This is a genomic window from Dietzia timorensis, assembly GCF_001659785.1.
GTDB classification, from domain to species: Bacteria; Actinomycetota; Actinomycetes; order Mycobacteriales; family Mycobacteriaceae; genus Dietzia; species Dietzia timorensis.
In genome coordinates this window covers 2,358,213-2,415,883 of record NZ_CP015961.1, presented here as the reverse complement: position 1 = coordinate 2,415,883, position 57,671 = coordinate 2,358,213, and the positions used below count along the sequence as shown (strand labels likewise).

General features: G+C 65.3%; 52 protein-coding genes and 1 tRNA gene (2 of these 53 cut by a window edge). 27 read left to right on the top strand and 26 right to left on the bottom strand.

Annotated features, from left to right (window positions below):
- The 5 genes from BJL86_RS11120 to BJL86_RS11100 form a co-directional block, all read left to right on the top strand.
- Positions 1-533 carry the final stretch of a BCCT family transporter gene (locus BJL86_RS11120; RefSeq protein WP_082908457.1) on the top strand. It extends 1,261 nt beyond the left edge of the window, so 533 of the gene's 1,794 nt are visible here — the last part of the coding sequence; its start codon lies off the left edge, out of view; the stop codon is at positions 531-533.
- A 223-nt stretch (positions 534-756) separates the two neighbouring features.
- Entirely contained in the window at positions 757-2,598 is a 1,842-nt protein-coding gene (metG, locus tag BJL86_RS11115) for a methionine--tRNA ligase (protein WP_067473851.1), read from the top strand.
- Positions 2,599-2,716: 118 nt separating this feature from the next.
- A complete protein-coding gene (locus tag BJL86_RS11110) occupies positions 2,717-3,550 on the top strand; it encodes a TatD family hydrolase (protein ID WP_067473854.1) in 834 nt (277 codons plus the stop codon).
- Between the two features lie 166 nt (positions 3,551-3,716).
- A complete protein-coding gene (locus BJL86_RS17745) occupies positions 3,717-4,925 on the top strand; it encodes a resuscitation-promoting factor (RefSeq protein WP_269447024.1) in 1,209 nt (402 codons plus the stop codon).
- A gap of 119 nt (positions 4,926-5,044) precedes the next feature.
- Positions 5,045-5,359, top strand: coding sequence for a hypothetical protein (locus BJL86_RS11100; protein ID WP_067473857.1), 315 nt, complete (start codon positions 5,045-5,047; stop codon positions 5,357-5,359).
- Positions 5,360-5,381: 22 nt separating this feature from the next.
- Here BJL86_RS11100 and BJL86_RS17155 read toward each other — a convergent pair whose 3' ends face one another.
- Positions 5,382-6,314, bottom strand: coding sequence for a hypothetical protein (locus BJL86_RS17155; protein ID WP_156515284.1), 933 nt, complete (start codon positions 6,312-6,314; stop codon positions 5,382-5,384).
- Between the two features lie 126 nt (positions 6,315-6,440).
- Between BJL86_RS17155 and rsmA the strand changes: the two genes are divergently transcribed.
- The 5 genes from rsmA to BJL86_RS11065 are packed head-to-tail and all read left to right on the top strand — an operon-like array spanning position 6,441 to position 12,709.
- Positions 6,441-7,418, top strand: coding sequence for a 16S rRNA (adenine(1518)-N(6)/adenine(1519)-N(6))-dimethyltransferase RsmA (rsmA, locus tag BJL86_RS11085; RefSeq protein ID WP_075844970.1), 978 nt, complete (start codon positions 6,441-6,443; stop codon positions 7,416-7,418).
- A gap of 9 nt (positions 7,419-7,427) precedes the next feature.
- Positions 7,428-8,411, top strand: a complete 984-nt coding sequence (locus tag BJL86_RS11080; protein WP_067473867.1) for a 4-(cytidine 5'-diphospho)-2-C-methyl-D-erythritol kinase — start codon at positions 7,428-7,430, stop codon at positions 8,409-8,411.
- A 42-nt stretch (positions 8,412-8,453) separates the two neighbouring features.
- Positions 8,454-10,268 (top strand): ABC-F family ATP-binding cassette domain-containing protein, encoded by a 1,815-nt coding sequence (locus BJL86_RS11075; RefSeq protein ID WP_067473870.1) that lies wholly within the window; start codon positions 8,454-8,456, stop codon positions 10,266-10,268.
- Positions 10,268-11,482 (top strand): MFS transporter, encoded by a 1,215-nt coding sequence (locus BJL86_RS11070; RefSeq protein WP_067473872.1) that lies wholly within the window; start codon positions 10,268-10,270, stop codon positions 11,480-11,482. The genes BJL86_RS11075 and BJL86_RS11070 overlap by 1 nt, the downstream gene beginning before the upstream one ends.
- 39 nt (positions 11,483-11,521) lie before the next feature.
- Positions 11,522-12,709: an alkaline phosphatase family protein gene (locus tag BJL86_RS11065; RefSeq protein WP_067473874.1), complete on the top strand. Its 1,188-nt coding sequence runs from the start codon at positions 11,522-11,524 to the stop codon at positions 12,707-12,709.
- Between the two features lie 24 nt (positions 12,710-12,733).
- Here BJL86_RS11065 and BJL86_RS11060 read toward each other — a convergent pair whose 3' ends face one another.
- A complete protein-coding gene (locus BJL86_RS11060) occupies positions 12,734-13,168 on the bottom strand; it encodes a VOC family protein (RefSeq protein ID WP_067473877.1) in 435 nt (144 codons plus the stop codon).
- Positions 13,169-13,244: 76 nt separating this feature from the next.
- On the opposite strand from BJL86_RS11060, the gene BJL86_RS11055 reads away from it, so the two are divergent.
- Positions 13,245-14,045 carry an LLM class F420-dependent oxidoreductase gene (locus BJL86_RS11055; RefSeq protein ID WP_067473880.1) on the top strand — a complete coding sequence of 267 codons (801 nt, stop codon included), beginning with the start codon at positions 13,245-13,247 and terminating at the stop codon, positions 14,043-14,045.
- A gap of 3 nt (positions 14,046-14,048) precedes the next feature.
- Here the strand turns inward: BJL86_RS11055 and BJL86_RS11050 are convergent, their stop codons facing one another.
- Positions 14,049-14,681, bottom strand: coding sequence for a hypothetical protein (locus BJL86_RS11050; protein WP_156515285.1), 633 nt, complete (start codon positions 14,679-14,681; stop codon positions 14,049-14,051).
- A 474-nt stretch (positions 14,682-15,155) separates the two neighbouring features.
- Here BJL86_RS11050 and ppk2 point away from each other — a divergent pair, with 474 nt between their 5' ends.
- The 3 genes from ppk2 to BJL86_RS11035 all read left to right on the top strand — a co-directional run bounded on the left by ppk2 (position 15,156) and on the right by BJL86_RS11035 (position 18,716).
- Positions 15,156-16,127 (top strand): polyphosphate kinase 2, encoded by a 972-nt coding sequence (gene ppk2 / locus BJL86_RS11045; RefSeq protein ID WP_082908458.1) that lies wholly within the window; start codon positions 15,156-15,158, stop codon positions 16,125-16,127.
- Between the two features lie 144 nt (positions 16,128-16,271).
- A complete protein-coding gene (locus BJL86_RS11040; RefSeq protein ID WP_067473886.1) occupies positions 16,272-17,588 on the top strand; it encodes an alpha/beta hydrolase in 1,317 nt (438 codons plus the stop codon).
- Between the two features lie 69 nt (positions 17,589-17,657).
- Positions 17,658-18,716, top strand: a complete 1,059-nt coding sequence (locus BJL86_RS11035) for an enoyl-CoA hydratase/isomerase family protein (RefSeq protein WP_067473889.1) — start codon at positions 17,658-17,660, stop codon at positions 18,714-18,716.
- 133 nt (positions 18,717-18,849) lie between these two features.
- Here the strand turns inward: BJL86_RS11035 and BJL86_RS11030 are convergent, their stop codons facing one another.
- From BJL86_RS11030 to BJL86_RS11020, 3 genes are all read right to left on the bottom strand, one after another.
- Complete coding sequence (locus BJL86_RS11030) at positions 18,850-19,425, bottom strand: GtrA family protein (RefSeq protein ID WP_067473891.1); 576 nt, start codon at positions 19,423-19,425, stop codon at positions 18,850-18,852.
- Between the two features lie 80 nt (positions 19,426-19,505).
- On the bottom strand, positions 19,506-20,726 hold the full coding sequence (locus BJL86_RS11025; RefSeq protein ID WP_075844968.1) for an AI-2E family transporter: 1,221 nt from the start codon (positions 20,724-20,726) through the stop codon (positions 19,506-19,508).
- A 35-nt stretch (positions 20,727-20,761) separates the two neighbouring features.
- Positions 20,762-22,486, bottom strand: coding sequence for a peptide chain release factor 3 (locus BJL86_RS11020; protein WP_067473950.1), 1,725 nt, complete (start codon positions 22,484-22,486; stop codon positions 20,762-20,764).
- A 339-nt stretch (positions 22,487-22,825) separates the two neighbouring features.
- Here BJL86_RS11020 and BJL86_RS11015 point away from each other — a divergent pair, with 339 nt between their 5' ends.
- On the top strand, positions 22,826-24,961 hold the full coding sequence (locus BJL86_RS11015; RefSeq protein WP_067473895.1) for a bifunctional metallophosphatase/5'-nucleotidase: 2,136 nt from the start codon (positions 22,826-22,828) through the stop codon (positions 24,959-24,961).
- Positions 24,962-24,994: 33 nt separating this feature from the next.
- Here the strand turns inward: BJL86_RS11015 and BJL86_RS11010 are convergent, their stop codons facing one another.
- Positions 24,995-25,819: a maleylpyruvate isomerase family mycothiol-dependent enzyme gene (locus BJL86_RS11010; protein ID WP_067473897.1), complete on the bottom strand. Its 825-nt coding sequence runs from the start codon at positions 25,817-25,819 to the stop codon at positions 24,995-24,997.
- 220 nt (positions 25,820-26,039) lie between these two features.
- Here BJL86_RS11010 and BJL86_RS11005 point away from each other — a divergent pair, with 220 nt between their 5' ends.
- Positions 26,040-26,780, top strand: coding sequence for an SDR family oxidoreductase (locus BJL86_RS11005; protein ID WP_067473899.1), 741 nt, complete (start codon positions 26,040-26,042; stop codon positions 26,778-26,780).
- Positions 26,781-26,921: 141 nt separating this feature from the next.
- On the opposite strand, the gene BJL86_RS11000 is transcribed toward BJL86_RS11005, so the two are convergent.
- From BJL86_RS11000 to BJL86_RS10975, 6 genes are all read right to left on the bottom strand, one after another.
- Positions 26,922-27,797: an amino acid ABC transporter permease gene (locus tag BJL86_RS11000; protein WP_067473901.1), complete on the bottom strand. Its 876-nt coding sequence runs from the start codon at positions 27,795-27,797 to the stop codon at positions 26,922-26,924.
- Entirely contained in the window at positions 27,794-28,468 is a 675-nt protein-coding gene (locus BJL86_RS10995) for an amino acid ABC transporter permease (RefSeq protein WP_067473904.1), read from the bottom strand. Before BJL86_RS10995 ends, BJL86_RS11000 begins: the two co-directional genes overlap by 4 nt.
- 15 nt (positions 28,469-28,483) lie before the next feature.
- Positions 28,484-29,431: a glutamate ABC transporter substrate-binding protein gene (locus BJL86_RS10990; protein ID WP_067473953.1), complete on the bottom strand. Its 948-nt coding sequence runs from the start codon at positions 29,429-29,431 to the stop codon at positions 28,484-28,486.
- Between the two features lie 13 nt (positions 29,432-29,444).
- Positions 29,445-30,173, bottom strand: a complete 729-nt coding sequence (locus tag BJL86_RS10985; protein ID WP_156515290.1) for an amino acid ABC transporter ATP-binding protein — start codon at positions 30,171-30,173, stop codon at positions 29,445-29,447.
- Between the two features lie 179 nt (positions 30,174-30,352).
- Complete coding sequence (pth, locus tag BJL86_RS10980; protein WP_067473956.1) at positions 30,353-30,940, bottom strand: aminoacyl-tRNA hydrolase; 588 nt, start codon at positions 30,938-30,940, stop codon at positions 30,353-30,355.
- A 22-nt stretch (positions 30,941-30,962) separates the two neighbouring features.
- Positions 30,963-31,919 carry a LysR family transcriptional regulator ArgP gene (locus tag BJL86_RS10975; RefSeq protein ID WP_067473913.1) on the bottom strand — a complete coding sequence of 319 codons (957 nt, stop codon included), beginning with the start codon at positions 31,917-31,919 and terminating at the stop codon, positions 30,963-30,965.
- A gap of 69 nt (positions 31,920-31,988) precedes the next feature.
- Here BJL86_RS10975 and BJL86_RS10970 point away from each other — a divergent pair, with 69 nt between their 5' ends.
- Positions 31,989-32,777, top strand: a complete 789-nt coding sequence (locus tag BJL86_RS10970; RefSeq protein ID WP_067473915.1) for a LysE/ArgO family amino acid transporter — start codon at positions 31,989-31,991, stop codon at positions 32,775-32,777.
- Positions 32,778-32,897: 120 nt separating this feature from the next.
- On the opposite strand, the gene BJL86_RS10965 is transcribed toward BJL86_RS10970, so the two are convergent.
- The 5 genes from BJL86_RS10965 to BJL86_RS10945 form a co-directional block, all read right to left on the bottom strand.
- The gene (locus tag BJL86_RS10965; protein ID WP_067473917.1) at positions 32,898-33,584 is read right to left on the bottom strand and encodes a 50S ribosomal protein L25/general stress protein Ctc; all 687 of its coding nucleotides are present in this window, start codon (positions 33,582-33,584) and stop codon (positions 32,898-32,900) included.
- 207 nt (positions 33,585-33,791) lie between these two features.
- Positions 33,792-34,133 carry an arsenate reductase (glutaredoxin) gene (arsC, locus tag BJL86_RS10960; protein WP_067473919.1) on the bottom strand — a complete coding sequence of 114 codons (342 nt, stop codon included), beginning with the start codon at positions 34,131-34,133 and terminating at the stop codon, positions 33,792-33,794.
- Positions 34,134-34,245: 112 nt separating this feature from the next.
- A complete protein-coding gene (locus BJL86_RS10955; RefSeq protein WP_075844967.1) occupies positions 34,246-35,223 on the bottom strand; it encodes a ribose-phosphate diphosphokinase in 978 nt (325 codons plus the stop codon).
- The gene (gene glmU, locus BJL86_RS10950; RefSeq protein ID WP_075844966.1) at positions 35,220-36,728 is read right to left on the bottom strand and encodes a bifunctional UDP-N-acetylglucosamine diphosphorylase/glucosamine-1-phosphate N-acetyltransferase GlmU; all 1,509 of its coding nucleotides are present in this window, start codon (positions 36,726-36,728) and stop codon (positions 35,220-35,222) included. Before glmU ends, BJL86_RS10955 begins: the two co-directional genes overlap by 4 nt.
- A 194-nt stretch (positions 36,729-36,922) precedes the next feature.
- On the bottom strand, positions 36,923-37,849 hold the full coding sequence (locus BJL86_RS10945) for a DMT family transporter (RefSeq protein WP_067473922.1): 927 nt from the start codon (positions 37,847-37,849) through the stop codon (positions 36,923-36,925).
- Positions 37,850-38,179: 330 nt separating this feature from the next.
- On the opposite strand from BJL86_RS10945, the gene BJL86_RS17150 reads away from it, so the two are divergent.
- On the top strand, positions 38,180-38,341 hold the full coding sequence (locus tag BJL86_RS17150) for a hypothetical protein (RefSeq protein WP_156515287.1): 162 nt from the start codon (positions 38,180-38,182) through the stop codon (positions 38,339-38,341).
- Between the two features lie 91 nt (positions 38,342-38,432).
- Here BJL86_RS17150 and betT read toward each other — a convergent pair whose 3' ends face one another.
- Positions 38,433-40,667, bottom strand: coding sequence for a choline BCCT transporter BetT (gene betT, locus BJL86_RS10940; RefSeq protein ID WP_067473924.1), 2,235 nt, complete (start codon positions 40,665-40,667; stop codon positions 38,433-38,435).
- Between the two features lie 298 nt (positions 40,668-40,965).
- Here betT and BJL86_RS17715 point away from each other — a divergent pair, with 298 nt between their 5' ends.
- The 3 genes from BJL86_RS17715 (at position 40,966) to BJL86_RS10930 (ending at position 43,560) form a co-directional block, all read left to right on the top strand.
- Positions 40,966-41,094, top strand: a complete 129-nt coding sequence (locus tag BJL86_RS17715; protein ID WP_257787266.1) for a hypothetical protein — start codon at positions 40,966-40,968, stop codon at positions 41,092-41,094.
- 272 nt (positions 41,095-41,366) lie between these two features.
- Positions 41,367-42,914 (top strand): hypothetical protein, encoded by a 1,548-nt coding sequence (locus BJL86_RS10935; protein WP_067473927.1) that lies wholly within the window; start codon positions 41,367-41,369, stop codon positions 42,912-42,914.
- A gap of 232 nt (positions 42,915-43,146) precedes the next feature.
- Positions 43,147-43,560, top strand: a complete 414-nt coding sequence (locus BJL86_RS10930; protein ID WP_067473930.1) for a DUF2267 domain-containing protein — start codon at positions 43,147-43,149, stop codon at positions 43,558-43,560.
- Between the two features lie 201 nt (positions 43,561-43,761).
- Here the strand turns inward: BJL86_RS10930 and BJL86_RS10925 are convergent.
- The 5 genes from BJL86_RS10925 to BJL86_RS10905 form a co-directional block, all read right to left on the bottom strand.
- Positions 43,762-43,832 (bottom strand) — tRNA-Gln (locus BJL86_RS10925).
- A gap of 115 nt (positions 43,833-43,947) precedes the next feature.
- Positions 43,948-44,580, bottom strand: coding sequence for a dihydrofolate reductase family protein (locus BJL86_RS10920; RefSeq protein ID WP_067473962.1), 633 nt, complete (start codon positions 44,578-44,580; stop codon positions 43,948-43,950).
- A 154-nt stretch (positions 44,581-44,734) separates the two neighbouring features.
- Complete coding sequence (locus BJL86_RS10915; RefSeq protein ID WP_082908460.1) at positions 44,735-45,406, bottom strand: vitamin K epoxide reductase family protein; 672 nt, start codon at positions 45,404-45,406, stop codon at positions 44,735-44,737.
- Positions 45,407-45,532: 126 nt separating this feature from the next.
- Complete coding sequence (locus tag BJL86_RS10910) at positions 45,533-46,357, bottom strand: SDR family NAD(P)-dependent oxidoreductase (RefSeq protein WP_231887181.1); 825 nt, start codon at positions 46,355-46,357, stop codon at positions 45,533-45,535.
- Positions 46,358-46,360: 3 nt separating this feature from the next.
- A complete protein-coding gene (locus tag BJL86_RS10905) occupies positions 46,361-47,944 on the bottom strand; it encodes a flavin-containing monooxygenase (protein WP_067473933.1) in 1,584 nt (527 codons plus the stop codon).
- A gap of 92 nt (positions 47,945-48,036) precedes the next feature.
- Between BJL86_RS10905 and BJL86_RS10900 the strand changes: the two genes are divergently transcribed.
- The 5 genes from BJL86_RS10900 to BJL86_RS10880 all read left to right on the top strand — a co-directional run bounded on the left by BJL86_RS10900 (position 48,037) and on the right by BJL86_RS10880 (position 56,081).
- Positions 48,037-49,044, top strand: coding sequence for an AraC family transcriptional regulator (locus BJL86_RS10900; protein WP_067473936.1), 1,008 nt, complete (start codon positions 48,037-48,039; stop codon positions 49,042-49,044).
- 214 nt (positions 49,045-49,258) lie between these two features.
- A complete protein-coding gene (gene mfd / locus BJL86_RS10895) occupies positions 49,259-52,888 on the top strand; it encodes a transcription-repair coupling factor (protein ID WP_083657675.1) in 3,630 nt (1,209 codons plus the stop codon).
- Entirely contained in the window at positions 52,885-53,598 is a 714-nt protein-coding gene (locus tag BJL86_RS10890) for a nucleoside triphosphate pyrophosphohydrolase (RefSeq protein ID WP_067476773.1), read from the top strand. The genes mfd and BJL86_RS10890 overlap by 4 nt, the downstream gene beginning before the upstream one ends.
- An 80-nt stretch (positions 53,599-53,678) precedes the next feature.
- Positions 53,679-54,452, top strand: coding sequence for a lytic transglycosylase domain-containing protein (locus tag BJL86_RS10885; RefSeq protein WP_075844964.1), 774 nt, complete (start codon positions 53,679-53,681; stop codon positions 54,450-54,452).
- Positions 54,453-54,602: 150 nt separating this feature from the next.
- Positions 54,603-56,081, top strand: coding sequence for a lipase family protein (locus BJL86_RS10880; RefSeq protein WP_067476776.1), 1,479 nt, complete (start codon positions 54,603-54,605; stop codon positions 56,079-56,081).
- Positions 56,082-56,124: 43 nt separating this feature from the next.
- Here the strand turns inward: BJL86_RS10880 and BJL86_RS10875 are convergent, their stop codons facing one another.
- Positions 56,125-56,865, bottom strand: coding sequence for an SDR family NAD(P)-dependent oxidoreductase (locus BJL86_RS10875; RefSeq protein ID WP_067476779.1), 741 nt, complete (start codon positions 56,863-56,865; stop codon positions 56,125-56,127).
- Between BJL86_RS10875 and BJL86_RS10870 the strand changes: the two genes are divergently transcribed.
- A complete protein-coding gene (locus tag BJL86_RS10870; RefSeq protein WP_082908643.1) occupies positions 56,864-57,349 on the top strand; it encodes a MerR family transcriptional regulator in 486 nt (161 codons plus the stop codon). The two genes, BJL86_RS10875 and BJL86_RS10870, sit on opposite strands and share 2 nt — an antisense overlap.
- Before the next feature lie 96 nt (positions 57,350-57,445).
- Here the strand turns inward: BJL86_RS10870 and BJL86_RS10865 are convergent, their stop codons facing one another.
- Positions 57,446-57,671 carry the end of an RES family NAD+ phosphorylase gene (locus BJL86_RS10865; RefSeq protein ID WP_067476784.1) on the bottom strand. 419 nt of this gene lie beyond the right edge of the window, so only the last 226 of its 645 coding nucleotides appear in the window; its start codon lies off the right edge, out of view; the stop codon is at positions 57,446-57,448.

The window sequence follows — 57,671 nt, the reverse complement described above, 5'->3', positions numbered from 1 at the left end:
GCGACGCCGAGGTGTCCGAGCGCGAACTGTTCAACGTCGCCAGCAACCTGCCCGGCTCGACGATCATCATGATCCTCGCGATGGCTCTCATCGCCATCTTCTTCATCACCTCCGCCGACTCGGCGTCGGTCGTGATGGGCGGTATGGGCCAGTACGGCATCGAGGAACCCGCCCGATACGTCACCGTGTTTTTCGGTATCTGTACCGGAGCCATCGCGATCATCATGCTGCTGGCAGGTGGTGGCGGTTCCGAAGCGCTGGACTCGCTGCAATCGATCACGATCATCGCGGCGTCGCCATTCCTCATCATTCTCGTCGTGCTCGCGGTATCGATCATGAAGATGCTGCGCGCCGACCCGACGGGGCGCACGCTCGCCGCGATGCGCAGCCCGTTCGCGTGGCGCCGCCTATCCGGGGCCAGCAAGGACGAGGCCCTCAATGACGGCCCTGTCCCGATGCCCGGATCGGACGAGGCCATCGAGCAAGAAGAAGCCGAGGCAGCAGCGGGCGGCAAGGACGAGCCGCTCGTCTGACCTCCGCCGTCATCCCCGGTAGTTGATCGAGCCGCCCCGCACACCGTGCGGGGTGGCTCTTTCGCTATCCGGAACGGCCGGACACCCCGGCTAGGCCGTGCAACCGGACAAGGCGAGGCAAATGGACAAGGCGAGGCCGTGCAACCGGACAACACGGCACCGCGTATGACGTCGGAGTGGTCTTATTCGGAACCGCGGCACCTAGTCCATTAGGGTTTAGGACATGGGTAAAGCTGTGTTCGTCGCCGTCGCATGGCCGTATGCCAACGGCCCCCGCCACATCGGCCACGTGTCCGGATTCGGTGTTCCTTCGGACGTGTTCGCGCGTTTCCAGCGAATGTCGGGCAACGAGGTACTCATGGTCTCCGGCACCGACGAGCACGGCACCCCGCTTCTCGTGCAGGCGGAGAAGGAAGGCGTGCCGGTCCAGGCGCTCGCCGACCGCTACAACCGCGTCATCGTCGACGACCTCGTCGGCCTCGGTCTGTCCTACGACCTGTTCACCCGCACGACTACCCGGAATCACTTCGCGGTGGTACAGGAACTCTTCCGCGGGTTGCACGACAACGGCTACATGGTCCCCAAGACCACGACCGGCGCGATCAGCCCGTCGACGGGCCGCACGCTGCCGGACCGGTACATCGAGGGCACGTGCCCGATCTGCGGTTACTCCGGCGCCCGCGGCGACCAGTGCGACAACTGCGGGAACCAGCTCGACCCGATTGATTTGAAGGACCCGGTGTCGAAGATCAACGGCGAGACCCCGGAATTCGTGGAGACCGAGCACTGGTTCCTCGATCTGCCCGCGCTCGCCGAGGCGCTGGGTACGTGGCTTGACGGGCGCACCGATTGGCGACCGAACGTGCTCAAGTTCTCCAAGAACCTGCTCGCCGATCTGCGCCCGCGCGCGATGAGCCGCGATATCGACTGGGGCATCCCGATCCCGATCCCGGACTGGCAGGACCGCAAGGACAAGAAGCTCTACGTGTGGTTCGACGCCGTCGTGGGCTACCTGTCCGCGTCGATCGAATGGGCGTGGCGGACCGGCGAGCCGGAAGCGTGGCGTCGCTGGTGGACCGACCCCGAGGCGCTCGCCTACTACTTCATGGGCAAGGACAACATCACCTTCCACTCGCAGATCTGGCCCGCTGAACTGCTCGGGTACACCGGCCAGGGCGCCAAGGGCGGCCAGCCGGGCACGTTCGGCGAGCTCAATCTGCCCACAGAGGTCGTGTCCTCGGAGTTCCTCACGATGAGCGGCTCGAAGTTCTCCTCCTCGCGTGGCGTCGTCATCTACGTGCGCGACTTCCTCGACACCTTCGGCGCCGACGCGCTGCGGTACTTCATCGCCGTGGCCGGGCCGGAGAACCAGGACACCGACTTCACGTGGGACGAGTTCGTGCGCCGGGTCAATTTCGAGCTCGCCAATGAGTGGGGCAATCTCGTCAACCGGACGATCTCGATGGCCCACAAGAACTTCGGCCACATCCCGGAACCCGCCGAGCTCGAGGACCTCGACACCGAGCTGCTCGCGGCCGCGGAAAAGGCGTTCGACACCGTCGGGGAGCACCTGTCGCAGTCGCGGTTCAAGGCCGGCGCCACCGAGGCGATGCGCGTGGTCGGCGCGGCCAACCGCTACATCGCGGCGTGCGAACCGTGGAAGTTGGCAAAGGACCCGGAGCAACGGGACCGACTCGCGACCGTGCTGCACACCGCGTTGCAGGTGGTCTCCGATGCCAACGCTCTACTCACCCCGTTCATCCCGTCTGCCTCGCAGAAGGTGTTCGAGGCGCTCGGCGGCACCGGCGTGTGGGCGGCCATGCCCGAGGCGCGCGAGGTCGAAGACGACATGCCCGTCGAGCCGGTCGGCGTCGGCGTGCCCGAGGCAGGGCGCACCTACGCCACGATCCAGGGCAACTACGCTTCTGCGAAGGCAGTGTGGGCGCGCACGCCGATCGAGCCGGGCACCGAGCTCGCGAAGCCGAGCCCGATTTTCGCCAAGCTCGATCCGGAGCTCGCCGAGACCGGCCCCGAGTGGGCGCCCGTCCAACACGAGGACGCCTGAGGCCACACCAGCGGCGGGCCGTCGCCTGTCGATACACGCCACACCACAGGCCACACCGAACGACCATGCACGACGACGTCGCCGGACGCGATGTCACAACGCAGAGGATTTTCCACCATTGGGTAAGAAGAAGCCGCGCCCGACACCGATCCCCCCGGAACCGCTCGGTTCGCTGTTCGATGCACACACGCACCTATGGTCGTGCGGCGCCAGGACCCTGGACGAGGTCCGCGCGATCATGGACCGCGCCGTGGCGACCGGCGTGGGCATGGTGTGCAACGTCGGCGACGGTATCGAGGAGACCCGGCAGGCCGTCGCGGCCACGCAGTGGGACGAGCGCGTCGTCGCAGCGGTCGCGGTGCATCCGACCAAATCGCAGCAGCTCACCGACGACGTGCGTGCCGAGCTCACCGAGTTGGCCGGGCACCGGCGAGTCGTCGCGATCGGGGAGTGCGGACTCGACTGGTACTGGCTGGACAAGGACGAGACCACCGCAGACAAGGACACGCAGATCGAGGCGCTGCACTGGCACATCGAACTCGCCAAGTCCCTCGGCAAGCCGCTGATGATCCACAACCGCGAAGCGGACGAGGACCTCATGCGGGAACTGGCGAGTGCCGGCGAGCCGGATACCGTGATCCTGCACTGCTTCTCCTCGCCGATCGAAGTCGCCCGGGAGGCGCTCAGTCGCGGGTACGTTCTCTCTTTCGCGGGGAACTCGACATTCCCCGCCAACGAACATCTGCGACAGGCCTGCGCGGAGGCGCCGGCCGAGCAGATCCTCATCGAGACCGATGCTCCCTTTATGACCCCGGTTCCGTTCCGCGGCGCGCGCAACGAGCCGCAGTACATCGGGTACACCGCCCGAGAACTTGCGAAAGCCCGTGAAATGGACGCCGAAGAGTTCGCCTCACAAGTAACAATTAACGCACGTCGCATCTACGGACTCTAAGGATCACACAAGAACCTTCTGCGCCTTGTAACTCATTTGACACTTTCGTACACACTAATCTCGCTGGTGGACGAGTTTTTTGAATCGGCGACATAACATTCGTTATCGTGTCGTAATGTAGTTCGCGCCCATCCCGCGCGATATCGCTAACGCAAGGACGCCGTACGTGACTTCTCCGCTTCCCGCAGAGCCCACCCGCATCAACCCCGACGCACCCGAGGGGCGCAAGAAGCATCGCGGCAACCGCCATTTCCACCGCCTGCGCAACTCGAACTCCAAGTTCCTGCGCGTGTCTGTCGCGGCGATCCTCGCGACGGTGACGATCGGCGGCGTCAGCGCCCTCGAGCTCCGCAAGGATGTCACCGTCTCCATCGACGGTGAGGACGTCGAGCTCACCACGTTCAAGTCGGACGTGCGTTCGGCGCTTGACGAGGCAGGCTACAAGGTCGGGGAGAACGACGTGATCACCCCGGGCCTGGACGCCTCGCTCGCATCCGGCGACACCGTCTCCGTCGATCGCAGTCGCCCGGTCTCGTTGGTCGCGGAGTCCGGCGTCATCGACGCACAGACCACCGCCAAGACGGTGGGCGAGTTCCTCTCCGAAAACGGCATCGACCCCTCCGCGCTTCGCGGCGGCAATGCCGATGACGAGCTCCCGCTCGACGGTTCGCGCATCGAGGTCGCCGTGCCGCGCGTGGTGACGATCGCCGACGGCAACGACGAGCTGCACCGTGAATACGTCTTCGGCAACACTGTGCGGGAGGCATTCGAGCGTTCGGGCACCCCGCTCGGGCAGGACGATATCGTGCTCCCGGCAGCCGACGCGCCGATTCTGCCCGGCATGTTCATTCGCGTCCTCCGCGTCACCCACGAGGAGGAGAAGAACCTCGCGCCGATCGATCCGCCGCGCGAGGAGATCGACGCGCCCGAGCTCGACGAGGGCACAGAAGAGGTCGTCACGCCCGGTACACCCGGCGAGCGCGAGGAAATCTGGACCGTCACCAAGGTCAACGGCAACGAAACCGAACGTCATATGACGTCGGAGAACACCATCACCGAGCCCGTTGCGACCACCGTGCGCGTCGGCTCGAAGAAGGCAGCGCCCGCAGCCCCCGCTGTGGCAGCCGGCGGCACCGTGTGGGATGAGCTCGTCCAGTGCGAGGCGACGGGCAACTGGAACATCAACACCGGTAACGGCTTCTCCGGTGGCCTCCAGTTCACACCGTCCACCTGGCAGGCCTACGGCGGCGGACAGTACGCGCCGGAGGCATGGCAGGCGACCCGCGAGCAGCAGATCGCGGTGGCAGAGAAGGTCCAGGCCGCGCAGGGTTGGGGCGCCTGGCCTGCGTGCACCGCGAAGATGGGTCTGCGCTAAAACGAAACACGCCCTTCGCGCAGGGTATGGCCCGAGTCGGGACTTTGCCCTACGCTGGGGTTCGGGAGCCGCGTTCTGCGGCGCACCGTGTACTGATACCCCTCGTTCCAGGATGGTTAATGGAGCTTTCTGCCTTCCACCAGTGGGCACCCGAACAGGAACTCGATGGCGAGGACCTGTCGATAGAAATCAGTTCGACCTCGACCACGATTGACGTGGACGAGGTCGAGGAAGAACCCGCCGTGCTCGTCGCCTCCGCGCTGGAGGACGAGGGCGAGCTAGTCCAGGGCGAGAACAACGCCCGCACCGAGGACGACACCGGCGAGCCGTGGCTGGAGACGGACTATATGTCTTGGGCCCAGCGGATCAGCGGCGACCTGTGCTTCGCAGATCAGGTCGAGCGAGACCTGCACATGGCCACCCCGCTGGGGTAGTCCACATGCAGGCCCAAACCTGCTAGAACTGCCGCTTTTTCTGGCGGCCGACGAGCCAGAGGATCAGCCCGAGCACGAGGAGTAGCGCGCCGCCGATTCCGCCGAAGATCGCCGCGGCGAGGCCGATTCCGCTACCGACAGCTTCGTCGATACCGGTCTTCTCGGACACGATGAACGGCGAGTCACAAGAAATCGAGTACGTCCCATCCTGCTGGATATTGATGTGCCCGATCTTCGTGTAGGTGCTGCTGCCGGACGTGACGGTGATGTCCGAATCGACTCCGTCTACGCTCGCCTGGTCGCCCTGCGGCGACAGGCTGCACTGCACGAACGCCGAATCGACACCCTGAGTCACGGCCCACACGCCTCGCTCGTCCCCGGCCGAGAGCTCGACCGAGGCGGTCTCATTGGCGCCGTACTGCTGCTCGTCGTCGAATGCGCTCACCGCGCCGGCGATGCCCACCCCGGCGATAATCCCGCCGATGATCGACACGACGAGAACGACGGCGCCGACGATCGAGAGGCCAATGCCCCACTTGACCATGCCCGGGCTCTTCGGCCCCATCGCATTTGCGTCATGGCCGAAAGGCGCGTTGCCATATGGCTGCTGCCCATACTGGCTATGTCCGTATGGGGCCTGCTCGTACTGGCCCTGTCCATAGGGCTGCTGGTTTCCGCCGTATGCGCCCGGCTGCCCCGGATGAGGCTGCTGGCCATATCCTTGCGGGCCCTGCTGGCCATAGTTCGCGCCCTGCTGGCCGTAGCCTTGCTGTCCGTAGCCCTGCTGGCCAGGTTGCTGCCCGTAGGGGCCATGCTCCTGTCCTGCCCCCTGCGGCGGGTATGCGCCGCCGTACGGGTTCGCATCTCCGTAGTTGCCGCCCGGCCGATCGCCTTGGCCGTCACCGTATCCCGAACCGCCCTTTTCGCTGCCATTGTCGCCTGAGTATGGATTCATAATTACCGATACTCGCAGCAAAAGCGGACCTTTGGAAGGGAAATCGCCGCAATTGACGCCCGTGCATAGTGCACCTGCCACGCGTCGCAGTGGTGCCCGCGTCCCCGAGTGCGATTGGATAGAGGGGTGAGTGATTCCTCCGACCGCCCAGAGCCCGCGTCTACCGACGATGTCGAAGTCCCCGAAGACGACGCCACGCCACGCGGCCATGCGGCGCTCCTGGGCCCGCAGCAGGTGCGCGAGCTTGCCGATAGGCTCGGCATCCGCCCGACGAAAACTCTCGGGCAGAACTTCGTTCACGACGCGAACACCGTACGCCGTATCGTCGCAGCCGCGGGGATCACCCGAGCCGACCGCGTCGTCGAGGTCGGCCCCGGACTCGGCTCGCTGACCCTGCCGCTGCTCGACACCGCAGGATCCGTCGTCGCCATCGAGATCGACCCGGTCCTCGCGACGCAGTTGCCGGACACCGTCGCCGAGCGGGCGCCCGAACTCGCCGCGAACCTCGACATCGTCGCCGCCGACGCCCTCCAGGTCACCGCGGACGACCTCGGCGAGCCGCCGACCGCGCTCGTCGCGAACCTGCCCTACAACGTGTCGGTCCCCGTGCTGCTGCACCTCCTCGAGCTCCTGCCGAGCCTGCGCGTTGCGCTGGTCATGGTGCAGGCCGAAGTCGCCGACCGCCTCGCTGCCGCACCCGGCTCACGGGTTTACGGCGTACCGAGCGTCAAGGCCGCGTACTTCGGTTCGGTCAAACGCGCCGGGGCCGTGGGAAAGAATGTCTTTTGGCCCGCGCCCAACGTCGAGTCCGGTCTCGTGCGCATCGATATCCGCGCAGACCAGGGTTGGGAGGTCGGCCCGACGTCACAAAGCGCATTGTTCTCCGTCGTCGACGCGGCGTTCGCGCAGCGCCGCAAGACTCTCCGGGCTGCGCTGGGCGGCTGGGCCGGCTCGCCCGCGCGGGCCGAGGAGATCCTGCTCGCCGCGGGCGTCGATCCGAAGACCCGGGGCGAGCAGCTCACCGTGGCGGACTTCATGCGCATTGCCTCGGCTCGAAACGCAGACGGGGCCGAATCCGGCGCCGGGCAGGCCGCGGGGGAGTAGGGTCCACCGATGTCCGGGCCCGTAACGCGACCCCAGTCCGGCGAGACGCGTCGTCGTACCGCCACGGCGCCGGCGAAGGTCAACCTCCATCTCGGAGTCGGCCCGCGGCGTGCCGACGGTCTCCATGGAATCGTCACCGTCTATCAATCGGTGGGCCTGTGGACCCATGTCACCATGACGGCGGAGCCCGAATCCGGCACCGGCACCGTGACCTTCTCCGGTCCTTCGACATACGTAGAGCGAGGGGATGAGGACCTCGTGCGTGCGGCGGTCCGCCGGTGCTTCGAGACCGCCGGTCGCCCGGAGGAAGCAGTGCGCGTCGACATCGACTCCGACATCCCGGTGCGCGGGGGCATGGGCAGCGGCGCGGCGAATGCTGCCGCGTCTATCGTCGCCGCGAACGCACTCTTCGGGCTCGGATTGTCGCCGGCGCAGGAACTCGGGGTCGCGCAGTCACTCGGTAGCGATGTGCCGCTGTGCCTGCACGGTGGGACGATGCTCGGGATCGGGCACGGGGAGCAGGTGACCCCGATGCCGTGGCGCGGCGATCCACTTCACTGGGTCGTGGCGATGGCACGCGAGGGGCTTGGCGCCGAAAGCGTATTCGCCGAACTCGACCGCATGCGCGGCGCCGGCACCGCCCATCCGTCGGCGAGCTTCGACGCCGAGGACCAGCCCGTCGACGACGGCCACATCGACCTCGCACGAGCGCTCGCCGGGGGCGATGTCGACGAGATCGCCGCGAACCTCTACAACGATCTCGCCAATGCTGTCGCCTCGCTGCGTCCTGCCATACGCCGCACCCTGGAGGACGGCCGCGAGGCCGGGGCGCTCGCCGCAGTGATCGCGGGGTCGGGTCCGACGTGCCTGCTACTGTGCCGTGACGGCGCGTCCGCACTCGACGTGGCGACCGAACTGGCTACCCGTGGTTCCGCGCACGCGGTCCGCGCGATCACCGGGCCGACACGCGGGGCGCACATCACGGCGACCTAGCGCCGCGATATCCGCAGGCCGCGCGTAACATGGCTTATCGCTATGGCACATCTTCTCGGGGCAGAAGCCCTGCATCTGGAATATCCCACGAAGGTCGTTTTCGACTCGGTGTCCCTCGGCGTCAACGAGGGAGACCGCATCGGGATTGTCGGCCGCAACGGTGACGGAAAATCGAGTCTGCTCGCGATGCTCGCCGGCAGGCGCGAACCCGATTCGGGCCGGGTGACCGTGCGCGGCGGCGTCACCATGGGGGTTTTGGATCAGCAGGACACGCTCGACGGCGAGATGACGGTGGGCACCGCCGTGGTCGGCGAGGCCGCCGAGCACGAATGGGCCTCGGATCCGAAGGTGCGCGACGTCGTCAATGGTCTGCTTTCCGACCTCGACTGGCACGCGCTGGTCGGCACCCTCTCCGGAGGGCAGCGTCGCCGCGTCGCGCTCGCGAAACTGCTCGCGGGTGAATGGGACATCCTCGCGCTCGACGAGCCCACCAACCACCTCGACGTCGAGGCCATCACGTGGCTCGCCCAGCACATCAAGGGACGGTGGCCGAAGAACGCCGGCGGGCTCCTCGTCGTCACACACGACCGCTGGTTCCTCGACGAGGTGTGCACCGCTACCTGGGAGGTGCACGACCGCATCGTCGAGCCCTTCGACGGCGGGTATGCGGCGTACATCCTGCAGCGCGTCGAGCGGGACCGCCAGGCGGCCGCGGTCGAACAGAAGCGGCAGAACCTCGCCCGTAAGGAGCTCGCGTGGCTCCGCCGCGGTGCGCCCGCGCGTACCTCGAAGCCAAAGTTCCGCATCGACGCAGCCAACGAGCTCATCGCCGACGTTCCGGAAATCCGCAACAAGGTCGCGCTCGAATCACTCGCGGTCTCGCGGCTCGGCAAAGATGTCGTCGACATCGAGGACGTCTCGGTGTCCTACGGCGAGAAGGACGTGCTCCACGACGTCACGTGGCGGCTTGCTCCCGGCGAGCGCACCGGCATCCTCGGCGCCAACGGCGCGGGAAAGTCCACGCTCCTCGGGCTCATCACAGGCGATGTCGAGCCGTCGGACGGACGCGTCAAGCGAGGAAAGACCGTTCAGGTCGCCACGCTTACGCAGCAGACGCACGAGCTCGACAAGTACATGAACGACCCCGTCCGCGTGGTCATCTCCGAGCTGCAGACGACCTACACCTTCGGCAGTGGATCGAAGGCTCAGGAGATGACCCCGTCGCAGCTCCTCGAGCGCCTCGGCTTCGCCAGCGCGCAACTCTCCACGCCGGTCAAGGACCTGTCCGGCGGGCAGCAGCGGCGCCTGCAGTTGCTGCTCATTCTGCTCAGCCAGCCGAATGTGCTCATCCTCGACGAGCCGACCAACGACCTCGACACCGACATGCTCGCCGCGATGGAGGATCTGCTCGACTCGTGGCCGGGCACGCTCGTCGTCGTCAGCCACGACCGGTACTTCCTCGAGCGCGTCACCGATGACCAGTACGCGGTGCTTCAGGGGCACCTTCGCCACCTGCCCGGTGGCGTGGACGAGTACCTTCGCCGCAGCGCGGAGATCGCCAAGGGCACCGCGAGTTCCGGCGGCATGAAGTCGGCGACACCGACCGAAGCGACCGCTCACGCCGAACCCAAGCTGTCCGGGGCCGAGAAGCGTGCCGCGGAGAAGCAGTTGGCGTCGGTGGAGCGCAAGATGGACAAGGCCTCCGCCGAGATCGAGAAGCTGAACGCCGAGATGGCCGCGCACGACCAGAGCGATATCGGCGGGCTGTCCGACCTCGGCAAGAAGGTCAGCGCAAAGGAAGCGGAGATCGCCGAGCTCGAGGAACAGTGGATGGAGCTGTCGGAAGGGCTCGACTAGTGGCGGACCTGCGGTCGTCGACCCTGCCGCGCCCGGCGGTCTTCGCCATCGCCTCGGCGGCGATGATCGCCATCTTCATGTCCTCGGGCGTGCCCGTTCCGCTGTACAACATGTTCCGCGTCGACGACGGGATCACCGATGGCGACCTCGCGCTAACGACCGTCACCTACCTCGCGTTCACGGCGCTGTCGCTGTTGCTGTTGGGACGACTGTCGAACCACCTCGGCCGCAAACCCGTGATCATCGCGGCGCTGTTCTTCGCCATCGCCGGCTGCGTCGTGATGACCCAGGTCCATTCGCTCCCTGTACTCCTCGCAGCCCGCATGCTGCAGGGCCTGGCCTGCGGCCTCGCCTCGACCGCGGCGGGCGCGTTCGTCATCGACACCGCTCCGCGGGGCCGCCTCCTGTGGCTGCCCGCCGTGGTCACGAGCAGCGCCCCACCGTTCGCCATTCCCGTCGGCGCGTTGATCTCCGGGACGCTGTCCGAGTTCGCCCCGTTCCCGCGCACACTCACCCTCATCCTCGCGGTGGTCGTGCTCGCCCTCATCGCGGTTCTCGTCGCGTTGTGTCCTGAGACCATGCCTCGGCGAGGCGGCGCTCTCGGCTCCCTCGTCCCGCGAGTCCACGTGCCGCAGGGCTCGGGGCGGATCCTCGCCGCCGCGGGCTGCGCACTTGTGGCCACCTGGTCGTTCTCGGGTTTCTACCAGTCCTTTGCCCCGGGTATGACGGCGGACTATTTCCATTCGAGCAGCGCGCTGGTGATCTCCGTGGTCTTCGCCTCCGCGGTGATCCTCGCCCCGCTCGGCGGGAGCCTGTCGGGGCGCATGCAACCCGTGCACGCCTTTCGCCTCGGCCTCTGCTCCTTCCTGGTGCTCTCGGTGGCGATCATGGCATCGCTCCACGCCGGTGCCCTCGGCCCCTTCCTCGCCATCAGCCTTGTCGCCGGGCTCGCTCAGGGCGCTGCGAACAGCAGCGGCATGCGCGCCGTGCTCGGCAATGTCGACGCCTCCGAACGGGCGGGCACCCTCGCGACGATGTACCTCATCTCCTACAGCGGCGCCGCCATACCGGGGCTCGCCGCAGGGCAGGCGTCGAAATCGATCTCGCTCCCCGATGTCGGTACCGGCTACGTCGCGCTCGCGATGGTCGCGGGCATCGCCGCCCTCGTCATCACCGCATTCCGCCGAAAGGGACACAGCCCGGCGGCGCGCTGAGACAATCGCGCCTAGACAGGATCGCGAAAGGACGGACCCATGCCGGCGCACCACCTTGATCTGGCCACCCAGGGCGGTCTGGCCGACATTCTCCCCGCCGTCGCCGCCTCATACGGGATCGGCGGGGACGACTCTGCCACAGCCCCGTTCTCGCTCACCCCGAATCGTGACGTCGTGGTGCTGCTCATCGACGGTCTCGGAGCCACTCTCCTCGAGCAGCATCGCGAACTCGCGCCCACCCTGCACTCCCGCATCGCCCACACCATCGCCGCAGGATTTCCCGCCACCACTGCGACCTCGTTGTCGACGCTCGCGATCGGGGCTCCATGCGGTGCCCACGGCATCATCGGCTACAGCTTCGGGCTACCGGAGCAAGGGAGCGGCAGGAGGCTGTTCAACTCGCTGCGCTGGCGCTTCGACTCCGCGCGCGGCGAGGACGCCCGCGCCGATCTACCTCCCCGCGAGGCTCAACGACGTACCAGTCGCCTGGAACAACTCGCAGGAGCGGGCATCGAGGTGCACTATGTCGCGCCCGGCTACCAGGAGCATTCGGGTCTCACTCGCGCCTCGTTCCGCGCAGGCGGCACGTTCCACGACGCCTCTACAATTGACGAGGTTCGGAACGGCGTGCTCGAGGTCGCGGCGCTCCCGGGAACCCAGCGCCACTTCGTCTACGCCTACTACCCCGACCTCGATGCAGCCGGGCATATCTTCGGCCCCGGGTCACCGGAGTGGAAGGGCGAACTCATCAAGGTCGACACGCTCGTCGGGGACCTGCTGTCTGCACTGCCATCGACGACGACACTGCTCGTCACCGGCGACCACGGGATGATCGCGGCAGGACACGCGGTGAATCTCGACGCGGAGAAGGAGCTGGCGTCCGGCGTCATACTCGTGGCAGGGGAAGCGCGGGTGCGGCACGTCTACACCGAATCGCCTGCCGCGACGGAGGATGTGCGCGAGCGGTGGGCCGAGACGCTGGGCGAGCATGCCCATGTCGTGACGAAGGAGCAGGCGCTCGACGAACAGTGGTTCGGGCCGACACCGCCGAGCGCGGACATCGAGCGGCGGATCGGGGACGTGCTCGCGGTGGCCGAGGGGACGAGCGTGCTGCTGCGCCCCGCGGGCGAGCCCGACGAATCGACGATGGTCGGCCACCACGGGGCGTGGACCGCGGACGAGCAATTGGTTCCGCTCATCGCCGGGGAAGGGGCGGTTCGACAATGACGTCGGAGGTGTGGCGCGCGCTCGTCAGCCGCGGAGCTCCTGAGCGAGCATGACGATAATCCCGCTCGGTCCGCGTAGGTAGGAGAGCTTGAACACGTCGTTATAGTTGGCGACCCCGCGTAGGGGGTGGCAGTCGTGCTTCGCGGCTATGGCGAGGGCGGCGTCGATGTCGTCGACCTTGAATGCGACGCGATGCATGCCGATCTCGTTGGGAAGAGTGGGCTCGGTATCGATGGCGTCGGGGTGGATGTATTCGAACAGCTCCAGCCGGCCGTTGCCGTCGGGTGTCTGCAGCATTGCAATTCTCGCGTGGTTTCCGTCGAGACCCACGGCCGTGTCAGCCCACTCGCCGCTAACTGTGTCGCGGCCGATCACAGTGAGACCGAGGTCGGTGAAAAAGGCGATAGTGGCGTCAAGGTCGCGGACCGCAATGCCGACGTTCTCCAAGGATATGGCCATGTGCTGATGCTACCGGCGGGCGAGGAGCGAAAGCGCCTACTGTGTGGGTGGAACGCACGACCGTTGGGAGACCCCTGTGACTTCTGCTTTACGTCCCGTCCGCATCGCCGCGCAGATGGCGCCGCAACATTCGAGCTACGAGAACATCCGCGAGACCGCCGCCGAATTGGAGGCGATCGGTGTTGATGTGATCTTCAACTGGGATCACTTCTATCCGCTGAGCGGCGAGCCAGACGGCCTGCACTTCGAATCGTGGACGATGCTCGCGGCGCTCGCGGAGCAGACCTCCCGTGTGCAGATCGGCGCGCTGGTGAACTGCAACAGCTACCGCAATGCGAACCTGCAGGCCGATATGGCCCGCACCATCGACCACATCAGTGCCAAGGGCGGGGAGGGCCGGTTCATCTTCGGCACCGGCGCCGGCTGGTTCGAGAGGGACTACGACGAGTACGGCTACGAGTTCGGGACGGCCGGTTCGCGGTTGAACGCGCTCGCCCGCGACATGCCGATCATCGAATCGCGTTGGGGGAAGCTCAACCCGGCGCCGACTCGGAAGATTCCCGTGCTCATCGGCGGTGGCGGGGAGAAGAAGACGCTGCGGATCGTGGCTCAGCATGCCGACATCTGGCACAGCTTCTCCGACCCCGAAACGCTCGAGCGCAAGCTCGGAATCCTTGCCGAGCACGGCAAGGCCGTCGGGCGCGACACCTCCGAGATCGAGATCTCCACCGAGGTCGGAAGGCGCGAGGTGGAAGAGGTCGAGCAGGTCCGCGCGCTCGGCGCGTCGCTGTTTACGGTCGGGCTTTCGGGGCCGGATTATGACGTCGACGCGGTACGCAAATGGATCGCCTGGAGGGACGAGCAGAACGCGAAGTAGCGGTTAGCTTGGCGAGAGGAATTCCTTGCCTTCGGACTGACTTGTGCACTTGAACGTGTAGCCCATCGTCTGTGCCATGCCCGCAGACGGCGCACTGCACGACCAGCCGTCGAATTCGCGGATGCCTGAGTTCCCGTACTGAGCGACATCCTCTTGGGTCATGTTCGTGATGATCTCGGTGTATTCAGATGACACCTCGCGAACTTCGTCGCAATCCATCGGCGACGAGCCTGTGACCTGCATCGTGAGTGGGTCTCCGTAGGCCATTTGGATCCCCGGGCACGACGTGTCTTTCGCGGCGCTCGAGGTGGTGGCGCTCGCTCTATTGAGTCCGGGTGCCTCCGAGCGCACGGCGCCGTCGGCGTATTCGAAGGACTCTGTTTTGGTCTTGCAACTCAGCGAAGTGGCGCTCTCCGCCTTGCACGAGATGCCATCGACAACCAGAGTCTTGCCAGGCTCTAGGACCCTAAGATCCGAATTGTGCCCTCCTTCGAGCGGGCTATACCCGAATTCCAGCTGCGAGTCGGCGTCCGAAAGCTTGACGATATTCGCAGGAAGAGGTTTGTCCGAGATATTCTCATCGTTAATCTTCGGAGGAACATTGAGGGTTACGTTGCAGGAGAAGCTGTTATTCAAATCGGATCCGATCCAACATCCGTCGCCCGAGTCCTTCAGTCGAAATCCGAACGTAGAGCCGTAGACCCTGTATTGCTCCTTGTCGACGTGGCTATCGGAATCAGATGCGCTTGAGCTAGTGGAAGTCGATGTAAATGATGTCTGGCTCGCCGAAGTCGACGTCTCGCCTTGCGACGACGGGGACGCGGTTGTCATCGGCGCAGCTGCGTCGTCGGAATCGGTCGAACAGCCTGCAGCAACAAGGAGCGCCGATGCTCCGAGTGCGGCAGCGGTGGCTCGGAGGGCGTCCCGCCGGTACGAGTACATATAGCTCCAGAATCGATGAGGCATGTGGGCGACTTTCACATTCGGCGAATGACACGATACCCAGGAGCGCGCAACGTCGCTGAGGAACCGCTGAACGAAAGACGGCGGATCTACACGAATCTCGTGGCAAACGCGGCGCGTCCGACGTCATAAACATAAGCTCTTTGCATGAGCGAGAAGAAGAAGGACGACGACAAGAAGGCTTCGGCGAAGAAGCCGGCAAAGGCTGCGGGCAAGGGCGGGGCCAAGGCCGCGGGTAAGGCAGATGCGAAGTCGAGCGCTAAGAAGTCGGGCGCCAAGGCAAACAAGAAGACGAAGAAGGACACGCTGCCCAGCGGGCTGGAGAAGCTGCCGAAGAAGGCCTACAAGAAGGAAGTCAAGCGACTGCAGGCGGAGCTCGTCGAGATGCAGGCATGGGTCAAGGACACCGGTAGCCGGATGGTCGTGATCTTCGAGGGGCGCGACGCGGCGGGCAAGGGCTCGGCGATCAAGCGGATCACGCAGTACCTCAACCCGCGGCACGCGAAGGTCGTGGCGCTTCCCGCGCCAACCGAGAGGCAGACGACGCAGTGGTACTTCCAGCGCTACATCGAGCACCTCCCGGCGGCAGGGGAGATCGTGATCATGGACCGGTCCTGGTACAACCGCGCCGGCGTCGAGCGTGTCATGGGTTTCTGCACCACCGACGAGTACCGACGCTTCCTGCACCAGGCGCCGATCTTCGAGCGGCTGCTCGTCGAGGACGGGATCATGCTGCGCAAGTACTGGTTCTCGGTGTCCGACGAGGAGCAAGAGCGCCGCTTCCGTGACCGCGCGTCCGACCCGATGCGGCGGTGGAAGCTGTCGCCGATGGACATCGAGTCGATCAACCGCTGGGAAGAATATTCACGGGCGAAAGACGAGATGTTCGTGCACACCGACATCCCGGAAGCTCCCTGGTACACGGTGGAATCCGAGGACAAAAAGCGCTCCCGGATCAACGTGATGAGCCACCTACTGTCGACCGTTCCGTGGGAGCGGCTCGATCCTCCGAACCTGGAGATTCCTGAGCGTACGTCTACGGGAACGTACGAGCGACCGCCCCGGGAGGAGTTCAAGTACGTCCCTGACGTCGCGGCAAAGCTGCTCGAAAAGGGGTAAGTTCACGGGGGTATCGGTTAACGATTTCCGCGCGTTTGCGATCTATTAGAGTTCGTACAAAATTCTTTTAGTCGCAAGAGCGGGGGCGCGGCAGTGGCGCGGAAAATCAGGGGAACTCGGAAACTTCGGGCATGGATGTCGGCAATGGTGGCAGGTGTTCTCGTGGTGTCGACACCGGCGGTGGTGTCCACGCCGGTCGCCGGGGCACAGTCCGAGGTCATTGCTAACCCATCGGGTTCGGCCGAGACCATCCAGGACGGCATCCGCTCGAGCCTCGGGCTCATCGCCAACGGCTCCGCCTTCAACAGCAATGCGCCTACGTTGGCGCCGCTTTCGGCGGGTGTCGAACCGCTGAGCGCGGCCTCGTCAGGGGACGGTGGGAGATCGGCGACCGCACCTGCGCTCGTGGGTGCGACGTTCCTGATGTCGCTGATCCCGGTCGGTTCGCTCGCCAACGGCGGCCAACTGGCGGCGCTCTCCCTCGGCGCGGACACGCTGACGGCGGCGGCCGGTTCGTTCACCGGCGAGGGATACCCGGCGCCGCAACCGGACCCGGAAATCAACGAGACCCGTTTGGTCAGCCGAGAGGTCCAGGAAGACCACCAGGGGCCGGGTCGCCTCGAGCATTGGACCGTGTCGTCGGCGAAGATGCAGCGCGAGGTCGTTCTCGAAGTCTTCCTGCCTTCCGAGGACAAGGGCCCCGCTCCGGTGCTCTATCTTCTCGAGGGCGTGGACACGGTCCTGCCGACCCCCTTCCGGACGCGCACCAACGTCGCGCAACGAGTTGAGGATGAGAACGTAATCGCGGTTGCTCCGTCCGGCGCGCCGGGTGCGAACTGGGCCGAGTGGATCAAGGACGATCCGCGCCTCGGCCGAAATAACTGGGAAACCTTTATCGCCGAGGAGTTCCCGTCGATCATCGGCGCCGAGTCCGATATCGACCTCAACGGAAAGAGCGGCGTACTCGGGTTGTCCATGGGCGCCGGGTCCGCGTTGCGTATCGCCGCGAACCACCCCGGCCACTTCGCCGCGGCGGGAGGCGTCTCCGGCTGCTACAACGCCACCGACGATCTCGGCTACGAAACCATCCGCCTCAACGTCGAAACCCGCGGCGGCAACCTCGACAACATGTGGGGTCCGCGAGGCAGCGAGCTGTGGCAGCAGAACCACCTTCCGGCGAACGCGGACAAGCTCGCCGGGACGCACGTGTTCATGTCCGCGGCAACCGGTGCGCTCGGGCCCCAGGACATTCAGCAGTACGGCGCCGAGCCGGGCGTGCTGTTCTCCGGTTACATCCTCGAAGCGGGCGCCCGCGAGTGCACGAATCAGATGTCGCGCGCGCTCAATCGTGCGGGCGTCGAGCACGACACGTTCTATATGCCGACCGGAATCCACAACTGGACCGCCTTCGGCCCGGGAATGAACGCGGCGTTCGACTCGATGCTCCCCGTGCTCAAGTAACGGAACCGCGGGGCGAGGATTGAGTGAATCGCGCCTCACGCAGTGGGCGGAAAACGTAAGCTTGGGCCCATGAGTGATTCGATAATTTCTGCTCGCACGGGCCGCGTGGGCCACATTCAGCTCGACCGGCCGAAGGCGCTCAATGCGCTCACCGTGGAGATGATCGAGGCGATCGACGCCGCGCTCGTCGAATGGTCCGATGCCGGGGCGGTCGACTCCGTCCTGCTCACCTCGACCTCGCCGAAGGCATTCTGCGCCGGAGGAGACATCAAGGCGGTCCGCGAGGCGGTCGTCTCCGGCGACCCCGCGGAGGGGCGCAAGTTCTTCGAAGTCGAGTACGCGATGAACGCACGCATCGCGAACTTCCCCGTGCCGTACGCTTCCGTCCTGTTCGGCGCGACCATGGGCGGCGGCATCGGCGTCTCGGGCCACGGCTCGCACCGCATCGTCACCGAAACCCTCATGTCGTCGATGCCGGAAACCGCCATCGGTTTCATCCCCGACGTCGGCGCCTCCTGGCTCCTGCCGCGCTTCGCCGGCGGCGGCGACCTCGGCCTCGCCATGGCCAAGTACCTGGGCACAACCGGCGCGCGCATGGGCGCCGCTGATGCCCTCTACCTCGGCTTCGGCACCCACTTCATTTATGACGCCGTACGTCCCGATTTCCAGGACACTGCCCTCGAATCCGGCTTGGACCAGGCGCTCGACGAGCACTGCAGCGACCCGGCCGAGGCCGGGGATTCGCCGATCCGCGCTCAGGAGGAGTTCATCGCCCGCGCGTTCTCCCGCGACACGATCGAGGAGATCCTCGGCGAGCTCGATTCGATGGCTTCTTCGTCCGGCGCGGCCGCGGACTGGGCAACCTCGGCCCGCGAGGCGTTGCAGTCGCACTCGCCGACGTCGGTCGTGGCCACGCTGGAATTGATGCGCGCCGGATCGCAGGTTTCCTCGGTCGAGCAGGCGCTGCGCAACGAACTCGAGCTCGGCGCGCTCGTGTGCCAGGGCCCCGACTTCCCGGAGGGCGTGCGCGCAGTCCTCGTCGACAAATCGCGCGATGCCGCGTGGCAGCCTTCGTCGTTCGCCGACGTCGACGTCGAGGCCATCCGCCAAGCCTTGACCACGAACTAGCCGGCGGCCCCGGCGAAAATCTCGCCCCACACACAAACCGCAAGTGCAGTCACCTTTCACCGTTGTCATGACGCGGTGAAACGTGACTGCGCCTGCGGTCTCTTTACGTCGTGGCCCCAGTCGGCACCCGCAGCTACGGCAGCTCGACGGGGTGCTCGTCCTTCACGGCATCCCGCGGCTTCGGACGATGCGTAAATGTCCAGTACTTGTTCACGAGGAACGTCACCGGTGTCGAGACGATAATGCCGACGCCGTTGGCCCAGTACAGCCTGTCGCGGAGGAACGAGGAGTCGTCGAAGATGCTATCGGGCAGGTGCAGGGGAGACGTCGGGTTCATCAGCAGCGTCGTTACTGCGGCGGTCACCGCGAGACCGAAAAGCCCGACTACGAGGAACGGCGTGTACTTCGTCCGCACCCCTTCGAGATGCTCGAGATCCTTCTTCGAGAACGTGAACCGTTTGTTGAGGAAGAAATTCCACAGGTTCGCGATGAGGAAACTCACGGCGATAAACACGTGGTAGAGACGAATGTTGAAGTCTGTGAGCGGCAGCGGAAGAACGACTTCGTTTACGCTTGCGGCGCCCCAAATGTCCACGACCGCCGACTTGATGAGAAACAGCGACACCGTGTTTACGACGAAACCCGATCCGCCGATCATCGCGTACAAGCCGAACTGGACGTAGCCGGGAAGCTTGTGTTGCGAACTCATGAGATCGGGGCCGAGGTAGAAGGGGCTATTGCAGTGGACATTAACTTCCGAGTTTAATCCGCTGCAGGACGAATCCGTGGCTAACTTCGCCGGGCGGTGCGCCTAGTGTGCCTTTTTTCCCGGCGTCGCTCGCGCTTCTTCTCGCTTCCCGTCGACACCATGAATGTGGAGAACCAACCCATGCGGGGATCGGTGTCGATAAACAATGCCTTGAAGGCGAGAGTCAGCGGCACCGCGAGAATCGCGCCGAGCGGTCCGGCGACGAGTGACCAGAACGCGAGCGAGAGGAATGTCATCGTCGGTGTCAGGCCCACGGCATCGCCGGTGAACTTCGGCTGGATAAAACTCTGCATCACCAGGTTGATCACCGAATAGATGACCACGACCCAGAGCGCCGTCGAGGGCCCGCCTATGAGCAGCGCGAACAATGCCGGCGGGACGAGCCCGAGAACGAAACCGATATTCGGGATGTAGTTCGTGATGAACGCGAGTACGGCCCACACCCCGGCGAGCGGAACACCAAGGATGATCAGAGCGACCCAGTCCATCGCCGCCACGATGAGACCGAATGCGGTGGAAACGATCCAGTAGCGCCGGATGCCATGCGAGAACTCCTCGAGTGATTCGGCGACGCGGGGGCGCAACGAGGTGACCCGGTCCCATCGCGAGCCGAGGCCGGGAACGTCGAAGCACAAGAAGAAGATCGTCACGACAAGGATCGCGAGCATGGTGCCGAGCGAAGAGAGCGAACCCGCGGCCGTCTGCACGTAGCCGACGATCTGGTCGGGCTGCACGTTACCGAACGATTCGCGGATCTGATCCTCGGATAGGCCGAAATCGCCGAGCCACATGATGGTGTCGTCATAGAGCTGCGTGAATCGGTCCTGATAAAGCGGAATCTCTTCCGCGGCTACCCAGACCGACCACACGAGCGAGGCCACAAATGCAGCGAGCAGAGCGTACAACACAAGCAGCAACCCGACAGAGGCAAGCACGCCTGGCATGAACTTCGCCAGCAACCGTTGCAGTGGCATCCCCGCAATTACCAGGTTGACGGCGAGGAACGCGGGCATCAAGATGCTTGCGGTTTCGCGAAGACCGAACACGGCGATCACCAGCGCCGCGACCCCGACCAAAGCGATCGCTGTCACGCCCCAGGGAGACGAAGAAGACTCCGAATTCTCGCCGGCACTAGCACCGTCGCCAGAGGACGGCTCCGCCTGGTCGGCGCGGACTTCCGCGGCGGCGATCTGTGCGGATTCGCTAGAAGGCGCATCGCCGTTCGTGTCATCGTTGCTCACGCTATCGAGATTACGTGAGAATGCCCGAAGCAAACCTACGCGTCGGCCACCAGCGGCTCGATGGTGAGGTGGTCGAGTTCCTTCTCGATGTACGCCAGGCGCCACTTGTCGCCGAAGAGCGCCAGCAGCTCGCCGTCAGACCTGGTGAAGACCTCGACGCCTCGCTGCCGGCCGAGCTCGGCCGCGGACTCCGAGTCCGTGCCGCGGGCGATCGTGTAGGGCAGGTTCTCGACGACGACCTCGATCTTGAACTCGGCCATCATCCGCGCGGTGACGACCTCGAACTGCATCGGCCCCACCGCGGCCATCACCGGATTCGCCTCGCCGCGCAGGTCGTTGCGCAGGATCTGCACGACACCCTCGGCGGCGAGTTGGTCGACGGCCTTGCGGAACTGCTTGTACTGGCCGAGGGACTTCGCGCGCAGCACCGCAAAATGTTCGGGCGCGAACTGTGGGATCGGCTTGAACTGCACCTTCTTGCCCGAGTACAGGGTGTCACCGGGCGCGAGCGCCGTCGCGTTGACGAGTCCGACCACGTCGCCGGGGTAGGCGGTCTCGACCGTTGTGCGATCGCGGCCGAACACCGTCAGCGCATATTTGGTGGCGAACGGCTTGCCCGTCTGCGCGTGGGTCACCACCATCCCGCGGTCGAATTCGCCGGAGACGACCCGCATGAATGCCAGCCGGTCGCGGTGCGCGGCATCCATGCCCGCTTGCACTTTGAAGATGACGGCGGAGAACTCATCCGTCACGTCGCGCTCGGTCTCGGCGACCGTCTCCCGGGCGCGAGGCGGCGGCGCGAGATCGACCAGCGCGTCGAGGATCTGGTGGACACCGAAGTTGAGCATCGCGGAAGCGAAGATCACCGGAGAGGTCTCGCCGGCGAGGTACAGCTCGGAGTCGTGGTCCTGGCCCATCGCCGAGAGCAGCTCGGATTCCTCTACAGCTGTAGTCCACGCCTCGCCCTCGAGAGAAGCCGCCGCGTCCGGGGTGTAGTGCGTTTCTGGCGCGATCGTAGAACCGCCTGCGGTGCGCGTGAACTTGATGTACTCGGACGGCTCGCCGTCCTCGCCGCGCCGCAGCAATCCGCGGTAGTCGCCGGCGATACCGACGGGCATGTACAGGGGAGTGGGCACGAGCCCGATCTCGTCGGAGATCTCGTCCATGAGCTCCAGCGGCGATTGTCCCGGCCGGTCCCACTTGTTCACGACCGTGATGATCGGGATGCCCCGCTGTTTACACACGCGGAACAGCTTGAGCGTCTGTGGCTCGAGCCCCTTGGCCGCGTCGATGAGCATGACCGCCGCGTCGACCGCGGTGAGCACCCGGTAGGTGTCCTCGGAGAAGTCGGCGTGGCCGGGGGTGTCGACGAGGTTGATGACGTTCGGTGGCTCCGCCTTCGCCCCCGCGGCGGCTGCGGCCCGGTTCGCCTCGGCGCGCGCGTCCTCGTCGAACTCCGTGCCCGACGCGGAGGGAACGGGGTCTTCGCCGCGGCGGTAGGTGAACTGCAGCGCGGTCGAGGACACCGAGATCCCGCGCGCCTTCTCCATCTCCATCCAGTCCGAGACCGTGGACTTGCGGCCGGACTTTCCGTGCACGGCGCCGGCCTCGTTGATCACGCGCGCGTGCAGCGCGAGCGCCTCGGTGAGTGTCGATTTACCGGCGTCCGGGTGCGAGATCACCGCGAAGGTGCGCCGCCGGGCGACCTCTGTCGCGAGATCGCCCGATCCCTCGCCAGAGCCCTCGCCCTCGGCGCCGATCGCGCCGGCGTTCGCCTTGTCCTCCGCCTCAGTCACCGAATCGCCCCTGTCCCGCCCGCGCGGGCGGTTGCTCCGAAAAACGTACAGCTATATAGGTTACGTCCTCGCACCGCATTCGCCCCAACCTCCGCGCACGGTTACGAGAGGGTGGCCAACACATTTATGACGTCGGAGGTGCTGGTTTCACCCAGGGGAAGTGCTCATGAACGTTTCCTTTGACCCCTTCCCGAAGGCCGTGAGGAACGCAAGAATCTTCTGAGAATGTCGCAGTGCGTGGGCCGACTTCTTGCCCACGATCCTGCGTCGATATCGACAATGCTCAGTTGAAAGGCTCCTTTCGTGTCTCCCAAAAATCAGTGCCGCTTCGCGGCCTCGGCGGTCGCCGTCGTGACCCTCGTCGGCGGCACCCTCGTCGTCGTGCCCTCCTCCGCGGGCGCCCAGGAGGATCAGGCCGCAGGCGGTAACGAGATCACCTTGCTCGGCATCAACGACTTCCACGGCCGGATCAACGCCGAGGGGCCGTCGACCGTGGCCTTCGCGGACACGATCCAGACGCTGCGCAGTGAGTACGGCGAGGACTCGACGGCCCTGATCTCCTCGGGAGACAACATCGGTGCCTCGCTGTTTGCGTCCTCCTTCGAGCAGGATGAGCCGACGATCGATGTGCTCAATGCGCTCGGTCTGGAGACTTCGGCCGTCGGAAACCACGAATTCGACCGTGGTATCGACGACCTGGGCGGCCGCGTGTCCGACTCTGCCGACTGGAGTCATCTCGCGGCGAACGTCACCGTAGACGGCGAGCAGATGCAGCCGTACGAGGTACTCGACATCAATGGCGTCAAGGTGGGCGTTATCGGCGCCGTCACCGAAGAGACCCCGGCGCTGGTGTCGCCGACCGGCATCGAGGGCGTCGAGTTCTCGGATCCGGTGGACGCCGTCAACGAGGCGGCAAAGGATCTCAAGGACGGCAACGAGGACAACGGCGAGGCCGACGTCATCGTCGCGTCCTACCACGAAGGCGCCGCGACCGGCGCCTCGCTCGAGGCCGCTCGCGATGGCGGTGTCTTCTCCAAGATCGTCGACGAGACCTCTGCGGATGTCTCGGCCATCTACACCGGGCACACCCATCAGACCTATACCTTCGAAGCGCCGGGCCCCGACGGCGAGGACCGGCCGGTGATCCAGACCGGCTCCTATGCGTCGAACATCGGGCGTGTCACCCTCACGGTGGATCCCGAAACCCACGACGTCACCGGGTATGAGCAGGAAAACGTACCGGTTCCGTCGAAGGCGGACGCCGCGAATCTAAGTGATCCGGTTGTCGCCGAGGTCAAGGAGATCGTCGACGGAACGCTGCAGCGTGCGAAAGTCGAGGGAGAGAAGCCTGTCGGCGCGGTGTCGGGCGATATCACGACGGCGCATGCCGGTGGCAAGCGCGACGATCGCTCCTCCGAGTCGGCGCTCGGCAATCTCGTGGCGGAGTTCATGGTCGATGCCGTCGCCGACCGCGGCGGAGCGCAGATCGGTTTCATGAACCCGGGCGGGCTCCGCGACGAGTTGCGTAACGACCCCGAGGGCGCCGAGGACAACATCAACAAGGCCGAGGCTAACGGTGTCCTTCCGTTCGCGAACACCATCGTCACGATGAAGATGACAGGAGCGCAGATCAAGAGCGTCCTCGAACAGCAGTGGCAGCCCGACGGCAGCTCGCGCCCGTTCCTGGCACTCGGCACGAACGATGCGCTCACCTGGACGTTCGATCCCACGCGCGAGCGTGGTGACCGCATCACCTCGGTGAGCTTCGAGGGCCAACCCATCGACGAAAGCGAAAGCTACTCGGTCGTCTCGCAGAGCTTCCTCGCCGGCGGCGGCGACAACTTCACCGAATTCGCGGAGGCCTCTGACAAGTCCGACACCGGCCTCATCGACTCGGACACGTGGATGGACTACATCAGCGAGAACTCGCCGCTCGAGCCGGACTTCTCGCGCCGCGCGATCGCTGCGAAGGACCTTCCCGACACCGTCGCCGCGGGGGAGACCGCGAGCTTCACGCTGTCGGACCTCAACCTCACCTCGCTCGGCGCAACGAAGGCCACCAAGGCGACCGTGAAGCTCGGCGAGGTCGAGCTCGGCACCTTCGATGCCACGTCCGAGGTCGATGAGTCGACGTTCGGGGCAGGCGCCTTCGCCGCGCCGCTCGACGGCAAGGTAGACATCGACGTCGAAATCCCCGCCGATGCGCCGGCGGGGGCGCAGATCCTCACTGTCGAACTCGACAACGGCACGGTCGTGTCGATTCCGGTCACCGTCGGTGCGGGTGAGGATGATGGTGACGACGACACCGACGCCCCGGGCGCCGGAAGTCTTGCGAGCCTGGCCCCGGTCTTCGGTTCTTCGGTCGCGTTGCTCCATGTCCTCGGCTTCGAGGGCGCGAACGCCGAGGGCAGCCTCGAGGCCCAGACCATCGGCAGCTAGCCAGGAGAGGGCGGCCCCGGCCGCTCGCGGCCTCTACATAGTGACGGCGAGCTCTCTCAGCACCCGCTGGGCGAGCTCGCCGTCTCCGTCTATCCGGATGTCATTCGACACGTCGGCTGGCCCGACTCTTCCGCCGTAGAGCCGCGCGAACACGCCCGCCGGCATTTCAAGTGCGACGGTGGGGTCGATGGGTGCCTCATCGAGGAGCCGTGCCCGTCCTTCGACGGACACGGACACAGTGCGGCCCGCAGGGCCGGTAAGTCGCAGTGTGAGGGTGGACCCCTCGGGCGCGGACGCGCGTTTGCCGACGACGTAGCCGAGCTTGCCGATCATCTCCTCGACCGCGATGGACGCTGCCGGCGACTCCATCCCTCCCGGCGCCGAGGCAGCGTCGCGCAGATCCTGCTCGTGCATCCAGCAGTCGAAGATGCGTATGCGCATGAACTTTGCGTAGGAACCCTTACCCTTCGGTGTCCACGACTCGGCGAAGAAGTCCGCGTCCGACATCGCGCGCAACGTCTCCGCCCGCGAGCCGGAGATCGCGTCGAACCGGTCGAGCAGTTCTGCCGTGTCCACGCCGCGAAAGTGCTCGATCCACGCCTGGTTGAGCTCGCCGATCTCGTTGCGCACGAACGAGGGCATCTCGTCGCCGGACGACGGGGTCTGCTCGCCGGCAAGCATCGATTCGGTGCCGATGATGTGGGAGATGATGTCGCGCGAACTCCAGCCGGGGCACGGCGTCTGGGCGCCCCAGTCATCCTCGTCGAATGTAGAGGTGAGCTCGCGGATTGCCGTCCACTCGCCGGTGAGGGCGTCGATGATCTGCTCGCGTTCAGTAGTGGGATTCTCGGTGGCCATGCAAGAAATGTAGCGCCGGCGGTGCCGCATGTTGGAGGAACGATCCAATTCGACGGTCGGCTGGAAATACTTTTCGGACGGTATCAAAGTGAAAGGCGGGGGAGGACCCCAGTCGTGCTCTGCGCCCCACGGTGGCGACGCAGTCTCGCAAGGGCCGACAATGAAGGACGAACGACGTCACAGGAACCGACGATCCGAAGATGCAAAGAGGGGATAAGGCGTGAAGATCGCAGTATTGGGAGCAACCGGGACGGCCGGGCGCGAAGTCGTCCGCCACGCCCGAGCCAACGGACATGACGTCGCCGAGCTCAGCCGCAGCGCCGGCATCGATCTCGCCGCCGGAACCGGGCTTGTCGAGGCATTCGCCGGAAGCGACGTCGTCATCGACGCGTCCGCCCCGCAGGGTGGAAGCAACAGCGATGTCGTCGCAGTCCACAAGGCCGCGGCGCAGCATATTTCGAAGGCGGCGCAGGAAGCCGGCGTCGGCCACCTCGTGTACCTGTCGATCTGCAACATCGGCGATGCCTGCTTCGACGAGTTCGACTACTACGTCGCCAAGCGCGAGCAGGAGGACGTGTACTCGGCCTCGCCGCTCGCGACGAGCATCGTCCGTTCGGCGCAGTGGATGGAGTTCGCAACCAACCCCGCGGCGGTGCAGTTCTCCGATCGCGATGTCGTCGTCTCCGACTGGCTGATCCAGCCGATCGCGGTGTCGGAGGTCGCCGGTTCGCTCGTGCGCACCGCAGAGGGCGACCCCACCAATTATGACGTCGCAGGCCCGGAACAGATCCGCCTGCCAGAGCTCACCGAGCGCCTTCTCCGTGCGCGAGGAGACGAGCGCCCGGTGCGGTCCGAGGAGCCGCCGATCGCGCAGCTGGCGACCGGGGTGCTGCTCGCCCCGAAGGGCGCAGAAATCCTCGGCCCCACGCCGTCACAGTGGGTGGACACCGTCGTCGAATAACCAGACGGCCCAAGGCCGTGCAATAGGTCCGGCCGTGTAAGCGGGGATAGAGACGAAGGAGCGGGGCCGCATGATCGCGGCCCCGCTCCATTGGTCGTGTGGAGATGTTGGCGTGGTGGTGTTGGCGTGGTTGTGCCAGGGTCAGGCCCCGGCGTCGACCTTCTCCACTTCCTTCGGCCGGGCAAAAGGCGTCTTGCTCTTGCGGCCCTCGCGCACGCGGCGCTCGAGCCAGCCGGCGAACTTCGTCAACGAGTAGTTGAGGATGATCATGATGACGGCAACCACGAACAGCGCGGCGAGGTAATTGCGGTAGTACGAGGCGGACTGGATGCCCGAACGCACGACCTCGACGTAGCCGATGATGTAACCGAGGGCGGAGTCCTTGAGCGCGATGACCATCTGCGCCACGATCGCCGGGAGCATGGCGGTGATGGCCTGCGGGAGCAGGATCATCCGCATGGTCTGACCGGGGCGAAGCCCGAGGGCGACCGCAGCCTCGTTCTGGCCCTTCGGCAGCGAGTGCACGCCGGACCGGATGATCTCGGCGATCACCGAACCGTTGTAGAAGGTCAGACCGAAGACCACCGCGGCGAGTGCGAGGTAGGTCGACGGGAACACCTGGTACAGCGAGAACAGCTGGTAGGCGAAGATCATCAGCAGCAGCACCGGGATAGCGCGGAAGAGCTCGACGATGATCGCCGAGATCCACCGCAGCGCGGCGTTCTGCGACATGCGTCCCACCGCGAGGACCAGGCCGAGGACCATGGCGAGCACGATCGACAACACAGCAGCGACGATCGTGCCGACCAGCCCGGGGAGGATGTAAGTGGTCCAGGTCGTTCCCTTGAGGAAAGGCGACCACTTCTCGCCCTCGAGCTGACCGTTCTGGCCGAGGATGACGAGCACATACGCGACGATCGCGATGAAGATGATGATCGAGGCGACGGCGATGCCGCCGTAGAGCTTGCGGGCCTTGGGGCCCGGAGCGTCGTAGAGAACCGTTGCGTTTGTACTCATCGCTTAACCGCCACCTTCTCGCTGACCTTGCCCAACAACAGGCCGACCGGGAGTGTGAGAATTACGAAGCCGAGCGCGATCACCGCGAAGATGACGTAGAGATCGCCGGCGTAGGACTCGATGGTCGACTTCATCAACAACGATGCTTCGGCGACACCGATCACCGAGGCGATCGTCGTGTTCTTGATCAGCGCGATGAGCACCGAGGCGAGCGGGTTGATGACCGAGCGGAACGCCTGCGGCAGGACGATGAGCCCGAGGATCTGGCCGAAGCCAAGCCCCAGCGAACGTGCCGCTTCCGCCTGGCCCATGGGCACCGTGTTGATGCCGGAGCGCAGCGTCTCACACACGAACGTCGACGTGTAGAGGATGAACGCGAGGACCGCGAGGTTGAAGTTGTTGTTCTCGATGAAGTGATCGTTTTCCGGAGCCAGGGCGAGGCCGAGGTTCTGGTACAGGCCCATCGAGCAGAACAGCACCACGAGCGTGAGTGGGGTGTTTCGCACGATGTTGACATAGGCGGCCGAGAAACCGCGGAGGATCGGCACCGGGCACACTCGAAGCGCAGTGAGGATGGTGCCCCAGATGAGCGAGCCGATGGCCGAGAAAAATGTGAGCTTGATGGTCATCCAAAAGGCCGGCCACAGAGCAGGTCCAAATTCTTCCCACATGGATTAATGCACCTCCTAACTGAGGAACGAGAGGTCGCCGGGGGTCGGCGGTTCGGGGATCGGGTAGCCGGACGCCTCCATGGCGTTACCGACGTTGCGCATGAACGCTTCCTCCCACGCGCCGGATTCGATCATTTCCTCCAGCGCCGCGTTGATAGCGTCGACGGATTCCTGATCGCCCTTGGTCACGCCGATGCCATAGCGCTCGGTGGAGAACGGGGAGCCGGCTTCGGACTTGACCGAGCCATCGTCGTCGAGGACGTCTTCGAGGTTGTTCATCTCGACGAGCTCGAATTCGCCCGGGTACTGGTCGGCGAAGCCGGCCAGGATCGTGGCGTCCGTGGTGAGCGCGTCGACCTTCTCGCGATAGACGGCCTCGACGCACGACGAATACGAGTCGAACTGCTGGAGCTGCACGGCCGGGAGCTGCTTCTGCACGTTCTGCGCGGAAGTGGAGCCGGTGACCGAGCACAGCTTCCGGCCGGCGTTGAGATCCTCGAGGGTCTCGAGTCCTGTGTCATCCTTGCGGACCAGGAGCGCCTGGTAGGTCGTCAAATACGGACCGCCGAAGGACACACGCTCGGCGCGGGAGTCGTTGATCGAGTACGTTGCCGCGATGAAGTCGACCTCACCGTTGGCGATGAGATTCTCACGCTGCGCGGACGGGGCTTCCTTCCAGCTGATCTCGGGCTCTTCGACGCCGAGGGAGCGGGCGATCGAGTTGACGACATAGCGGGACACATCGGCGTCAAAGCCGGTGATCTCTTTGTCCGGTTCGCGGACGCCGAGCCCCGGCTGGTCATACTTCTCGCCGAGGACGACGTGGCCGCTCTTGATCGAATTGACCACGCTGCGCGGCTCGGAGCTGCCACACGCGGCGAGCAGTCCGGAGGCGAGCACCGCGGCCAGGAGCGCCGCGAACGGGCGTTTCACTGCTGAGGAGGGGCGGGTGGCGTGATTCATGATCGACACCGCCCTAGTGTCCGAGGATCTTGCCGAGGAAGTCCTTGGCGCGATCGGACTCGGGGTTCGAGAAGAAGGTCTCCGGATCGGTGTCCTCGACGATGGCGCCCTCGGCCATGAACAGGACGCGGTCGCCGACCTTCTTGGCGAAGCCCATCTCGTGCGTCACCACGAGCATGGTCATGCCTTCCTTGGCGAGCGAGCTCATCACGTCGAGCACTTCCTGGACCATCTCGGGGTCGAGCGCGGACGTAGGCTCGTCGAAGAGCATGACCTTCGGCTCCATCGCGAGCGCGCGGGCGATCGCCACGCGCTGTTGCTGTCCACCGGACAGCTGGGCCGGGTACTTCTGGGCCTGGTTGGCGATGCCGACTCGGTCGAGCAATTCCATGGCCCGCTTCTCGGCTTCCGCCTTCGACTTCTTCTTCACCTTCTTCGGCGCGAGGGCGACATTCTCGAGGATCGTCTTGTGGGCGAAGAGGTTGAACTGCTGGAACACCATGCCGACCTCCTCGCGGAGTTTGGCGAGGTGCTTGCCTTCTTCGGGCAGGAGATGGCCGTCGATGTGGATTTCGCCGGAGTCGATGGTCTCGAGGCGGTTGATGGTGCGACACAGGGTCGACTTGCCGGAACCCGAGGGGCCCAGCACGATGACGACCTGGCCTTGCGGCACGTCGATGTTGATGTCGCAGAGGGCGTGGTAATCGCCGAAGTATTTGTCCACCTTTTGGATGGAAATCATCGGGGTTCCCGCGGCGCCCGTGGCTTTGGGGTCTGAAGAACTCATGAGGGGCACATTAGTGCGTCTGAGACCACCATGGTGGCAGGTGGTGAGTATTTCTCCTACTTGTTACAAAGCGCCCCGAATTTCCCGTCGATTCAGGGGGAGACCACGGGCGCCACCGGCCTCCCTCTACACCTTTAGTGCACGGCGTTCTGCGCCGCCTCGAGCCCCGCGTCGAGAATCTTTCTGACGGCGTCGGAGCTGTCCGCCATGAGGATCGGCACGTCGGCGATCTCGTGCTTGGCGAAGGGCTTGAGCACGAAATCCGCAACGCCCATACGCCCGGGCGGGCGGCCGATGCCTGCGCGCACGCGGATGTAGTCCTTGGTGCCGAGCGCCTGGGAGATCGAGCGGAGGCCGTTGTGCCCTCCCTCTCCGCCGCCACGCTTGAGGCGGACGGTGCCGAAATCGATGTCGAGCTCGTCGTGGATCACGATGAGATCGGCCGGCGCGACCTTGAAATACTTGCACAACGCCGCAACGGGCCCGCCGGAGACGTTCATAAACGACCGAGGCTTGGCGAGGATCACCTGGTGGCCGTCGATGCGGGTCTGGGCGATCTCGCTGTTGGTGCGTTTATGCACAGAGAACGACGCCGGCATCGGCGAGGCCGCGTCGGCGAGTTCGTCGCACACCATCGCGCCGATGTTGTGGCGGGTAGCGGCGTAGGCAGGGCCGGGGTTACCCAGGCCGACGATAAGGCGAGGAGCGGTCTGATCGGACACGGCTGCCATCTTCCCAGATTGCCTACTTCCTGCGTAGCAGGACCTCACCGGCCGTGGCGACGACGGCATCGGTGATCCTGTCGAGCACCATCGAACGAACGCGCCAGTGCTGCCAATACAGCGGCACGTGGTGCGGGTTGTCTGGGGCGACCGAGAGTAGTGAGCCATCGGCGAGATAGGGCTCGGCTTGTTGCTCGGTGAGCAATCCCCAGCCCAGCGACATGCGCACTGCGCGGATGTACTCACTGGTGGCGGGGATGGCGTGGCGCGGTGCCTCGGAATTCGCTCCGACGAGGCTGCGGAAGAAGGCGGACTGCATGTCGTCGCGATCGTCGAAGTCGACGACGGGCACGGTCTTGAGGACTTTATTGCGGGTGCGGACGTCGACGTCATCGCCGATGCCGTAGCGGGAGACGAGCTCGGGTGATGCACAGGCGAAATAGCGCATCGTGCCGAGCGGGACGACTCGGCAGCCCTGCACCGGGGTCTTATCGGAGGTGACGGCGGCCATCACCTCGCCCCGGCGGAGGAGCTCGGTCGAATGCGCCTCGTCCTCTCTACGGATGTCGAAAGCGATGCGTGGTCCGAATTCCGCAGACACGAGGGCGTCGAGGAACCAGGACGACAGCGAGTCGGCGTTGACGGCGATGGGTACGGAGAGATGGGGGAGCGGAGCGCCCGTGGAATCGGCGCCTTCGCCGTCATACAGCACTGATTCGCGGGAATCGAGTTCGACGGCGAGGACCTGCTCGAGGTGCAGCATCTGGCGGGCGGTTCGCAGCAGGGTTTCGCCCGCCTCGGTGGGCAGGACGGGCTTATCGCGGCGCACGAGAACGCGCCCGGCCGCGTCTTCGAGCGCGCGGATGCGCTGGGAGATGGCGGGCGCGGTGACACCAAGGGACGCCGCCGCCTGGTCGAAGGTGCCGTGATCGACGACGGCGACGAGCGTGCGGAGTTGATCGAGATTGAGCGTGGCCATAAGGAGAGTTTACGGTACAGAAAAATAATTAGTTTGAGTTTTCTGGACGGGGGTCCTAACTTTGCCCTCGTGACCTTCTCATTTTCAGTTCTCGGCCTGGGCTTTGTGACGGCGATCGCGCTTATCGCGGCGGTCGGCGCGCAGAATGCCTTCCTCCTGCGTCACGCGCTGCGCGGCGCGATACCCGTGTGGCCGCTCGTCGTGGTGTGCATTGTCAGCGAGATGGGCCTGATCACCCTCGGGGTGACCGGAGCCGGCGCCGTGATGGCGTCCGCGCCGTGGGCGATGACGCTGATCACCTGGTTCGGAGTCGTGTTCCTGGTGAGCTACGGGATCTTCGCGCTCCGGCGGGCCTGGGTTGGCGGATCCGCGCTCGAAGTGCCCGCCGACACAGAGAAGGCGGTGGCGATGGAACGCGAGCGCAAGACCGTGGCGGCCGGTGCCGCGATGGTTCCTGCAGGCGGTTCAGGTAATTCTGACGGACTGACACTGGGCGGCGGGAATGTCGCCGCCGACGAGCCCGCTCGCTCGGGCGAGAGTTCGGAAGGGCGCGGCCGTCCGCGCATCGGCGGGCCGCTGCTCGCTGCGATCGGCGGGATGCTCGCCTTCACCTGGCTCAACCCGCACGCCTACATCGATTCGGTGGTTGTTCTTGGCTCCGTCGCCAATGGCCATGGCGACCTGCGTTGGGCGTTCGCGCTCGGCTGCTTCCTCGCCGGGATCACGTGGTTCTGCCTCGTCGGCTTCGGCGGGAAGGCGCTGCGCGGGCTGTTCGCCAACCCGGTCGCGTGGCGGGTGCTCGACGTGATCATCGCTGTGGTGATGTTCGCGATGGCGGCGATGCTCGCGCTGCACTAGTTCGGCGTGTTCGGGCGGCGAAGGGGAGCAGGCCGTCCGACGTCATAAATGGCCGAAGGGCCGGAAGTTCGAAGTGAACTTCCGGCCCTTTGACTGTGTCCGGGCGGTGGGAGGAGAGTCTTACTCCTCCTCGGACTTGCCCTCCTCGGAGGACTCCTCGCCGGACTCGGACTCTTCCTCGGAAGCCTCGGCAGCTTCTTCGGCCTCGGCGTCGACCTCGGCCAGGACATCCTGGTCGAGCTCTGCCTCGAGGTCGTCCTCGGTCGGCGCCTCGCCGACGTTGATGATGAGGATCTCCGGGTCGGTGATGAGGGTGACACCGGCGGGGAGCTTGATGTCTCCGGCGGTGACCTGGGTGCCGACCTCGGCGCCCTCGATGTCGATCTCGAAGTCCTCGGGGATCTTGAGGGCGTCGGCCTCAATGGTGATCTCGGACAGGTCCTGGGTGACAAGGGTGCCCGGGGCGGCTTCGCCGACGGTCGTGACGTAGACGTTGACCTCGACCTTCTCGCCCTTCTTCACGACGAGGAGGTCGGCGTGCTCGATGAAGCGCTTGATCGGCTCGACGTCGACCTGCTTGGTGAGCGCGAGCTGCTCTTCGCCGTCGATGTCGAGGGTGAGAATCGAGTTTGCGCCGCTGTTACGGAGGATGGCCGCGAACTCGAGCGTGTCGAGCTTGAGGTGGCGCGGGTCCGTGCCGTGGCCGTAGAGCACGACGGGCACGAAGCCCTCGCGGCGGTCGCGGCGCGAGGCGCCCTTACCGAAATCGGTACGTGCGATGGCCTTGATCTTGTTGGCATCTGCCATGAGAGATCTCCTGCTGTTCGTGTGGTGGCTCGGCGCGAGGCGAGCCCTACCATCCCACCGCGGGACACGCCGCGCGGCCGAGCAGGAGATCGCGTCGATAACGGAGTCCGGGTGCGCTCTCGCGCATGCGGCCGGCTCCCTCGCCGAGATAACCAGTTCAGCATACCGGGCCTGCGCGGCAAGGCCCAAATGGGCGCCGCCAGGCGGTTAGAGGATCTCGTCGAGGCTCTCGAGCGGGCGCGCCATGCGGGTGCCCTTCGCGGTGACCACGAAGGGGCGCTGGATGAGCTTCGGGTGTTCGACCATCGCGTCGAGGAGTTCGTCGTCCGAGGCATCGGCGAGGCCGAGTTCGGCGTACGCCGCCTCGCGGGTGCGGACGGCTTCGTGGACGGTAAGTCCGGCGTCAGAGATGAGCGTTTTCAGTTGTGCGCGGGACGGGATCTCGTCGAGATATTTGACGACGGACGGCTCGATGCCCTCCTCGCGCAGGCGATCGAGCGCCTTACGGGAGGTGGAGCAGCGGGGATTGTGGTAGATCGTGGCGTCCATGGCGGGTCCTTTCGGCGCGGTGCATTCGGACCCGAGGATAGTCCGTGGGAGAGAAGAAGGGCGCCCGGGGCAAGTTCCCCGGGCGCCCTTCGCGAGCAGTGAAAAGTTCGGGCTACGCCGAGCCGTTGAACAGCGAGGTCACCGAACCGTTGAGGAACACCTCGCGAATCGTGCGCGCGAGCAGCGGCGCGATCGAGAGGACGGTGAGGTTGTCGAACTGCTTCTCCGGCGGGATCGGCAGGGTGTTCGTCGCGATGACCTCGCGCGCGCCGCAGTTGGCGAGGCGCTCGGCGGCCGGATCGGAGAACACGCCGTGCGTGGTCGCGATGATGACGTCCTTTGCGCCAGCAGCCTTGAGGACCTGCACCGCGCCGGCGATGGTGCCGCCGGTGTCGATCATGTCGTCGATGAGCACACAGGTCATGCCCTCGACATCACCGACCACGCGATTGGACTTGACCTGGTTCGGGACGTTGGGATCGCGGGTCTTGTGCACGAACGCGAGCGGGGAGCCGTCGAGCGCGTCCGCCCACTTCTCGGCGACCTTGACGCGGCCGGCGTCGGGGGAGACCACACACGTGTTCTCGGTTCCGTAGTTCTCGCGAACGTAGTCGGCGAGCTGGCCCTGTGCGTGCATGTGGTCGACCGGGCCGTCGAAGTAGCCCTGGATCTGGTCGGTGTGCAGGTCGACCGTGATGATGCGGTCGGCGCCTGCCGTCTTGAGCAGATCGGCGATGAGGCGGGCCGAAATCGGCTCGCGACCGCGATGCTTCTTGTCCTGGCGGGCATACGGGTAGAAGGGGAGCACCGCCGTGATCCGCTTCGCGGAACCGCGCTTGAGCGCATCGATCATGATCAGCTGCTCCATGAGCCACTTGTTCAGCGGCGCCGGGTGGCTCTGCAGCACGAACGCGTCGCAGCCGCGCACCGACTGCTCGAAGCGAACGAAGATCTCGCCGTTGGCGAAGTCCCTCGCGGTCTGCGGCGTGACCTCGACGCCGAGCGCCGCAGACACTTCCTGTGCCAGCTCCGGGTGCGCACGCCCGGAGAAAAGCATCAGGTTCTTTTGGTTGTCGATCCAATCACTCACTGGCCCGAACCGTCCTTGTCGGAATCTCTTTGTGCTTTTTCGGCAGCCTCGGCCGCCGGCGTCCCTGCTCGGCGCGCCGTGACCCAGCCCTCGATGTTGCGTTGCTTGCCGCCGGACACCGCGAGGGCCCCCGGAGGAACATCATCCTTGATTACCGTACCGGCGCCCGAATAGGCGCCGTCACCCACCTGCACGGGCGCGATGAACATCGTGTCCGAGCCCGTGCGAACGTGACTTCCGATCACGGTACGGTGCTTGCTCACGCCGTCATAATTGACGAACACGCTCGAGGCACCGATGTTGGAATTCTCACCGATCGTGGCGTCGCCGACGTAGGTGAGGTGCGGCACCTTCGAACCGTTGCCGATCTGCGATTTCTTGATCTCGACGAACGTGCCGACCTTCGCCCCCTCGCCGAGCTCGGCCTCCGGCCGCAGGTAGGCGAATGGACCGACGTGGGCGCCGGGGCCGATAGCGGCCTCGTGCGCGTGCGTGCGCTCGACGACCGCGCCCTCTCCAACGGAGGTGTCCCGCAGGGTCGAATCCGGGCCGATCACCGCGTCTCCCGCGACCGAGGTGGTGCCGTGCAGCTGCACGCCGGGGAGCACGGTCACGTCCTGCCCGGTCAGCTCACATGTGACGTCGATCCACGTGGAGCTCGGGTCGACGATGGTCGCGCCCGCCCTCATCCACTTCTCGCACACCCGCCGGTTGAGTTCGGCACCGAGCGCGGAGAGCTGCACGCGGTCGTTGACCCCGGCGACGACGGCCGCATCCTGGGCGCGGTGTCCGCGCACGAGCCGGCCGGATTCGCGGGCGATCTCGATGACATCGGTGAGGTAGAGCTCGCCCTGTGAATTGTTCATCGTCAGCTGGCCGAGCGCGGTGCGCAACAAGTCCGCGGAGAACGCGTACACACCGGAATTCACTTCGTCGATCTGTCGTTCGAGCTCGGTCGCATCCTTGTGCTCCACGATGCGCTGCACCCCGCCGTCGTCATCCCGCACGATCCGGCCGTACCCGGTCGGGTCGTCGGCGGTGGAAGACAGGACCGTCACGGCGGCCGGGGGCTCCTCGCTGTGCACCTCGATCAGGTTCGCCAAGGTGTGCGCGTCGAGCAGCGGAACGTCGGACGTGGTCACCACGATGTCGCCATGGAAGTCCTCGGGCAGCGCATCGAGGCCCGCGCGCACCGCATCACCGGTGCCGTTCTGCTCCACCTGGACCGCGGTCTCCACGGGGATTCCCAGCGCATCGGCCTCGGCGAGGGCGGCAGGTTCGACCTTCTCGCGCTGATGCCCGACGACGACGACGATCCGCCCGGCCCCGGTTCCTGCCGCGGCGTGCATCGCGTGGGCAAGCATGGTTCGCCCGCCGACGGGGTGCAGCATTTTCGGAATCGCGCTCTTCATCCTCGTGCCCGCGCCTGCGGCGAGGACGATGACGGCGGTTCCGTCACCTCTTGCAGAGGTGGGCGAGGGGGTGGACGACGCGGGAGAAGTCAAGGTCGTGATGCCTCCTGACGTGGCGAGGGTGAGTGGTGAGGGAACGAAAAGCTCAAAACCGTGCCCTTCGACAATACGACCCAGGGCGAGGCAAATGGTCCACTCGCGCCGCCCTGGCCGGATTTTGCTTCATTGTGACAGGGAATCGCGGTGCTTTTGCCAACACCCGCCTCCCACCGAGCCCGCCTGCGGTCCTATCCGTCTTTTACGGCGTCGTTCTCCGGCGGCACCGGCTTTTCGCCCGTGACGGCGGACGCCCGTTTCCGCCTCGACTGCGTATACCCGAGGTAGCAGGACAGGGCGCCGAGTACGAGACCGGCCACGATGCCCACATCCAACCGCTGGCCGAGCATGATCCACGACGCGACCGCCGCGATCGATGGGATAACGCCGAACAGCATCGATGTCGCCGCAGCCCCGCCCTGCTTGATGCACATCATGTACAGCACCGACGAGATGAGCCCGTTGAACAGCACGATGAGCGCGGTATTGATCCCGAAGGTGTGCCAATCGCTCACCTCGACACCCGTGAACAGCGCGAGCGCGCCGGCCGGTACGAGTGCCGCGGCGACACCGATCGAATAGTTCGTCATCGAATGTCCGGAATGCAGGTAGCGCTGCTGGTAGATCCCGCCCAATGAAATCCCGGCGAGCCCGACGATCGCCCACAGCGCGGCGATCGGGACGGCGCCCACCCCGAACAACCGCTCGGCGAATGCGCAGAAAATCGCGGCGATACCGATCCCCAGTGCCAGTACCCGCCGCGAGCTCAGCGCCTCGCCGAGGATCTTCGTCGCGACGACCGCGGTGAGTACCGGGTTCATCGCGACGATAAGCGCGGCGATCGCCGGCGGCACCCCATGATCGAGAGCGATGTACACGCCAAGGAACTGGAATCCCTGGCTCACGATCCCGACGATCGCCGCGTGGTACATCTGCCATCCGCGCGGCCAGGGGAGCTTCATCGCCGCGGCGATGGCCCCGATAATGACGGCGGAGACAGTGAATCGCACCAGCATCACTGTCGCGGGCGTCGACGCGGGAACGGCGAGCGTGCCGAAGGGGAAGCCGAGCGCGAAGGAGATCGCGGTGGCTACGGCGAGCGTCGGCGAGAGCTTCATACCGAGTAACGGTAGCCCCGAATTGACGGCGCGGGGTAGCTGCCTGTGTTCCCGTGTGAATCCCGGCTAACCCACACCGAGGCGCTTCGGCGAGAGCGCGAGCGAGCCTCCCGGCAGCCGCGATAACGAGGGTCCAAGCGGCGCTACGAGTGTCGCTGCGGGGTTCGTTTCCACGCCCGCTCGGACGCATTTAGCGAAGAGAATAATTAAATACTCATGTTTAATTCCCGAATCAATCGGGATAAATTACAGCGCCTAAAAAGCGTTTATAAGTGCAGAAACTCTGTATAGGATCACAGTTAATCTCTCCCTCTTCGAAAGGCGACGCTCATGGACCTCTCAGTACAAATCGGTCAGGGAATCCCGGATGTTCCCGGATTGCCCGCCGTCGATCCGTTGTACAAGGGAATCGGCGCGATGGTCGTCGGCGCCATCCTCGGCGGCTTCGTTCTGCGCCAGGGGATCGGCTCCCTCTACTGGGGAATCTCCTAGTACTCCGGCACGGCGCAAAAAAGGGAGCAGGCCTTTCAGGCCTGCTCCCTTCGCGTGTTGCCGACGGAATGCGTCGACAGAACCCCGGAACCTAGGTCGTTGTGTCGGGGTCGACCGCAGGCGTCACAAAGCTCGAGGCGTCGGCGTCGCTCGAATGCCCGAGGAACATCAGGTGGGCCTCGTAGCGGTCGAGCACGTCGTCGATGAGCTGTTGCTTGGTGATGCCCATGAGGTTGTACCCCTCGGAACCGGTGTGGGTGAACACCTCGAGACGGAAATAGGTGTTCGTCTCGTCGGTGGGCGTGCGGCCGCCAAACGTCGGGATCGGCGTCGACACCGCGACCACCTGGTAGAGGAAGTTACGCTCGCCGGATACGTGCACGGTGAAGGTCGGTCGTTCGACCCCGCTGTCCGTGTCCGGAACATACGACAATTCCGCTGCGTAACCCTGCTCGCGAAATTCGTTCGTGACGTCGGTGAGTGCAGGCACCACGGTGCGTTCGATGTACGACGTCACGCTCTTCTTGGACGGGTACGAGCGCAAACCGGACACCCTCTGGCGCCAGGATCTTTCGGGAGCGTAGCCGCCGCCCGCAGCCTGGCTGCGACGGTATTTATTCCGGCCCTCGCGCTCGGCCCTCTCCATTCGTAGAGCCTTGAGGAACGAGGCCATCACGAGCCACGCGATCACCGTCACCGGGAGGGCGAAGATGAGCGTCGCGTATTCCATCGTGGTCACACCACCGGCGATGAGCATCGCGATGGTGAGCACCGCGGTGAGTAGGGACCAGAACACGCGTAGCCACTTCGCGCCGTCCTCCGCCGGGTCGGGGATAAACGAGGAGAAGTTCGACATCACCATGGCGCCAGAATTGGCCGACGTCAGGTAGAAAAGCAGGCCGGAGAAAGTCGCCAGGGCGATGAGGAACGTCGAGCCGGGGAACATCTCGAGCAGCGAATAGAAGCCCTGCTCGGGCGAGTCCTGAGCGAGCTCGGCGAACTCGGTGTTGCCGGCGAAGACCTCGGCGAGGCCGCTGTTGCCGAACACGGAGATGATGACGATGTCGCAGAGAACGGGCACGGTGATCGCGGCGATGACGAATTCGCGGATTGTGCGGCCGCGGGAGATCCGTGCTAGGAACACCCCGACGAACGGGCCCCACGCGAGCCAAAATGCCCAGAAGAACAGCGTCCACGACGCCATCCACTCGGAGCCGTCTTGCTCGTAGGCCATGGTTTGTAGGTGCCGCTCGGGCAGCGTCCACACGAACTCGCCGACATTCTCCACCAGCGCATGCAGGAGGAAAGACGTCTTGCCGGTGACGACGATGTACAGCACCAGCGCGGCGGCCGCCCACAGGTTGAGCTCGGAAATGATGCGCACGCCCTTGTCCACGCCGGAGGAGGTCGCGGCGATCGTCACGAGCACCGCGACGAGAACGAGCCCGATCTGCAGGGCGAGTCCGGCCTCGAGGCCGAACAACGTCGCGAAGCCGATCGCGAGCAGCACCACGCCGATGCCCATCGAGGTGGCCACGCCCATCACCGTGCCGACGAGGGCGAAGATGTCGATGACGTCGCCGGGCGCACCCTTGATGCGCTTACCGATCAAGGGGTACAGGGCGGCGCGAATCGACAGCGGCATGCCCCAGCGGTAGGCGAAGTAGCCCATCGCCATGCCGAGCAGCGCGTACATGCTCCAGCCGGCGATGCCGTAGTGGAACATGGTCCAGATGACGGCGTCGCGCGCGGCCGCCGGGCTCTCGGGGACCTCCATCGGCGGGCTGTAGTACTGCGAAATCGGCCCGGTGACCGAGTAGAACAGCATGTCGATGCCCACGCCGGCGGCAAACAGCATCGCCACCCAGGTGAAGAGCTTGTATTGCGGTCTCGAGTGATCAGGTCCCAACCGGACCTGGCCCTCCTTGGAGAACGCGACCCACAAGACGAACAGGATGACGGCGGTGGTGGTCACCACGAAGATCCAGCCGAGGTTCGCCGAGCCCCATGCGACGACATCAGCCATGGTGTTCGATGCCGCATCGGGCTTGAAAATCGCCCACAGCGAGAAGGCTAGGATCACGATTGAGGAGATGATGAAGACAGGCCAGTTGACGTGGGACTTACGCGTCGGCCGACCTTGAAAATCCTTCTCCAGCTCGCGCTGCGCCTCGCCGAGTTCGCGGCTCGAGACCGGGGGAAGAAGTTCTTCACCTCGCTTGTGTCGGCGCGTGTCGTGGGCATGGTCGGTGCCGCCGAATTTGCTCCGCTCGATTGGCTGAGTGGGCCTCTTCTCGTTGCCGCTGGGGTCAGGACTTTCTTGCACCCGGTCTCCTTTCAAGTGACTGCGAAAGGGGATGCCGACGTGCGCGCTCAAAGGCGGGAATTGCCTACGACATCCCTTAGATCGACCTAAGAACCATAGCTCTGGTTGCTGCGACAAGCTAATCGCGAACGCCCTTAAGCGGCCCGAAAAGTGCCGGATACGGCGATTTCCGCGTCGTCCTCGGGGTGGATCGGATCGCGATCTGTGCTGTTGGGATCGAAGGATCGTCTGCAATTGCGTTCACGCGGAATTGATGTACTGTGTCTTTCAACACTTCCGCTTTACAAATGAGGTTCAAATGTCCAAAAAGGTTGATCGTTTCGAGCACGACCCTGCCCTCGTGTCCAAGGTTCGCGAACTCTGGTGGACGGTGATCTTCCTTCTCGTCATTTCCGCTGCGGCCGCCGTGTTGCCTATCGTCTTCTAATTCGCCTTTTAGGTTGAAGTAGATGTTCGCCGGGGCACGTCGCTGTCTCGGGGCGGGGCATCTGTGTGGGCCAGGTGTTTTACCTTTGATCCGTGGTCCCTTTGGTTCGGGAGGGGTGCTGCTAAAGTGCCGCCCCGGTGCGCGCGGGGGTAGTCGCTAACCCCCAGTGACACGCGTCACTCTGCGGTTGTTGCCTGAATGTGACTTAAGCTTATTCTGATCAGTAGTGATCGGGCGTATCTGAGGGGGTCGCCCGTTAACAAGGGGGATAAGTGTCACTGTTCACAAAGGTGACCGCCGGTTTTTCGGCGGTCTGTATTGCCGCGTCTCTTGCGATCGCAGCTCCACCGGCTGCGCAGGCGCAAGCCTATGAAGACAACGTTGAATACCTCGCGGGGGTCAACGTCGAGCCGGGTCGGGCGATCGCCGTCAACGGCTCACCAGTCACGTCCACTCTGTTTACGCCGCCGACGGTAAAGCATGGCGACACCGTCCGCGTTGCGTGGGACGTATCCGTTCGAGGGGTCGAATCCAGCAACCATATTCAGGCTTCTAGGGGTTTCCTGGTTTCACTTCCCGAGAAGTACACGGACAACGTGTCGTTCACCTACACCGGAATGCCCAAGGCCGACGGTTCGGGGTCGGAGCGAATCTCAGAGACCAAGGCTGTTGTCGGCGATCATGCGATCATCCCTTCTGGCGAAGAGTCCGAAGAGGGAGAGGCCGGCTTCACGTACGAGGACCAAGGCACAGAACAAGAGCTGTTCAAGACGACGCGACCGTTTACGCCGCTGCACTACTACATGCTTGATGCGGCTCACGGTGGTGTCACAACCTTCCGGATCGAAGCGGACGTCGATACGTCCGCGTTCCCGGAGGGGCAGGTACCTGCGGATTACTATGTTCCTGTTCGCGTCGAGAATGCTTGGCGCTGTTTCGACGAAGGCGGAGGCTCCGGCGGCTACGACGATGGCTGTCAGTCGCTCCTCGAATATCGTGCTACGAGGACCAGCGGGCTCTACGATTCCGTCGCCGCGGACGGACGTCCCTACATCACTTCGAAAGATTTTGACATCAACGGGCTTTACGGTGATGCCAAGTGTTCGGTGACCCACGAGACCGGAGATCCGTTCCGGATCGGCACCGACCTGGACCATGGGACCAATGGCTTCGACTACACCGCCGTGTTCCGGCTTCACGACAATCCGGCGGTGAATTACGTAAGCAGTAGCGACGATCTCTGCGACCGGCACGTGGCTCCCATCCGCATCGGCAATACCGCGGGAACCCCTGGCTCCGGCTCGGGAAGCCTAGGTGGTGGCAGTCTGGGCGGAAGCCTTTCGGACGGTGGTTCGTCCTCGGGTTCCGGAAGCGGGGACGGCACATCGTCGACCTCCGGTTCACTCGGCAGCGTGGGGAACTCTGCAAGCGCCGACGGAAGCACTTCGGCAAATGGGTCCCTCGGCAGTGCGGAGGGCGGAAGCTCCGCGGGAAGCGTGACGCTCAGCCCTCAGTGCATCCTCACCGGTGCCGCGATCGTATTGCCGTTGCTCGTCATCGGGCCGATCGCAGCAGCCGGGGCAAACTTCCCGGGCGTTGCAGAAGCACAGGCACAAATCGACCGCTTCCTCAGTCAGTCCAACGACGACATCCAGCACCGCCTCGGCATCTACAACGAGGACAGTGTTCGACGCATCGCCGAGATCAATGCCCAACTGGCAAGCATCGGGGCCGACGTTCAGGGGCCGGCCACGGCGATCGGCGGCACCGCGCTCGCGCTTCTAGCCGTGGGCGCACTCGCTCACAACTGCGTGGCTTAACTGCACTTGCGTGCACCGCGCCACCACGACGCGACTGACGCCTGAAAACGGCCATGTGACGGCGGTCCCGGGGATTCCTCGGGGCCGCCGTTCGTCAATTGGGTCGGTAGAGCACCAACCATTGGGGTGAATCTTTCACCCCAAAGGGTGAATCGCTTCATTGTCTTGGGACTTAGGGTCAAGCCTCACGGCTTGCGCCACCAGGCGCAGAGTCGACAACGAAGGGAGATATATGGCTCTGACAGATACTCAACGAGGCGACGGCGTCGACGACTTTCTCACACAGGTGCGAGAGAAGGCGTCGCAGCTTTCTTCGAACACTGAAGCCGAAACTGTGACGAATGTAGTGCTTGAAGTGCTTGCCGATGCTGTGAGCGTAGAGCAGATGGCGGAACTCTTGAAGTCGGTTCCTGATCTGCTTACTCCCTCGGGGAAGTCGGTTGCCGGCAATCCTGATCAAATCGACGTCCAGCACTTTCTCAAGCGGGTACAAGACGAGAGCGAATTCACTGATGAGGGTCTCGCTGAACCCCACGCACGGGCTGTGCTGTCGACGGTCGCCGAATGGGTTCCGGGCGATCAGCTTGATGACACGTTGGCGCAGTTGCCCAAGTCTCTTCGGGATTTGTTCACCGTCAACCCGTAGAGCCTTCCTCGTACAAGCCCCTGGGCATCTCTGGTCTTCACGGACCGGTGCGTTGCGCGGGGGCTTTTCGCGTGCGTTGGCGCGGACTGCAAGAGTCGGCCTGGGAAAAGTGAGGAGGGTCGCTTGGGGCGCGTCGAAAGCGGTACCGAAATGCCCCGAAGGGAACCGCTAACACCTTGAATGAGCTGTTTATGCTGTTTGCTCCGCCGCCAGGACTCGAACCTGAAATGCCTGAACCAAAATCAGGAGTGTTGCCATTACACCACGGCGGAATGCCGAACCGTCCATCGGACAGTCCGCGATAAGTGTGGCATACCGGCGCCGACCCCGGCTACTTGACCCGCTGGTGTGAGCCCCGAAAGTCGGAGGGGAACGGCAGGTCCGACGTCACTCCCGGGTTGGGGGTTCTTGCTTTCGGTTCCACAACTGGTGGGTGCGGCCCCCGCCGGTGGATACGGTGTCGATGTCGAACCTCTCGGCAGGGGAGAGGCCCTCCGGGAACAGCGGAGTGCCCGATCCGATCGTGACCGGCTGGATGACGAGGTGCATGAAATCGATGAGGTCCGCGTCGAGGAATTGTTGCACCGTTCGAGGTCCGCCGCCGATTCGGACATCGGTGCCGGGAGCGAGGTCGCGAGCGCGCTGCAGAGCGTCAGCCGGATCGGCATCGAGGAAGTGGAACACGGTGCCGTTGTCGAACTCGATCGGCTCGCGTTCGTGGTGGGTGAGGACGATGACAGGGGTCTCGAATGGCGGCTCCTCGCCCCACCACCCGCGCCAGTCGTCGTCGGTCCAGGGGCCGCTTTGGGGGCCGAACTTGCGCCTGCCCATGATCTCCACGCCGATTCCCTGGCCCCACAGACTCGTCATCGCGTGGTCGACGCTCAGTGGCCCATCGAGCGTGTCGATTCCGGCGATCGCCCGGCCATCGAATCCCTGGACGAGGGCGATGGCCTCGCCGAACGGCTCGTCGTGGGTAACGAAACTTCCGGCGGCATAACCGTCGAGCGAGACGAACATGTTGTGCACGCGAACGCGCGAGCGGCGCGGCTGCGTGTGCGGAGGGGTTGTCGAATCAGCGGCCACGATCGTTCCTCACGTCGAGAATGAATGGGATACGACCAATTATCGACCGAAAGGGGACGAAGGATGTGTCCGTTCGTGCGGCTTTGAGCTAGCCGAAGGTGCGAACGAAGAAGTCCGCCCAGTACACGTCCCAGAAGTGGACGAGGATCGTGCCGATGACCAGCAGGTACCAGAGCACGACGGGGATGAGGTGCCATGCGCGCAGCGTGCGGACCCAGGCGGCGGTGGTGAAGCGGCCGATCGTGTGCAGCAGCGTGTACCACCACATCGGCGCCATGACCGTCCATACGACCATGCACCACGGGCACAGCACCCCGATGTTGAAGATGGTCTGGTAGGCGAACCACTGCACCCAGCCGATCCCGAACGTGAGCCCGAGGACCGCGCCGACCATGTACCAGCGGGGGATCCGAGCGCCGGCCGCGAGCGCGACGCCGAGGGCGAGCGTGATGCCGAAGCCGACGAGCCCGACGATGGGGTTCGGGAAGCCGAACGCCTGGCCCTGTTCGGACTCGATCACCGACTTGCAGCTCATGAGGATCGAGAAATTGCACGCGGGGATGTAGTCCGGATTCTCGAGGATCCGGATCTTGTCCATCGTCAGCTCGAACGCGGCGACGAGCCCGGCGATCGAACCGATGGCGAGGAGAATTCCGATTGTGCGCTGGGAGAAGATGCCCCCGGGTGCCCCGGCGGCCTCGTCGCGGACGGGTCCCGGCGCGGCGTCCGTCGACGCGTCCTCACTAGCTGCAGTTGCCATCTCTCAACCCGTTCCGCCGCGTGCGCGGCACCTTCGCTTCGCTTCCGTACTCACTCTAGTGAATCGCGGGCGCGTCGCGGGGAGCCCGGCGAGGGCCGATCCCACCGCGACGAAAAGCGGACCGGCTCAGCCGCGCTTGTCCACCGCGCGACCGATGAGCCGCGTGGACAGAAGGAACGGCACGCGTGTGTAGCGCTTCGAGTACCAGGCGAGCGTCGCGAACGTATCGGGGGTGACGACGGTGCGCCGCGCCCGAATGCCGCGCATCGCCCGCTTCGCGATGATTTCCGAGGTGAGCCGCGTCGAGCTGAGCAGCTTCCGCGCGAGCTCGTCCGCCCGCGCATCCTCGCCCGAGAGCGAATCGGCGAGTCCGGACTTGAAGAACTGCGGGCAGATCACCGTCGTCGCGATGCCGCGAGGCCGCAGCTCGGCATCGAGCGTTTCGCCTATGGCCACGGCGGCGGCCTTAGTCGCGTTATATGCACTCATCTGCGGTCCATGGACGAGACCCGCCGCGGACGCGGTGATCACGATCTGCCCGCCGCGCCGCAGGTGAGGCACGAACGTGCGGCAACCGCGGACGACTCCGAGCAGGTTGATGTCGATAATCCGTTGCCACGACTCGATCGAGGTGGCCTCGATGGAACCGCCCACGGCGATCCCGGCATTACACACCAGAACATCCAGGTTGATGACGTCGGACGCAGCAGAATCCCAGTCGGCGCCGCTGGTGACATCGAGCTGTCGGTAACTCCACGTCCCCTCAAGCGAGCGCACAGTTTCCGGTGCCTCGGCGTGGATATCGGTGAGCACCACCTCGTCGCCGACGGCAAGAAATTCGCGGGCCAGCTCGAGGCCGAGCCCGGAGGCTGCGCCGGTGATGAGTACCTTGCGCGGCCCGCCGGTGGTGCCGCGACGCACGAGCCCTACGAGATTGTCGAGTATCTCCACTGTCTATGCCCTTTCTGCGAGCGCCTCGGCCGGCGCCTTGTGGGTACCGGTTGAGACCGCGCCCGAGTGGTCGTTTCCTCGCGCGAGCACGCCCGGTACGGCGTCGTCGAATGCCATCTCGCGGTGCTGATCGCCGAAATTGAACGTGGGGATCTCGACGAGATAGTTCTGAATGTACTGCCAGGGGCGCGACTCACCTTGCCGCGGCAACAGGTGCCCGCCGCGCTTGACGTAGCCGGCGTCGAGGTCGAGAAGCGGCCGCGTGCTCGGTGTTTCGGGCGGAACCGGCGCGTACGTGCGCACGCCCGTCTTCCACAGTTTGACCATGTACTTGGACACCATGTCCGCGCGCAGGGTCCACGACGCGTTCACGTAGCCGATGGTGAAACTGAAGTTCGGCACCCCGCCGAGCATGAGCCCCCGGTAGGCCGTCAGCTTCGTGGCATCGAGTTCCTCGCCGTCGATGGCCAGCGTGCCGCCGCCGAAGGCCTGCAGCTCGAGGCCCGTGGCCGAGATCACGATGTCCGCCTCGATCTCCTCGCCCGAACTCACCCGGATCCCTTGACGGGTGAATCCGTCGATGTGGTCGGTGACGACCTTCGCGCCCCCGGCGATGGCGGTGAAGATGTCGCCATTCGGAGCCTTGCACACGCGCTGGTCCCACGGGCGATAGTCCGGCGAGAAGTGTTTATCCAGCACCTCTGCCGAGATGAAACGACGCTGCATCAAGCGCAGCACGGCCTTGAACAGCCACGGCGCCCGCTGCGCCACGACGTACTGCATCATGTCGCGTGCGCCGTGATTGAACCGGGCGACCTTGTACGCGGCCTTCTCCGGGAGCACCGTCTTCCAGATGCGGCTGATGATGTCGACCTCGGGGAGCGGGCCGATGTACGTCGGGGTCCGCTGCAGCATCGTCACGTCCGCGCCGAGGTCGGCCAGGGCGGGAAGGAGGGTGACGGCGGTCGCGCCGGACCCGATGATGACGATCTTCTTCCCCGCACAGTCGAGATCTTCCGGCCATTGTTGCGGATGGATGATCTGGCCGCCGAACTCCTCCTCGTCCGGATACCGCGGGCGGTAGCCGTTGTCGTGCGAGTAGTACCCGGCGCCGAAGTGGACCCGGCGCGCCCAGATGATGCGCTCGGCCGGGCGCTCGGATTCGCCGTCGCCGGTGCGGGACTCCGCCGTCACACGGAAGAGTCCTTTGGAGCTATCCCAATCCGCCTTGGCGATATACGAACGCAGGTGCAGTCGATCGAGTGCGCCGCTCGCGCGGGCCGCGTCGCGGATGTACTCCTTGATCTCCGGGCCCTCGCCGAGCGTGGACGCGTGCGGCCACTGGTGGAAGGGGAAGCCGAAGGTCGCCATGTCGGAGTCGGAGCGGATGCCCGGATAGCGGAAGGTGTGCCAGGTGCCGCCGACATCACTTTGTACGTCGTGGATTTCCCACTGCCACGCCGGGAAAGCCTCGGCGACGTGATGGGCGAGATCGATCCCCGCGATGCCAGCACCCACGATGAGCAGGTCGAGGGGGCTGTCTTGCGTTCCGGCGGTGTCGGGGGCACCGGTCGAAGTCGTAGTCATGTTCTTGACAATAGACCCCTTGGTGTCAAAATAGTTGCTCTATCGCGACAAGTAATTGCTATTTCGCGCCAAACGCGAGGATCGTAGGCGGCATGGCATATGTGCGGTCGGCCGGGGTGCGCGGCGTGCGGTCGGTGATCGAATCTCTCGGCGGTAACGCCGACGTGCTCGCGCGCCGCTCGGGCCTGCCCGAAGGGGCGCTCGACGATGACGAGATCCTCGTCCAGGACGTTGCCATCGGCGTCCTGCTCGAAACGGCGGCGGCAGAGCTCCATTGCCCCGACTTCGGGCTCCGCGTCGCGCTGGAACAGGATCTCAGCATGCTGGGCCCGCTCGCCGTCGCGATCCAGAACGCCCGCACCGCGACCCAGGCCTTGGAGATGACGTCGAAGTACATGTTTTTCCACGCCCGCTCGCTCGAGATCTCCATCATCGACGATCCCACAGGAGAGCCCGGCGTTCTCGGGGTGCGCTACGGGTACCGCGACAACGACGTCCGCATGCCCCCGCAGGCCGCAGACATGGCGCTATTGTTCGTCCATCGCTCGATCTCTCGCCTTCTCGGAGCGAACTACGGTCTGCGTTCGGTGCTCTTGCCGTTCCAGCCGAAGGCGTCTCCGACGCGATATCGGGAGCTCTTCGGCGCCCCGGTCGAACCGGACTCGGACGATGCGGTACTGCGGATGCCCGCAGCGCTGCTCGACAGGCCGATCGAGAGCGGGGGCCACACGGCGCAGGAACTGGCGCTGCGTTATATCGAGCGGCGCGTCATGTCGACAGGGGAGTCCATGAGCGAACGCACACGCGACATGCTGCGCCAGTCCCTCGACACAGGGGCATCGACGATCGCCGAGACAGCGAAGCTGCTCGCCGTGTCCCCTCGCACCCTGCAACGCACCCTGGCCCGAGAGCACACGAGTTTTTCGGCGATTCTCGACGACGTCCGCAGGGAGGTCGCCACGCGGCTCGTCACCACGACCGATCTGCCGCTTTATCAGATCGCTTCCGCGCTCGCGCTGTCCGACGTCACAACTTTCAGCCAGTACGCGCGCCGCTGGTGGGGCGTGACGGCGAGGGAGTTCCGCGCTACGGCGCGTTAGCGGTAGCCGAGCACGATCCCGAAGTCCCCAGGCGGGCGAATGTCGGCAGCCGCCTCTAGACTTGATGTGTTTGGGTGATGGGTCGAACGCTGCGAGAATAGCGACGTTTTTATAGTCGGCGAGGCACAAGGGGAGCGAAGAAGTGGCACAGGCAGAAGGCGCGGGGGCACTACGCGGAGTATTCGCGGAGTTCTCCCACCGCGCGCCCGGGGCCATGCTTCGCGAGGCGGCGGGGAAGGACCGCGCGGTCGTGCAGGCCGCGGAGGCGCTGCGCCCGTTCGTCGTCGGCGAGCTCGCCGCGGAGGCGCCGCTGCTCGTCGTCACCGCCACCGAGCGGGAGTCCGAGGAGCTCGCCGCTGCGGTCGCGGCGCTCACCAGCTACGAGGTTGCCCAGTTCCCCAGCTGGGAAACGCTGCCGCACGAGCGCCTGTCTCCGGGCAAGGAAACCGTGGGCCAGCGGCTCAAGGTGCTGCACGAAATGCTTGCCGGGCCCAGGGGAGGCGAGGGCACGCGTGTCGTGGTGGCGTCGGCGCGCGCCGTCATCCAGCCCGTGTCCCCGGCCGCCGCGCGGCGCGACCCCATCGAGCTGCGCGTGGGTGGGCATGTGGACCCGACCGAGCTTGTGGCGCGGCTCGGCGTGTTCGCGTATGCGAGGGAGGACATGGTTTCCCGGCGCGGGGACATGGCCGTGCGCGGCGGCATCGTCGACATTTTCCCGACCACGCACGAATACCCGGTGCGCGTCGAGTTCGATGATGATGAGATCGTCTCCATCCGCGAGTTCCTCGTCGCCGACCAGCGCTCGCTTACCGAAGGCGCGCTCGAGGCGATCGACCTGTACCCGTGCCGTGAGGTGCTTCTCACCGAGGAGGTGCGCGAGCGGGCCGGCGCGCTGGCCACCGAGCATCCCGATAATCCCACCCTGCGCGAGCTGCTCGAATCGCTCGCTGCGGGCGTGCCGAGGGACGGGATGGAGGCGCTCGCGTCGGTGCTCCAGCCCGGCGAGCAGCAGATCCTGCCGCTACTGATGCGCGCCGGCACGAGAGTTATCGTGTGCGATCCCGATAAGGTGCGCCGCCGCGCCGGAGACCTCGCCGCCGCCGGGCGCGAGTTCCTCGAGGCGTCGTGGACCGCGGCGACCATGGGCTCGGACGCGCCGATCGATTCCGAATCGCTCGACCTGTCCGGCTCCGGTTATCTCACGTTCTCCGAGGTGCGCGAGCAGTCCATCGAGGCCGAGATCCCGTGGTGGCAGCTGGTGCCGCAGGGCTTCCTCGCCGAGGAGGATGCCGGCGCGCTCATCGAACTCCCCTCTCAGGACCCGCTGGCGCCGCGTGGCAAGGAGGACCAGTTCGCCGCGTTCTTCACCGAGGCTCGCAAGGGCGTGGGCGCGGGGGATACGTACGTCGCCGTCACCAATTCCAAGGGCTCTGCCACGCGGCTGGTCGAACGCGCCCACGAGGCGGAGCTCGCTGCGAAAGTGGTCGACGGCGGCGAGGAGCTTCCCGCCGGGCACCTCGCCGTGCTCGTCGGTCCGCTCATCGACGGCTTCGCGCTCGCGGGTGCGGCCGGCCAAGGGACAACCACCGAGGATGACGGCGGAGCCGGCAGCACCCGCGGCCGCCTCGTGCTCCTGTGCGAATCGGAACTCTCGGGTAACCGCGTCGCCGGGCGTTCCGGCGGCAAGACCAAGCACGCCAAGCGGCGCAACCAGGTCGATCCGCTCGCACTCAAGTCCGGCGATCTCGTCGTCCACGAACAGCACGGCATCGGCCGCTTCGTGGAGATGATCGAACGCACCACCCGCGGTAAGAACGCCTCGGGCCGGCGCGAATACCTGGTCATCGAATACGCCGCGTCCAAGCGGGGCGCGCCGCCGGACCGTCTGTTCGTGCCGATGGAGCAGCTCGGGCAGCTCTCGCGCTACGTCGGCGGGGAGGCGCCCGCGCTGTCGAAGATGGGCGGCGCGGACTGGCAGAACACCAAGCGCAAGGCGCGCAAGGCGGTCCGCGAGATCGCGACCGAGCTCGTCGCGCTGTATGCCAAGCGGCAGTCCGCGCCCGGGCACGCCTTCGCCCCGGACACCCCGTGGCAGCAGGAGATGGAAGAAGGCTTCCCGTACACCGAGACGATCGACCAGGCCACCGCCATCGAGGACGTCAAGGCGGACATGGAAAAGCCGGTGCCGATGGACCGAGTCATCGTCGGTGATGTCGGGTACGGCAAAACCGAGGTCGCGGTGCGCGCCGCGTTCAAGGCCGTGCAGGACGGCAAGCAGGTCTCCGTTCTCGTGCCCACGACTCTGCTCGCCCAGCAGCACCTCGAAACGTTCGCCGAGCGCATGGCTGGTTACCCGGTCACGGTGCGGGGGCTGTCGCGCTTCACCTCTGACGCCGAGGCGAAGGAAATTCTCGCCGGCCTCGCCGACGGAACGGTGGACGTGGTGATCGGCACGCACCGTCTGCTCGCCACCGGCGTGCGGTGGAAGAAGCTCGGCCTGGTGATCGTCGACGAGGAACAGCGCTTCGGCGTCGAGCACAAGGAGCACATCAAGGCGCTTCGCAACGCGGTGGACGTGCTCACGATGTCGGCGACGCCGATCCCACGCACGCTCGAGATGTCGCTCGCCGGGATCCGCGAGATGAGCCAGATCCTCACGCCCCCGCAGGACCGGCTTCCGGTGCTCACCTACGTCGGCGCTTACTCGGACAAGCAGGTTGCGGCCGCTATCCGGCGCGAGTTGCTGCGCGAGGGGCAGGTGTTCTTCGTCCACAACCGCGTGTCCTCGATCGACGCGACGGCGGCACGGCTGCGCGACCTCGTCCCCGAGGCGCGCGTTGCCGTGGCGCACGGGCAGATGGGAGAGGAGCAGCTCGAGCAGACCGTCAACGGATTCTGGAATCGCGACTTCGACGTCCTCGTGTGCACGACAATTGTAGAGACCGGTCTCGACATCAGTAATGCCAATACGTTGATCGTCGACCGGGCCGAAAACCTCGGCCTGTCGCAGATGCATCAGCTGCGCGGACGCGTGGGCCGCTCCCGCGAGCGTGGCTACGCCTACTTCCTCTACGCCCCCGACCGCACGCTCACCGAGACCGCGTACGACCGCCTCGCGGTGATCGCGCAGAACAACGACCTCGGCGCCGGCATGGCCGTGGCGATGAAGGACCTCGAACAGCGCGGCGCCGGCAACGTGCTCGGCGGCGAACAGTCCGGGCACATCGCCGGAGTCGGCTTCGACCTGTACGTCCGGCTCGTCGGCGAGGCGGTCGAGGCATTCCGCGCCGTCGCCGATGGCGAGACGCCGCAGGCCGAGACCGAGTCCCGCGAGATGCGGATCGACCTGCCCGTCGACGCCTACCTGCCCGCGGATTACGTCGATTCAGAGCGGCTGCGCCTCGAGGCGTACCGCAAGCTCGCCCAGGCGCAGAGCTTCGACGACGTCGATTCGGTCATCGAGGAACTCTTCGACCGGTACGGCCCGCTGCCCGAGCCCGCGCGGCGCGTCGCGGCGGTGTCGCGGCTGCGGATCGTCGCTGCCGAATACGGGGTGTCCGACGTGGTGGTTGCCGGCTCGCGTATCCGGATCGCCCCGTTGACTCTGCTCGACTCGCAGCAGATGCGGCTCAAGCGGCTGTACCCGTCTGCGATGTACAAGGCGACCTCCCAGGTCGTGCAGTTGCCGCTGCCGAAATCCGCGGCGGCTCGCCCCGGCGCGGGCGGCGCCCCTGAGGCTCGGGACGATGAGCTGCTGCAGTACGTCGCCGATTTCCTCACGGCGATGGCCGGCAAGCCCGAAGGCTCGGTCGTCGTCGCCCAGCCGGAGCTCTCGGCGCGATGAGCGACGAGCAGCGCCCGCTCGACTATGCGGTCGAGCTCTTCGCCCGCATCCGCAGGGAAGGGGAGTGGGAGTCCGCGCAGACGCACGACTCGCTCATCCCGTACCTCATCGAGGAGTCGTGGGAACTCGCCGATGCCGTCGCGGACGGCGACCGCGCGGAACTGCGTTCCGAGCTCGGAGACCTTCTCCTACAAGTGCTGTTCCACACGGCGATCACCGCCGAGCACGACACCGACCCCTTCGACATCGACGATGTCGCCCAGGCCATGCTCGACAAGCTCCGCCGCCGCGCGCCCTACTGGTTTGAATCAGGTCCGCCGCAGCTGGATGCCGCCGAACAAGACCGGCTGTGGGAGCAGGCCAAGGCCACCGAGGGGCGCCGCAGTCTGTTCGACGGTATCGCCTGGAACCTGCCGGCCCTCGCCCTCGGGGATAAGGTGCTCGCCCGCTGCGCCAAAGCCGGGGTACCCGCCGAGTGCGTGCCCAAGGAAATCGCCACGCCCGACGTCATGGGTTATGGGATTTTCGGCTCCGGCACCGGCGAAGAGACCGGCCACGAATCGGGTTCGGAGAACGCCTACCGGCAAGCGGTGCGCAGGTTCGCGCGACGGGTCGAGGCCGCCGAAGAACGGCTCCGTAACGCGAATGACGCCGGACATGCCCCATTTCCCGCCGACGCGTGGCGCTCGGCCTTCGAAAATGAGATGTGACCTGCGAAAACGACGCGCACTTGGGATCTCTGGTTACCCGTTCAGCTGCTCTTTAGGCGCGATAGGCACAATGGTTGGCAATGTCTAGACAAGGGATCTTCGGGCGAGGACGCTCCACGGCACGCCGCGCAGGCGCCATTGCGGCGCTGGGCGCGGTGTTAGGGCTGGCCGCGTGCGGCGGGGGCGATATCGCCTCGCCCTTTGTCCCGATTCCGCCCGGTATGCCGCCTCCCGAGGGGCGCGCGCTACCGATGGTCGACGTGGTCTCCGGCGGAGAGCGCCCGAGTGCGCAGCTCACCGACTGGGCGGAGGGGCTTACCGGCGACACCCACGTCTCGGTCGCCGCGCTCAACGCCTATGGCTATGCGGCAGCGCAGCTCGCTTACCATTATCCGAACTGCAATCTCCAGTGGAACACCCTCGCGGGCATAGGATTCGTCGAGACACGGCACGGTACCTACGGCGGTTCGGCGATCGACGAATTCGGTAACGCCATGCCGCCGATCATCGGTGTCGCGCTCGATGGTTCGCCCGGCTTCGCCTCCATCCCGGACACCGACGGCGGCGAGCTCGACGGCGATCCGGAGCACGACCGCGCCGTCGGCCCCATGCAGTTCATCCCCGAGACATGGCGCTACTACGGGCACGACGCGTCGGGCGATGGCAACCCGGACCCCAATAACATCGACGACGCTGCGCTATCCGCGGGCTTCAAGCTGTGTGATTACGGCCGAGACCTGTCGACCGAGCAGGGCTGGACCGACGCCATCATGTCGTACAATGCGAGCGCCGAATACGTGCGTGACGTGCGCGATGCCGCCGCCGCGTACTCCGTGCCCACTCGCGCCCGCTAGCCGCGAGCGCCGCACGCCCCGGGCCGAACCCGCCAGCCGCGCCTCGCCCCGTCCACGGGTTTTCCCAACCGCCCGTGCGACCCTCGCATCCCGCGTACGGTGATCTGCACACCGCGAACTCGCAGAAACCGCAGCCCAGGGAGCCTTCTCGTGCGCACGCCTTCGCCCAGGAACCGCCCACAAACCCCCGCCCATGACGTCGGAGCCCGCCCCTCCCAACGCCGCCGCACCTCCCGCGCCCTCGTCATCGTCGCGGCCGCCGGGCTCGTCGCGGCGACGCTATCCGCTCCTGCCTCCGCACAGGAGGGCTCGGTGTCTACGGGAACCGGCAGCGGGGGAGGACAGTTCGGCGGCCCGCTCGAATCGATCTGGGAAGGCACACCTGATGGGCGCGATTCGGCGTTCTACACCGATCCCGCACCGCTCGAAAACGCGCCCGGCCGAGTCATCCGCACCGAAGACGCCCAACTGCTCACCACCGCACCCGGCGATGCGCTCGCCGCCGCCGGCTCCGCAGGATCGGCCGATGGCGCCGGCCTCCACGCGAATGCGCAGCGCGTGCTCTACGAATCAACCGACGCCCACGGCGCACCCATCGCCGCCTCCGGTCTCTTCGTCCGCAACGAGGCGCCGGCGTCCGCGCGCCACGACGAGCGTCCGCTCGTCGTGCTCTCGCCCGGCACCCAAGGCCTCGGCGATCAATGCGCACCGTCCAAGACGATGCCGAGCGTCCTCGACGCCCAATTCTCCCCGGGAGTCAGCGTCGGTCTGGGCTACGAGGTCGGCCAGGTCCACTACTTCCTCGCACGTGGATTCTCGGTGTTCGTCACCGATTACCAGGGTGTCGGCACCCCGGATGCGGCCACTTATCTCACTCGCGACGCCATGGCCCACGCGGCGCTCGACGGCGCCCGAGCTGCGAAGGCAATCCCCGAATCGGGCGTGAGCGACGAATCGAAGGTCGGATTCTTCGGCCACTCCCAGGGCGGCGGGGCGACGGCGGCAGCCGCGGAACTCGCACCGAGCTACGCCGCCGACCTCAACATCGCCGGCGCCGCGGTCAGCGGTCCGCCGGCAGACCTTTATCCCATGCTCGACGTCGTCGATCGCAGCATCAACGCCGGCCTCGTCGGCTTCGTTTCTTCCGGACTCGCCGCCGCGTATCCAGATGCCGCCGACAGTCTGCGCGACGTCTTCAACGACGAGGGCCAGGCGATGCTCGACCGAAGCGCGAGCAGTTGCGTCGGCGACTCGATAGGCGCCTACGGCTTCGCAGACTCGCGCACGTGGACCAAGGACGGCCACTCCTTCGCCGACAACCTGCGCTCGAATCCGGAGCTCGACGAGCTCGTCAACGCCCAACGCATCGGCCTCGGCAAACCTGAGGTTCCGGTGGCGATCATCCAGGAGCCGAACGACGACATCATCCCCGAAGGGCAGGTCCGGCAGCTCGAGGCGGACTGGTGCGCCCAAGGCGTGCAGGTCGACTACCTCGAAGGTTTCCTGCCGCCGCTCATGCCGTCGACTGCGACCGTGCACATGGCGGCGGGCCTACACTCCAAGGGCGCTGATTGGCTCGCCGACCGTGTTGCCGGAGGAGCCGTAAACGACACGTGTTCGGCGACGTAAGGCCGGCGAATCGACAATCGGTCCTACGTGCCAAGCCGCGCGGTTAGTGGAGGAGAAGTCCGCCGTCGACATAGTGGCTACTTCCGGTGACGAAACTCGCGTCGTCCGACAGTAAGAACGCTGCGAAGGCGGCCGCCTCTTTCGCGTCGCCAACCCGGCGGAGGAGCACCTGATCGGCCAACTCCGATTCGAAGGTAGATCTGATTTCCGCCGGCAGCCCTGTTCGCAGGTTTGAAGTGATTGGTCCAGGAACGAGAGTGTTGACGCGAATGTTGCGCGGCGAGAGCTCGGTGGCCCAGCATCTGGCAGAACTGAGTAATGCGGCCTTAGTGGCTGAGTACAGCGACAGGTCCTTGCCGCCCTCGTACGTCGCCGTCGAGGATGTGACCAGTACGGATCCGCCGCTTCGGACCATTGGGGAAAGCGCACCCATCTGCAGCATGGGAGCAACTGTGTTGACGGCGAACATCGACTCTGTTTCCGACCTAGTGAGGTCTTCGATGGGTGAAGCGGCCGCGTAGCCGGCATTGAGCCAGATCCCGTCGAGACCACCGGCCTCGCGGGCAACACGAGCGAGACGTTGGGGCGACTCCGGTGAGAGCTGGTCGTCGTTGACCACCATCGCGCGGTCGCCTAGTACTTCAGCGGCTCGTGCAAGGTGTTCGGTCGAGCGACCGGTGACGATGACATCGGCACCCTCGTCGGCAAGCTTGGCCGCGCCGGCGAGTCCGATGCCACTCGTTCCACCGGTAATGAGGATAGTCTTTCCCTGAAATCTGTTCATGGAAAGGAAGCTAGGGCCTCGAGCGAGGTCTAGCGCAAGCGTTCTTGGAGATGAATTTAGGGGGCGGATGTATTCGATAAGTGAGGTCGTCGAGCTGACTGGCATGAGTCAGCACACTCTTCGCCTTTATGAACGTGAAGGATTTTTCGTCAACAAGGTCCAAAGAGATTCACGAGGCAACAGGGCGTATGACGAAAGCGACGTGGACTGGCTACAAAGGCTCGGCATCCTTCGCGCAGCGGGAATGCCGATTGCGGAGATTTCTAGATACGTACAGCTCGTCCGTGCGGATTCGCCTGACGAGAATCGAATAGAGATACTGGCCAACCATCGTGAACGCGTCCTTCAAGAACTTCGCGACGCTCAAGAACGACTCGGCCTGATGGACGACAAGATCGCGCTGTATCGCGCGCGTCTCGACGAAGGCGGCAGGGGCGCGCCTTGGCCCGAGGCGAAACCCGATGGCGAAGCCGGCGACGGCTAAGTACTTCCCAGTTCCGATACTGCTTCAACTTGGAGAAGCGCGCGCTAACGGATCGTGAAGCGCTTGATTTTCTCTTCAGGTGTAGAGAACTTCTTCTCACCCATCGACGGAGTATCCGATCTCTTTGGCTGCGGCTTTGATCAGTAGTCGCGCGTGCTGCGCCGCCAACGGAGCGTCAGCTGTGGGAGCTACAGGAAGCGACTCTTCGGCAGGTTTGAACAGCACGACGGAGTCATGCCCGGTCATGGTGGACTCCACGAGAAGACCGTCCAATTCGTCGTTGATGTCCGCGGCGAAGATGGCTCTGGCCCACTGCTGCGAA

What these genes read in the sequence shown, in the direction of transcription:
- metG (WP_067473851.1), top strand. Translation starts at nt 757, where the DNA reads ATGGGTAAAGCTGTGTTCGTCGCCGTCGCATGGCCGTATGCCAACGGC.
- BJL86_RS11100 (WP_067473857.1), top strand. Translation starts at nt 5,045, where the DNA reads ATGGAGCTTTCTGCCTTCCACCAGTGGGCACCCGAACAGGAACTCGAT.
- BJL86_RS17155 (WP_156515284.1), bottom strand. Translation starts at nt 6,314, where the DNA reads ATGAATCCATACTCAGGCGACAATGGCAGCGAAAAGGGCGGTTCGGGA.
- BJL86_RS11080 (WP_067473867.1), top strand. Translation starts at nt 7,428, where the DNA reads ATGTCCGGGCCCGTAACGCGACCCCAGTCCGGCGAGACGCGTCGTCGT.
- BJL86_RS11075 (WP_067473870.1), top strand. Translation starts at nt 8,454, where the DNA reads ATGGCACATCTTCTCGGGGCAGAAGCCCTGCATCTGGAATATCCCACG.
- BJL86_RS11065 (WP_067473874.1), top strand. Translation starts at nt 11,522, where the DNA reads ATGCCGGCGCACCACCTTGATCTGGCCACCCAGGGCGGTCTGGCCGAC.
- BJL86_RS11060 (WP_067473877.1), bottom strand. Translation starts at nt 13,168, where the DNA reads ATGGCCATATCCTTGGAGAACGTCGGCATTGCGGTCCGCGACCTTGAC.
- ppk2 (WP_082908458.1), top strand. Translation starts at nt 15,156, where the DNA reads ATGAGCGAGAAGAAGAAGGACGACGACAAGAAGGCTTCGGCGAAGAAG.
- BJL86_RS11040 (WP_067473886.1), top strand. Translation starts at nt 16,272, where the DNA reads ATGGTGGCAGGTGTTCTCGTGGTGTCGACACCGGCGGTGGTGTCCACG.
- BJL86_RS11035 (WP_067473889.1), top strand. Translation starts at nt 17,658, where the DNA reads ATGAGTGATTCGATAATTTCTGCTCGCACGGGCCGCGTGGGCCACATT.
- BJL86_RS11030 (WP_067473891.1), bottom strand. Translation starts at nt 19,425, where the DNA reads ATGAGTTCGCAACACAAGCTTCCCGGCTACGTCCAGTTCGGCTTGTAC.
- BJL86_RS11010 (WP_067473897.1), bottom strand. Translation starts at nt 25,819, where the DNA reads ATGGCCACCGAGAATCCCACTACTGAACGCGAGCAGATCATCGACGCC.
- BJL86_RS11000 (WP_067473901.1), bottom strand. Translation starts at nt 27,797, where the DNA reads ATGAGTACAAACGCAACGGTTCTCTACGACGCTCCGGGCCCCAAGGCC.
- BJL86_RS10995 (WP_067473904.1), bottom strand. Translation starts at nt 28,468, where the DNA reads ATGTGGGAAGAATTTGGACCTGCTCTGTGGCCGGCCTTTTGGATGACC.
- BJL86_RS10990 (WP_067473953.1), bottom strand. Translation starts at nt 29,431, where the DNA reads ATGAATCACGCCACCCGCCCCTCCTCAGCAGTGAAACGCCCGTTCGCG.
- BJL86_RS10985 (WP_156515290.1), bottom strand. Translation starts at nt 30,173, where the DNA reads ATGATTTCCATCCAAAAGGTGGACAAATACTTCGGCGATTACCACGCC.
- BJL86_RS10975 (WP_067473913.1), bottom strand. Translation starts at nt 31,919, where the DNA reads ATGGCCACGCTCAATCTCGATCAACTCCGCACGCTCGTCGCCGTCGTC.
- BJL86_RS10965 (WP_067473917.1), bottom strand. Translation starts at nt 33,584, where the DNA reads ATGGCAGATGCCAACAAGATCAAGGCCATCGCACGTACCGATTTCGGT.
- arsC (WP_067473919.1), bottom strand. Translation starts at nt 34,133, where the DNA reads ATGGACGCCACGATCTACCACAATCCCCGCTGCTCCACCTCCCGTAAG.
- BJL86_RS10945 (WP_067473922.1), bottom strand. Translation starts at nt 37,849, where the DNA reads ATGAAGCTCTCGCCGACGCTCGCCGTAGCCACCGCGATCTCCTTCGCG.
- BJL86_RS17150 (WP_156515287.1), top strand. Translation starts at nt 38,180, where the DNA reads ATGGACCTCTCAGTACAAATCGGTCAGGGAATCCCGGATGTTCCCGGA.
- BJL86_RS17715 (WP_257787266.1), top strand. Translation starts at nt 40,966, where the DNA reads ATGTCCAAAAAGGTTGATCGTTTCGAGCACGACCCTGCCCTCGTGTCC.
- BJL86_RS10930 (WP_067473930.1), top strand. Translation starts at nt 43,147, where the DNA reads ATGGCTCTGACAGATACTCAACGAGGCGACGGCGTCGACGACTTTCTC.
- BJL86_RS10920 (WP_067473962.1), bottom strand. Translation starts at nt 44,580, where the DNA reads ATGTTCGTCTCGCTCGACGGTTATGCCGCCGGAAGTTTCGTTACCCAC.
- BJL86_RS10915 (WP_082908460.1), bottom strand. Translation starts at nt 45,406, where the DNA reads ATGGCAACTGCAGCTAGTGAGGACGCGTCGACGGACGCCGCGCCGGGA.
- BJL86_RS10905 (WP_067473933.1), bottom strand. Translation starts at nt 47,944, where the DNA reads ATGACTACGACTTCGACCGGTGCCCCCGACACCGCCGGAACGCAAGAC.
- BJL86_RS10900 (WP_067473936.1), top strand. Translation starts at nt 48,037, where the DNA reads ATGGCATATGTGCGGTCGGCCGGGGTGCGCGGCGTGCGGTCGGTGATC.
- mfd (WP_083657675.1), top strand. Translation starts at nt 49,259, where the DNA reads ATGCTTCGCGAGGCGGCGGGGAAGGACCGCGCGGTCGTGCAGGCCGCG.
- BJL86_RS10890 (WP_067476773.1), top strand. Translation starts at nt 52,885, where the DNA reads ATGAGCGACGAGCAGCGCCCGCTCGACTATGCGGTCGAGCTCTTCGCC.
- BJL86_RS10885 (WP_075844964.1), top strand. Translation starts at nt 53,679, where the DNA reads ATGTCTAGACAAGGGATCTTCGGGCGAGGACGCTCCACGGCACGCCGC.
- BJL86_RS10870 (WP_082908643.1), top strand. Translation starts at nt 56,864, where the DNA reads ATGGAAAGGAAGCTAGGGCCTCGAGCGAGGTCTAGCGCAAGCGTTCTT.
- BJL86_RS10875 (WP_067476779.1), bottom strand. Translation starts at nt 56,865, where the DNA reads ATGAACAGATTTCAGGGAAAGACTATCCTCATTACCGGTGGAACGAGT.